Genomic DNA, 57,671 nt, shown 5'->3' with positions numbered 1-57,671 from the left:
AGTGATACATGCATTGAAAATGGATGGGCTATATAAAATCATCACGGAAGACTGGAAAGCCGCAAATCCAAAAGGATTTGTTGTTTCTCAAGAACGATAAGTATCAGTGAGTCTCTTCAATAGAAGGAATTTGTTCCTTATCTGACTCTGAAGAAATATCAATATTTTGAGAAACATCTGCAAGTTCTTTTAAATGGCTCTTTAATTCATCCTGAGTCATTAAGTTGTTCTTTAAATACCACTCGGTTAATCTTGTATCAAATTTCAATTTTTTTAAAGCTTCATTTAAAGCCATCTCAACTCCTAATTAGAAATACAGTATGCATTGTTCACAAGATTTTTATAACGGATACCTATTTTTTGTCCATTACTTTTTTTAATTCCAGTATTTTGGATCCCTTTTGACGGGTTCTTTTTGTTTTTCATTATCTACGACTAATCGTAAATTCCTTGTTTTTTTCTTCGCTTTTCTGTCTAGCTCCATTTTAACAAGCAATGACCAAAAAAACATATAAATAACTCCAGATATCAACCCACCTAAGTGAGCTAAGTAAGCGACTTCCCCCCCCATTACCCCAGAACTCATCAAGGAGGCAAATTGAATAAAAGCCAAGATCATAACAAAATATCTGGCCTTCATTGGAAACATCATCAAGAAATAAATGATACGATCACCAAATAGCCAGCCATAGGATAACATTAAAGCAAAAAGGGCCCCACTGGCCCCAACCACCGGAATGAGCAGCACTCTTTGTGATTCAGAGAAATAAGCAAATATCCCAACCCCTAGGGTATAAATGACTGCGGCCCCTATCCCGTTGAGAATATAAAATAACACAAATTTTTTTGTCCCCCATCGCTGTTCTAGTTCTCCTCCCATAAACCACAACATCAACATATTGAACAATATATGGGTTATTTGAGATTGAGAATGCAAAAAAATATAGGACAGAAGCTGCCATATTTGAAATTCGAAAATAATTTTTCCAGGAATCAAACTAAAGTAATCAGACACAGGAACTTTGAAATAACCTTCTAAAATAATTTGACCTACAAACCATATAACCGTGGTGGCGATCATAATCCATTTTACAGCCAATGTAAAAGGTGGCATTGCCATTTGCACTTGAGGTGGACGGTAATTCATTGCAAAAACTCTCCTTATGAAAAACCAAATACCAAGACTACAGGAACTAAATTCCCACTTCTTTAAAATAACTCAAATAGTGTTGGTATGTCTGCTCTAGAGTTTCAATAACGACTTTGGTCCCTGCAATTAAGGGGAAAAAATTAAGGTCCCCAGACCAACGAGGGATAATATGAAAGTGTAAATGATCAGGAATTCCAGCTCCTGCCATGGCTCCATGATTCATTCCAAGATTCATGGCTGATGGCTTGTAAATGTGAGTCATCGCTTTTGTCGCTAATTTCACTACTTTCATTAAATCGTTATACTCTTCATCTGACAAGCTGAGTAGCTCACCAATATGCCTAAGTGGTATGATCAACAAATGACCGCTGTTATAGGGGTATTTATTTAGCAACACCATTGAATGAGATGACTTATAGACACATAAACTGGCTAGACTTAATTCGTTTTGAGACGCTTCACAAAACACACAAGTTTTAGGAGCATTTATTCTTCGAATATAGCCGGACCTTTCTGGACGAAAAAAAATATCTCTTTTCCCTGGCCAGTCTGTTTTTTTAGTTTTTGTTACTTTCTTAGTTTTCATCTGCCTTCCAAAATCCAGGCATTAAAAACATGGGTTGATTTACATACTCTGTTTTTAAGAGAGTATTTATGGTGGATTGAAGAACTTGAGGATCCATACTGAGTCCTTTTAAGGATTTGGATATTGAGTTTACAGGATCGTCTTCATTACTTTCTCCAAAATCAAAAATACTTCTCTTCTTTTTTGGTAGCTCGATGACCTCATAGTCATTGCCGAGTTTAGCCTCTTCGGCAGCAAGCAATACCGCATCTTCAAAGGTTCCTTCCTTATCCGCAAAACCTAATTGAACGGCTTTTGTTCCCGTGAAAACCCGCCCGTCAGCATACTCGTTCAGAACTTCATCTTTTAATTTTCGCGACTCTTTAACCGTTGTTCTAAATTGTTGATAGACTTCTGTGATCATACTTTGAAAAAGGGCTCGTTCATCATCACGCATATCTCTAAATTCATTACCTGAGTCTTTATACTTTCCTGAGGTGATCGTAAATCGACTGACTTTGGCCCACTCGTATAGCTTACTTAAATTCGCAAACTCCATGATCACGCCAATTGAACCTATCAGACTCCCTGGAGCAACCACAATTTTATCGCAGGCAACTGCGGAATAATACGCACCACTTGCCATAATTCCCGTCGAAACACAGATAATTGGTTTTTTTGTTTCTTCTCGAGCCCTCTTAATCTCGCTAAAAACTTCTTGGGAAGGACCCACCGCCCCGCCCGGAGAGTTGATATTAATTACAATAGCCTTTATTTTTGGATCTTTTTTATATTTCTTTAAATTTTTAATAAATTTCTTTCCATTCATGATAACGCCACTTAGCTCCATGTGCAAAATGGAGTTTTTTTCTACTTTCATCACAATTTCATCTTCCGCACTTGAAGAAAGAAAAGAACCTCCCTTTTTAAGCAAATAAATTAAACTAAAGATAACCACCAAAACTAATAAAATTTTAAAAGTGTAATTTTTTTTCATTTAGTACTCATTTCTGAAATTAAGGTTCTGAAATTAAAATCTACTTGGCCAGTCCAAGTTATTTTTGGATGGGCCCCTACAAAGTTTATCCATAAAAAAATAAAAAAAAAAGGACTAACCTTTTGAGTTAGTCCTTTTCGTTTCTTCATAATATGAAAATGGCTCAGCCGAAGACTGGCCAGTTAGATTTAATTTTTGTCGGTTTTCATGTTTTTCAACTGATCACCGAATAAATCTCCTAAGCTAGCCTTAGATGTTGCCGTTGCTTTTTTAGCATAATCTTCAACATCTGCTTTTTGCTCTCTCAATTTAATTAATTTTGAAGAAAGGCCAATTTTTCTAGCATCTTTATCAATACTAATCACTTCGGCTTTTAAAACCTGACCTGATTTAACAAAATCCTCAGGTTTTGAAATTTTATCGCTCGTTAACTCAGAAACGTGAATCAAACCTTCAATATCACTTTCAAGCTCAACGAAAGCTCCAAAATCTGCGACTTTGGTGACTTTAACCTCATGCTGAGACCCGATGGCATATTTTGTTTCAATATTTGCCCATGGATCAGACTCTAATTGCTTAATCCCTAGACTAAATCTTTCATTTTCAATATCAACGCCTAAAACAACAGCTCGAACTTTTTGTCCTTTTTGAAACATTTCGGAAGGATGATTCACTCTTTTCGTCCAAGAGAAATCAGAAATGTGAACCAATCCATCAATTCCTTCTTCAATTCCAATAAACACACCAAAGTCAGTAACTGACTTCACTTCACCCTCAATAATCGTTCCAGGATGATAAGTTTCTTTCATATCTACCCAAGGATTTGTCATTAACTGTTTCATACCCAAAGAAATTCTTCTGTTTTCATTATCAACTTCAAGAACCTGTACTTCGACTTCTTGCGCTGGCTGAAGAACTTGATTGGCATGCTTTACTCGTTTTGTCCAACTCATTTCAGAAACATGAATTAAACCTTCAACTCCCTCTCCTAATTCAATGAAAGCTCCATACTCAGTAACTGATACCACCTTACCTTTAACTTTTTTACCGATGGTGTAATCTTTAGAGACCGAAGTCCAAGGATCTTCTTGTAGTTGTTTAAGACCTAAAGAAACTCTTTGTTTATCTTGATCATATTTCAAAACTTTAACTTGAATTTCATCGCCCACATTAATGACTTCAGATGGGTGCTTAATGCGCCCCCAGCTCATGTCTGTGATATGTAACAGACCATCCATACCACCCAAATCTATAAAAGCGCCGTAGTCCGTAATGTTTTTTACGAGACCAGCAACTATAGATCCCTCTTTCATGGAATCAATAGTTTGAGTTTTTAAATTTTCTCTTTCTTCTTCAAGAAGAGCTCTTCTTGATAAGACAATATTGCCTCTTTTTTTATTAAACTTGATAACTTTAAATTTATATTTTTTCCCTAAGTAAACATCCATATTTCGTACGGGTCTTAAGTCAATTTGAGATCCAGGAAGAAAGGCTTTAACGCCGATATCAACTTGTAATCCACCTTTAACTTTAGAAATCACAGTACCTTCGATAACTTCTTCGTTTTCTGCGGCTTTCGTAATATCTGACCAAGCTCTCAGCATATCTGCTTTATCTTTAGAAAGAACGATCATTCCATTTTCGTTTTCAATACGATCAATTAAAACCTCGATTTTATCACCTGGTTTTACATCACGTACGCCATCGACAACTCTAAATTCATTGATATCTATAAGACCTTCTGATTTGTAGTTGATGTCAACGAGGACGTAGTCAGTTTGCACCTCAACAACGATACCCGTAACAGTATCACCTACTTTGAAATCTTGCTCTTTCATCGAAGCCTCAAAAAGCTTGTCAAAATCAGTAGGTTCTTTTTTTGCAGTTGTTAGTACATTCAAGTCTTCAGCATCCAAAAATGCCAAGACCTTTTGTCTTTCTTGTTCAGCTTTGTTTAATTGTTTACCCATATAAATAGATTGATCCTCCCAGACCTTAAGACCTCAACGGGCCTTTAGATTTATTATGAGCTTTGGTTTTAAATGGCTTAAGGAATCAAAGTCAAAGAGTTTTTAAAATATTTCTGGTGTGTTCCTCGACTTTGTCAACAACTTGGGAAAGAGAAAGGTGGGTCGTATCTATAACTAAAGAGTTTTCTGGAATTTGTAAGGGGGCTGTCTTTCTTGACGAGTCTTGCAAATCACGAAGCTTTTGCGAATCTGCCACTTCTTGAATGTCTGTTCCATGCTCTAAAGCGCGTCGCTGGGCCCGAAACTCGCTAGATGCCGTTAAATAGACCTTTGCTGGAGCCTGCGGAAAAACCACGGTTCCACAGTCACGCCCTTCAGCAACCAATCCTTTTTTACCAAGGGCACAGTCTCTTTGCTTTTTTAACAAAGCCTGTCTGACCACTTGGTAATGACTGATACGACTTGCAAAACTGCCAACATCTTCGTGATTTATTTGATCTGTAACATCTTGGTTTTCAAAATAAACATAGGTTTTATCTGGCTTAAGTCTGATTTCCCAGTCCTTGCTTTCACACAATATCTCAAGGGAAGTAACATCATCCAAATCAATCTGTTTTTTAAGAGCCACAAAAGCCAAACCACGATAAAAGGCCCCCGTTGAAACCCAGGAGAAATCCAATCGTTTAGCCAGCTCTCGACTCACCGACGATTTTCCGCTTGCGGCTGGGCCATCAATGGTCACTACAAATTCCTTTTTTAATCTCATAACCATCTCATAAAATGACAACACCCTGATTTCGAGTTAAATCCAATTTTTTAAAAACCTTCTGAAGACACTGAATGGCCTTCCTATTTTCTGATTCAAGACCAACACTCATCCTAAGATGGTAGGGCAAACCATAATTATCAACGGGTCTCAAAATAACTCCCAATTTTAACATCTCTGAAAAAATAATCCGCGCCAAAACGGGGGTTTCAAATAAAATAAAATTTCCTTCAGAGGGTATAAAAGGAATACCCATAGCTGCAAGTTCTTTATAAAAAAAATCAATTCCGCTCCACGTTACTTTTTGAGTTTGCTTTACAAAATCTTTATCTTTCATGGCCGCAATGCCAGCCGTTTGAGCCACGGAACTGACATTAAATGGCTTCCTCATTCTGTTGTAAGCATCGATAACTTCCGTGGGACCCAGCATAGCTCCAAGTCTTAATCCTGCCATTCCAAATATTTTAGAAAATGTTCTCAAAACAACTAGGTTAGGATAGCTCAAAAGTTCGGAGCTTAGTGATTTGTAATTTGGGTCTCTTACGAACTCAACATAGGCCTCATCTGAAACGATGAGGACTTCTTCATTGTTTTTAAAATAATCTAAAAAAGAAATAAATTCAAAACTTGATAAAAAGGACCCAGTGGGATTGTTTGGATTTGAAATAAAAATAATTTTAATTTTTTCTTTGTGCTGCTCATAGCATGAGATAAGAGCCTCTAAATCAAATTTCATTCCCAAAGTTACCGGCGCCTTTAAGCACTTAACCTGATTTGCCATTGCCGATACTTCATAGGCTTGAAAAGCATATTCCGAAGTCAAAATGACATCGTTTTTTTCGCAAAATATTCTAACGAGAAAATCAATTATTTCATCCGTTCCATTGCCAAAAGCTATATTCTGACGAGAGTGTGAAAAAAAAGTTTCCGCCTGTGTAAGAAGTTCAAACTGACTTGGGTCAGGGTATAAATGCTGTTCTGCTGAATGATCCCTTATGGACTTCAAAACAGACGGACTTGGGCCAAGAGGGTTTTCATTGCTTGCTAATTTAATAACTTCAGTCAAACTAAATTCTCTTTTAGTCTCTTCAATAGGTTTCCCTGGCTTATATAAATTCAAATGTTTAATATAGTTTGGTATTTTCAATTCAACCTCTTAAGTTCTTTATAGACATAAGTGAATTAATCAGCTATGTCCATAAATCAATTTAAAAAAATATGAAACTAAATGCTCAAATAGGTCTCTTTTACGGCGAATCTTTCTATGATATTTCCTTGGTATTACAAGAGGATAAAAAACTTATTTATCATGACAGATTTTATTCTGCCAGATTTTCTTTGAAATCGCAAATTTCTAAAATAATGAACCAATTTCCTGAAATTTCTATAAATAAAGTGACTATTTCCTCTCGTTTTGTGGAAAAAATTTTTGGTTATAAATTGGGTGGCACCGTGGCCCAAGTAGTCACCCAAGGATTTGACAAATGGCTTGCTCTTCATCAAAAAAATCATTTTGAAAATAGTTTTAAAATTGAAATTGCTCCGGATCTTTCAGCTGATGACATGATCTTCACGATCGATGAAAAAATTGATTCCAATGGCTTTGTTGAAAAAGCTTTGCAAGAGAAAGATCTGAAGTCGTTGATTCTAAAATTAAAACAAGTTCAGGCAAAACGGGTCTGTTTACACTTACTCAATTCTAATAAAAATAAAGTCCATTCTGATTTTATTAAAACTCAGCTTTTAGAAAATAAATTTGAAGTCTTCGACCCTAATGATTTGGTGGGATGTCAAGCTGAAGAATCAGATTTCCCTCTTTGGCGGTTAAATCTTTTGGAAGCTTCAACAAGCGGAACTTTTTGCGAGCTTAAGGACAATATCATTGAGGCCCTTTCCCCCTATGTGGCTGCCGAGAATATTTATTTCCTAAACCACTTTTTGAAGCGGCATCAAGGAGAGGTTGGACAACGAATTTCCACTTTATTTTCCTTTGAACATGCCTTCTTTTCAACCTTAACCCAAAAAGGGTTGATCCCTCAAAAATCTGAACTGTTTCATTTTGGAGTGGAAAACTTTTCTTTTTTTAGTTCCGAAATTAACAACTGGGAAAGCCCTTGGGGTGAAACCTGTTTAAAATGCTTCCATAGAAAAGATCTAAAAATTCAACCCACTAATTCGTTCTATTTAAATTCTTTTGAAGAAATTGATATCACAAAAAGTGAAGAATCTTTTGAACCTGGCCCCATGAGTTTAGAACGTGGCAGAATTCCCTGTGTTTATGATATTCTAAACAGTGAAAACTTGAGCAAAGAACTGCTTAAAAAATTACAAGATTCTTTTTGGGCATTAGTTCGATCTTCTAAAACGGAACACTCTGAGGCTCACACTTTAGATGAATTTAGGACCACCATTTTGGAAAGAATTTCATGGGAAATTCAGCTAATAACAAAAAATGAAAATATCGTTATCTATGGCCTATGGGCGGAAAAATTTTTTGATTTTATTAAAAAAAAGATCCCTCATAAAAATGTTATTTTGATCAAAGAATCCGAACTGCCAAAATCCTATATTTTAGCATTAAGTGAGATTGTTTAAATGAACCAAGTACGTCTCAGTGATTTTCATTTTTTACTGGATTGTCTTTCTGAACCATTTGACAACTTTTCGATTTCAACCTCGGATGACAAATGCCTGAAAGTGAAGACCTCTATTCCTTTTTTAACTTTAGGACTAATGCAAGGCCCACTATTATTAAAATCTTTTTTTACTCTTACTGATGATGCCATTTTCTTTCACAATGAGCCCTCTCTGGGATGTTCGCAGTTTTCTTCAATTCAATTTGTTTTTTCCCAAAATGGTTTTAATTTTTGTATTAATAAATCTTTCCCAATGTCCTTTGAGAGCACTCAAAATGGCTCACAAATCCCCTTAAAAATTCCTCCCTTTCCTCTTGTTGAAAATAACAAAATAAACACTTTTATTTTTGATAGTTTAAAACTAAATCCCTCCATCTCAATTGAATTCGTAGATTTATTAAAATCTAGCATAAATGATTTACTTATTTTTAAAGATCAGTTCTCTCATTTAGTTAAAACTTCATCTCCTTTTTTTACCAAAGAGGTTTGCCAAAAGTACTTGCATTTTTGTGCGGAAGAAGCGCAATTTAAGTTCAAACAAAAGGTCTATTCCCAGTCCCAAACTGAAATTCCAATTGGAGGTTCTCATTTTCTAAAATTGAAATTACTGACCGATGAAATGGGAATTAAAATTGATTTCCAAGGTACCAGCCCAAGTGATCAGTTATCACTTAGCGATCTGGCAACGGACAGTGTTTGCTTTAGTCTTTTATGTCAATACTTTCAAATGTCTCACAAAATGAATTCCTCAGTATTCTCATTATTTCAGATTATCAAGCCCATGAATTCTTTTGTGAGCTCAAAAAATACCAATAACCTCATCGCCTCTGAGAAATTGGGGATACCCTTATTAATGACAGCTCTTCACCACTGTCTGTGGAAAATTTATGGGAAAAATCAAACCGCCCCTCATAATTATTTCAATCTTCCTGTTCAAATTAAAAATGACCATGGCGACTATCTCCATTTTAATTTATTAAATGGACGATCTTTTTATTTCCAAAATAATTACCACCAAGATAAAGGTTATTTTGCGAAAAACAATTCCGATGGTTCTCTATTTCCATCTCTGACTCAATTTGAAAAATTGGGACTCCAAGTTCTTTCTGTTTCTGAAAGGCCTTTAAAATCAATAAAATCATCTGTTTCTAGTAGCCCTGGGTGGATTCTTAAACTAAAAACAAGACAAAAATTATCCTTAACTTTTTTTTCTGATTCCATTACAAATTCCCTTAATCTAGAAAAGAACTTAACTGTTTATGAGCCCACTCAAGTCTTTATAAATCTTAAACCAATTTCTGTGGATTTTTTTACTGGCGAAGTTCCTGAAAATAGTGAACTCACATTTATTTCTGGCTACAGCCCCTCCATCATCTAAATGCCCGTGCAAGGATAACTTTACTAGTATTCTTTCTCGGCCCCTCATACCATGCCAGCCCAAAGTATAGATTTTCATTTTTGCCTCAACAGAAACAACAATCGACTAAATTAATTCATCTCTATTCCGAATTAATTGGAAATATCTATAGTTGCTTTCTAAAGTGACTTTTAAAAAAGGCAGGCTGTCTTGAGTGAATTAGAAATTTTAGAGTTTATCTCGTTCAAAATGCTCTATGCTGTGATCTGTGGAATGATTGTTGGCTATGAAAGAAAAATTAATGACTCATCAGCATCATTTAAAACCCAGATTTTAGTTTGTGTAGGTTCAATGATTTTCACCGTGATACCTCAGCTTGCACCTAAAGTACCTACTTCTGATTCTTTTCGTATTATCGCGCAAATAATTTCTGGCGTCGGTTTTCTTGGCGCCGGGGCTATACTCCATAATGGAACAAGTCACGTAATTGGGCTCACAACAGCTGCTTGGATTTGGTTTACTTCAGCTATTGGAATCATGATTGGAATTGATCATGGTCCTGTAGCTGTATTTATCTCGATTTCATTAGTAACTGTTATAAATACAGCACGAAAAATTGAGGTTAAATACTTTTCAGACAAACACAAACGTAGACACACCGATAAAAAAAGTGATCATCTCAAGGAAGTCGCTTAGGGCAAGTCTAGATGTCATTGTTCACTTTTTGCTCCGTGAATTAGGCTATTCAGTTTAATCATTTTCATTTTTTAAAATTATTTGTTGAAGAATTCATTTCTTTTTGAAACCATAAGAGCATGAAAGTGAATCATTTAAATCTTAATAATTATATGGAGATTTTCCACTCCTCAGGTTTTTTTAAAAATTTATCAAGCCAAACGTTAACCAAACTCATGGCCCATGTTGAATTGAAGAGTTATGAGGCTGAGGAAGTTCTGCTAACTGAAGGTCAAGAAAATCATGATCTTTATTTTCTTCTTGAGGGCTTTTTAGGAGTTTTTGTCCATGGAGAAAAAGTTTCTGAGTTAAGTCGATTTGGTGAAGTTTTTGGTGAAATCAGCCTGATCAATGCAATCAAAACGTCTGCCACGATCAAGGCTGAAAAAAAATCCATCGTTTTATTATGTAAATTGAGTCAATTGAAAAAAGAATCATCGGAAGCTATAAAAGAATTTGAAGCCTCAGAGTTTAAACTCTTCTCGGCCATCTTGGCCGAACGTCTGGTTGTCACCAATGAAAAAGCTAGAGGATTTGAAATCGCAAATAAAGAACTCACCGAAGCCAAAAAGCAACTTGAAAAATCTAACCAAGAACTTGAAAAAAGAGTTTTAGAAAGAACCGCCGAGCTTGCTGATAAAAATATGAAACTAGAAGCAGCTGTCATTGAAAACCAACAACTGGTCAGGGTCCTTTGTCACGATTTGAATAACACTCTTTCTGTCGTGCAATTAACATCTTCTCGAGCTGTTAAAATATTTGATCAGTTAACTCCGACACAGCAATTAGATTTCTGGAAGCGGGTTCAACGAGCCGCTCTTAAAGAACGCGACTTAATTTCATACGTTCGAGAATTGACCGCCTTAGAATCAGGAAAGAAGAACATTCAACTTACCCCTGTGACCCTATTAGATGTCATAGAATCAAGTAAGTTTGTCTTCCACGAAAAACTACTTGAAAAAGAGCTAGCTCTTATTGAACATATACCAAGCCAAGTTAAGGTTATGGCCGAGGTGGTAAGTCTCACTCACTCCGTTATTAATAATTTAATATCAAATGCTATTAAATTTTCACCCCGTGGAAAAAAAATCGAAGTTATCGGAAGCCCTCTTGGAGAAAACAAATACCAACTTTTAGTTAAAGACGAAGGAATAGGAATCCCCAAGGAAAGTCTTTCTGATTTATTTTCTATGAATAAAAAAACGTCCCGAGTAGGCACAGAAGGTGAATCTGGAACTGGTTTTGGAATGCCTTTGGTTCTAGCGACGATGCATGCCTACGGTGGTAGTATTGAGGTAGATAGCTGCTCTATAGATGACCTCAATCATGACTCGAATAAATCCTCTGGAACCACTTTTAAATTGATTTTCAACTTGCCAAACTAGGACCTGCCTTTTTTTGACTGAACATGCCCAAAAGGCGTGTAACAAAATAAAGATTGCTGACGAGACTTTGCCTAAGCTAAATAGAATCATGGATTTATTTAAGCACGTGGAAAAAACTGAACTAAAAAGACCTCTTGCTGAAGAGCTTAGACCTTTGTCCTTTAATGACTTTTTTACAACCGCTCTTTTAACCCCCAAGGCATTGCCAATAGACTCGTGGCTAAGTCAAAATTTTGTCCCCAATATGATTCTTTGGGGCCCTCCAGGAACAGGGAAAACATCCTTTGCAAAGTTATTAGAAAATCAAGAGACTTTTACTTATATCAAAGTCAATGCCGTTGAGACGGGAACAAAGGAACTTAAATCCCTTGGAGAAGAAGGCCGCGATCGAAGAAATATTTATCAAAAAAAGACCTTATTATTTATTGATGAAATTCACCGCCTTAATAAAGCACAGCAAGACATTCTTTTACCCTTTATTGAAAAGGGTGATCTTAGTTTTATTGGTGCGACAACAGAAAACCCTTACTATGAATTAAATAAAGCTATTTTGAGCCGTTGCCGCATTATTCAATTTCATAAACTATCTCCCGAGATTTTAAAGCAATTATATTTCAAAGCCTGTTCCTACCTAAATATCGAGCCAGATTTGTTTCTCAGCACGGAGATTTTAAATTTGCTTATTCAAAATGTGAATGGGGATGTAAGACAATTTTATAACACCCTGGAGGTTTTATATTATTCGAAAGTGAACTCGAACTTTTCTCTTGAAGAAATTAAAAATATTTCCGATGCCCCCAATTTATTTTATGATAAAAATTCTGATCAACATTATGATCATATCTCTGCATTTATTAAAAGCATTCGTGGTAGTGACTCAAGCGCAGCACTTTTATATTTTCTCAAAATGCTTGAATCTGGCGAAGACCCTCTTTTTATCGCAAGAAGACTCGTGATTATCGCCTCTGAAGATATTGGCAATGCCGACCCCAGGGCCTTACAAGTGGCTATTAATGGCTTGCAGGCCTTGGAACTGATTGGTATGCCTGAGGGGCAAATCACTTTAGCTCAAGTCATTACTTATCTTTGCTCTTGCCCTAAATCCAATCGCTCTTATATGGCATTAAATAAGGCCAAAGTTTTCTTTAAAGAAAATCCATTTTTCGAGGTTCCAAGCCATTTAAGGTCTGGCCCACAACCCCTTGGAAAAGAAAATTATTTGTACCCCCATGATTTTCAAAAATCTTGGGTGAAGCAAACTTACTTGCCAGAAAAAATAAATTTATCACAGGATTTTTATGACCCTTCAGATTTTGGTTTTGAAAAAAACATCAAAGAATACTTAGCTTGGTTGAAAAAATAATTCTCTTTCTTATGAATGAGTCCTCTATTAATTGGAAAAGGCACCACCCGTTTGATGGGTAACACCGATTAACGTTAAAGTCTCAAAATGAGATGTCTACAAACTTTAGCACTGACTACATTCAAGGTTTATTTCTTTGGTTAGGCCCTATTTAAAATAAATTTAAAACATTTCGTTTGATGCCGACTGGTATGAAGTATGCAGAGAATTATAGGCAGGGAGTACTGTATGAACCATTTGGTATTGTTAATAGCTTTATTACTAAGTTTAGACTCCTTTTCTAAGATGTTGTGTGAAATTGATATCTCATCGCCAAGAGAAAGGCTTAGTTCGAATAAAGAACTAAATAACCAATTAAGACAGCATCAGAAAATAAGCCGAATTAGAGTTGAAATAGACAGTTTGAATTTAAAAAATAAGTCCTTGCAAGAAACAAAACTCTATTTTCAAACACTAGACTCCAAAAAATTTGAGTCTGTTTATAAACCCTACAGTGGGACACAAGCTATATGGAAAGTTGACTTTTCAAAAAGTCAAATCTTTCCACAATTATTTAAAAACTATGTGAACATTATAGAATATGATTCAAAATTTTTAATCAGAATGTATGACTCGCCAAAAGAAAAATCCCTGATTAGTTTAAGTTTTGAAAAAAGAGATTGCTCTGAGATTTTACCAAAGAAAATCCTCACTGGATCTAGATAGCTGTGGTTTTACTTCAGTGGAATAGCTAAAAGCATTCATTATTTTGTAGCCTCAGTTAACTGCACCCTTCCGTCTCCGGCTACAAAATAAAGTGCTGATTTTGTTTCCGCCTTCAAAGAGTTTCCAATGTTCCAAAATACGTATACTTGCATCCCTGCGATTGGATTTTGCCGAGTTCCTATATTAAAAGTAGCTGGGATATGAACCTCCGAAGAAAAATTAAAGCCCCAGCTGACTCTCAAATCCACAGGAGTCACCGTCAAATTTGCTATGTATTTTCCAACACCATCCACATTCCCTCCATAGACAAAACTAATTCGATAGGAATAAACAGCTATAACTTTCCCAACAAGATTTTTATATTCCACTGAAAAAACTTTTGAAATAGGAACTTGCCAATTTTCTAAATCGGTCCAGCAACCAATTCCCTTTGGCAGGGCAAAAGCTCGATAAGTTTGTACCCGAGTATGTACACGGCCCATATCGACAAGACTCCAAATTATATTTCCAATATTCACAATTTTTTCCAAGGTGACACCACTTGATGAATTTGGAAAACCACCGCCTCCGGATCCACCATTATAGCCTCCTCCTCCTCCTAATCCACCTACAGGAATTCTAGATCCCGTTGCATTTCCATCTCCTGGATTATTGGTGTCTAAGGTAATTGGACCTGAACCACTATTATTATTTAAATTGCCTGAGCCACTTCCAAAACCTGGGTTCAAATCTTGGCCTGAGCTACCCTGTAAAAGTATCGGTGATAGTCCGTTCGCTGCCCCTGTAGCACCCGAGCCAGAAGATCCCAGCCCCGTGGCGTTCAAAGGAGATGGCTGTCCAGAGCAATCTAAAATCTGATCGTAGTAATTCGGCCTTGGATAGATCCTTGTTGTTTCGATAATTCGATAACTTCCGATAACAAATTCTGGATTGTTTTTTGGGGACGGCCCCTGCGCCAGACTGACAGATACAAACATCCCCACTAATAAAGCTAAAATTAAATATTTCATCGTTCCCCTCCTGATGTAAAAATTTATTTCTTTCTAGGAGAATCAACTTATGAAGTAAAGAAGAGTTTTATATATAGAAATATGACTTCTTTCAGCCATTAGTTTTGCTAATCATTAACTTTTGTTATTCCTGGATTTTAGCCAACCTTGCACCATAAAAGCCATCAAAACCTTGCCGATGAGGGAAAATTTTTATTTCTTTTTCCAATTTCCAGTTTGAATTTTCAGCTAGAAATTTTTGTATTTGCATTTCATTTTCTGACGGAAACACGCTGCAGGTGGCATAAATCAATTTGCCATGAACCTTCATCATATCCTTGTACTGAGAGAGTATATCATACTGAATCTGAAGCAAACGTTGAATTTCTTCAAAACTCAACTTCCATTTTTTATCTGGATTCCTTCGTATAACACCAGATCCAGAACAGGGGACATCCAATAAAACCCTGTCAAAAGAATTATCGAGTCTCTTTATGGTTTTGAGCGACTCAATCACCTTCACTTCGATAATATCTATAGAGTTCCTAGTTGAGCGCTGTCTTAATTCTTTGAGTTTCCATTCATGCAAATCCAGACTGATGATTTTTCCTTTATTTTTCATGAGGGTCGCCAGATGTAAACTTTTTCCACCGGCTCCCGCACAGGCATCGACCACGCGCATGCCTGGTTCCACATTTACCAACTCTCCTATTAATTGCGAGCTCACATCTTGGACTTCAAATAAACCGTCCTTAAACGCTTGAGTTATGAATACATTTTTTTTCTCAATCAGCTCCAGAGCTGATTCCACTTTCTTTATTTGACGGGCATTAACACCTTCTTTTTCAAGACTCTGAACTAATTCTTTAGGCGTGGTTTTTAAAGTATTCACCCTCAAATAGGTTGTCGCCATTTGATTTAGGGCTTGCAACAATGGTTCAGCTTCTTCCTTTAACTGATCTTTAAAATAACCAACCAACCAATCAGGGTAGGATTGAAAAACAGCAAAGCTCATTTTTTTTTCTAGAGCTTTAAAATCAAAATTCTCAGATAACATGTCACTGGGAATCTCGTTGATGATGTATTGATAACTTTCATACATCCATCCAGGAAGTTCAAAACCTTTCTCCAGAATATAGATAACCCACATTTTCCAGATTTCAAAGTCAGAGATCTTTTCTTGAACTAAAAAATCATCCTCATTGAGTTCTGCCAGATTCCAATATTTGCGACGATACCTGACAAGATCATAGACCGTTTCTGCAAATAACTTCCTGTCTCTAGCTCCCCATTTTTTATTTATTTTTAGATGCTTTTCGATCACTTTATCAGCGTAAGAAGTTGAAGTAAAAATTTGCAAGAGGGCTTCGATGATTTTTTCAATTAAATGTTGATGAAGTTTCAAAATGTAAATACCGCCCCTACTGAAAAATAAGTTCCATTAAATTGCCCATCTGAAGTTAAGTGCAAATGATTTTTCAATCCCGTTTCAAGAAAAAAACCTGATGAGCCATAAACGTTAAAAAATCTAGCACCTAAAAATAACTGATAATCAAATGAAATATTGCTTTCATCTTTAAGCTGTTTAAAAAAGATACCCAGGCCGGCACCGGCCCCAAAATAAAGTGGGAATTTAGAACTAGCTTCAGGAAATATAATCACCGGAAGTATCGACATTTTTAATAATTTTTCATCCGTGACGTTAAATTCATTAAAATCAAAGCGGATATTCAAATCTGTCTGTCCCCATTCACTGTATCGGTATGTAATGTTGGCAGAAGAGGCTCCTGTATTTTTTTGCTTCTCTCGTTGCCCCCAGCTCCATGCATCCCCCTGTAGATGATTACCCACTCCTAGAGCCAAATAATGATCCCCAGATTCAATGCTTTTTGAGAAAGTAACGGATTCCTTGTCTTTTGCTTTTTCGACATCTGATTTAAAATACTCTTGAGCTGCTTCTTTGCCAGCTTTTGGAGCACTGGGTTTAGCAGAAGTCCCCCTGCCAACAATGGGAGTTTGAGCTAAAGTCCCTTGAAAAAAAAATATTAAAACAAGTAAAAAAATAGGAGTCAAATTTTTGAAAAAAATCATGAATTGTTCCCAGCCTCCAAGCCCAACGTTCCTGATGAATATAAGTGACTCGTTTGTTTTTGATAATCAAAATCTTGAAATTTCCCAGCATTTTGATTTTTTTGACTCGGGGCATTTTTAAAGATTCAGCATATTTTATCTATTTTTCTTTCGCTTTATTTAATTTGATTTGATATAAAATGGGGCATGAAATGCCCTTATTGTGGACATAATGATGATCGAGTTTTAGATACCCGCGTCCAAAAAGATGGCTCGATTCGCCGTCGACGTGAATGTCTTGAGTGCAAGGCTCGTTTTACGACCGTTGAAACTTTGCTGCTTAATTTCCCTATGATTGTGAAAAAAGATGGCCGAAGGGAAGCCTTCAGTAAAGAAAAAATTCTTCGCGGTTTACAGGCTGCCTGCCAAAAAAGACCAGTGAGTTTGACCCAACTGGAATCTGTAGTTGAAAGAATTTCGGCCTGGGTCATAAATCGGGGTGAAAATGAAATTTCTTCTCAAATAATTGGCAAAAAAGTCATGGCAGAATTAAAACAACTTGATGATGTGGCCTATATTCGGTTCGCTAGTGTCTATCGAACTTTTAAAGATGTTCAAGAATTTGTTGAAACGCTTGAAGATGCGGAGTTAACGGATTTTGTTGACACCACACAAGCCCAACTTCCTTTGACTGCATTTAATAATCCCCTTACGAAAGCCAGTTTATGAATTTAGAACGTCGACAGGCCAGAGAGCTAGCCCTCCAGCTCTTGTTTCAGGCTGAATTTTCTCCACAAATTTCAACATCGACTTTTTTACATGTCTTTGAAAATAATTTTTCTCAAGAAACAAGAGACTACGCTGAAAAAATTATTAAATTTGTGAATGAAAATAAATTAAAGATAGATGAAAAACTCTCTTCTGTGAGCAGAAATTGGAAAGTTGAAAGAATGGCTATTGTTGATAGAAATATCATTCGAATTGCTATTTTTGAAATGAAAATCAGTCCAGAACAGTTATCTTCAAAAATTATAATTAATGAGGCTGTCGAAATTGCTAAAAAATATGGATCCTCTGAATCAGCAAGTTTTATAAATGGTATTCTTGATCAAATCAGCAGAGAAGAATGGCTGTTATAGTACTTTCTTCAAATCAAGCATTTAATTCGGGAGCTGACCTTTGGGTCATTCCTGATTTTTCAAATTCAGCAATGGCGATTCAACTAGATTGGTATAATAATTTTCTCATTGGGAAAACCTTGCGAAAAAAAAAACTTCCCTTAGACTCCAATTTAAATGCTATTTTAAATGAAACTGAATTACCACGCTATGAAAATCTTCCTTCTCCTCATGATGTGATAATGATTCCAAGTTCTAAACCATTTCCAAATCGATGGACCGTGATGGTTGGCTACGAACAAGACTCGACTCTTTGGAGTCAAAAAATTTTCAAACTCTACCTTGATTTGAATAAACCCTCATTAAGGATTTTTTTGCCGTCTAACTTAAGTATGAACCAGTTTGTGGAATCTTGGCGTTCGTTTAGCTCTGAAGAGGATTTGTCTATAGTTCTTGAAAACTAGCCTCTTCCTAAGTGATTCTATATGCATGGACAGAACTGTAAAAATAATTGATCAGATTTTTGATATCAAACAAGAAACTTTGAATTCCTTTCAAGATGAAAAGAATTCATTTTCTTATTTAAATAATGAGGGTCAAATTAGGGGTCTTTCTTGGTTTCTCCCTACCCAAGAGAAAGAAAAGATCAATTATCTCTTTTTAAGATTATCAGAGTATTTTGAAATCGGTCTATTGCTCGCGTCAAGTTCTGCAACATCAAACTCACATATATCAAGAAATTCGGGAAATATTTTTTGGCAGCTTGAAAAAAGTTTTATTTTTAAAAAAATCATTGATCAAAATGAAATAAACACAAAACAAATCATACTTCCTCATTTTGATGACTTTAAAATTTATAAAAAAAAGGGAAGCCCCTTAGATAAGTTAGGTTTGAACATACTTGTAGATTCCGATTTTACTACTATTTTTTACAAAGTGAATCAAAATACTCTGTTCTGCTTTATCACGAAACAAGCCGAGCCTTGGCTTAGCCTTAGGCTTGAAAAAATCATTAAAGAACTTCGTAATGGATTAGTTTAATGGAAATAAAAAAATGTAGTATTTTTATTATTTCAGATGGCACCGGAGAAACCGCAGCTACCATGATTCGGGCAGCGCTGGTACAGTATCAGCAAAGTGATATTCATATTGTTAGAAATAAAAATGTAAGAACCGAACATTATATTGATAATATTATTGAAGAGTGCGCTCTGGTTCAAGGAATGATCATTTACACCGTTGTCTCACCTTCAATGAGAGCTAAGATTCAAGAGAAAAGTTCAGAAAAAGGACTGCTTTCTTTTGATTTACTAGGTCCTTTACTTTCGACGTTGGATACTTACTTTGGAGTTATCTCAAAATCCAATGTCGGCGCCCTACGTGCCGTGGATGAAAGTTATTTTAAACGAATTGAGGCCATTGAATACACTGTCAAGCATGATGATGGAAAAACACTCAATGACCTGGACAAAGCAGATATCATCTTGCTCGGAATTAGTCGAACCAGCAAAACTCCATTGAGCATTTTCCTAAGTCATAAGGGTTGGAAGGTCGCCAATATACCTATGGTTCTCAATACCACCTTGCCAGAGGAAATTTTGAAAATAGATCAACGTCGCATTGTAGGATTAATTATTGATATAGACTCTCTGCAAAGAATTCGAAAAAAAAGATTAGAGAAGTTCGGCCAAGACACTGGTGGAGAGTACGCTTCTCTTTCATTGATATCTAGGGAAATAGATTTTGCTACCGAGGTGTTTAAAAAGAACAAAAGATGGCCTGTTTTTAATGTGACGGACCGGGCCCTTGAAGAAACTGCAAGTGAAATTGTGAAAGTCATTAGTAGCCGGCTAGGATTACCTGATTCCGTGCTTTACTGAAGGATAAAATGGCTAACTTAGTAATAATATGGAGAGACGTTAGGAGAATAAATGATCATCGTGTTTAGTGCCCTTTTCTATTTAATCCTGGAAAATAAGTTCTCAACTCTAGTTGCCAAGATAGGAACCGTTTCATTATTGTTAGTAAATTCAATATTAGTCTACTCACTAACAAATCAGAACTATGAGCTTTATTTATTAGGCATATTTTCGCTGATCACCACCTTTTCATATCCTCTCAATCTTAAAATTCAACTTAAAAGAAGACTCTACAGCCTTCCTTTATTTTTCTTCTCTTTATTGGGGCTTTGTTATGCTCTCTTCGGAAACTCTAATTCTATTAAAAACAAAATATCTACTCTTTTGGGTGGACTTCTTTTAGGCTTTCTACTTGATTTAATAACCAACTTACCCTACGGATTCCAATCTTTTAAAGAATATTTTTACTTTAAAGAGTATTTAAAAAGTAATAAAACCAAACTAGAACTCTTGATTAAATGCTTGGATCTAAATATTACAAATTTCACCTGCCTCAAAGAACTACTTGATTTAATAACAAGAGTTCCTGAGTCTTCAAAAAACATACAATTTAAACAAATATTAATTAATAGTTTATTTTATTGGAGCCAGAATGAAAATCATAAAGTGTTATCTCCCTTAGTTTCGAAATTTAATCAACTCAGTTTTGATCAGCTCAAAAAAGATTTTGTAATTTATGATTTAGAAGACAACGACGTTAACCTTATCCTAAATATATTTAGAAGCGGTTGTTGGAAACCAGGTTTATTTATTCTTGACCAGTTTCTTGTCGCAAATAAGTTTTCTACAAAATACGCTTCGACTCTTATTTTTGCCGACAAATATTTAAATGATTTAAAGAAAGCCTCTTTTGATAATGAGTCCATTGAATACTGGTTAAAAACCTACAGTGAATGCTTTAAAGGAACACCTATCTCACAAAAAATTAATCTAGTTTACCATAACAAAGAAGACTGGTTTAACCGCGATGTCCAACACATCGCGCTTTGACTAAAATTTATCATTTTGAAATCTCGAAACTCTTTGGAATATTCTATGATCTGGTTATCAGTTTGAACTCAACCAGCAGGCTAAAGCCCTTTCCAAACTAAAAAATTGAACATATAATTTTATCAAAAATCACATTTAAAAAATGAAAAAATGTGGAACAAACTTTACTTTAAAAAAGAGTCAATTGCTTTACCAAACTCTTCAAGACGTTTAATCAACACACCCTCTAGTTCATTTAAATTAATAGGTAAATCATTGGGGCTAGTTTGTTTAAGTTTTTCTATTTCTTTAATAAATGTTTGCACTTCATCTGGTTGCATATTAAAATCGGCATATTTTAACTCAACAGTTCTTGCAATTTTTTCTAAAAAAGATTGGTGACTTATTGAAATAGAATTTCCATAGTTTTTATATTCTATGAACTGACCAGTTTCAACTCCTCTAGATGCTGCTGCCTCATAACTACTTCGTGCATCTTTCATAAAAACTACTTGAATAAGATTTTTTATTTTAGCATCTAAAATAGCCTTATTATTTTCAGAAGAAAAAGAATTTTCTAAAATATCTTTAATTGCGAATGTCGCAGCTTCAAAGGCAGTACTATCATATCTTTGATATTCTAATAATAATTCAATTAATAATGGATATTTTTGCACAAACTTTGTATGAATTAGTTTTTCATACAAAGTTCCACGTACTCCTAAGAATGTAACTAATTGTGGTGGTAAAAGAATCCAACCAATCACATGCTCCAATATATCATGGATATGTGTTGGTTTGAAGCCTGTCATTGACGTTTCATTCATAGAAATTAAAACTACTCCCTTATTTACATAAGAATGGTATACTTCTATTGGGACTTCTCCTTCTTTGACCCCTTGGAACCTTAAAGGTATTAAAAAGTTTAAATCATTAGAAATAATCTGATTCATTTTATCATTTAGCATTTTAATTCTCTGAGTTAAAGAATTGGGACTTGGGTATTGAATACTTAAATTTGCTGAATCGTAGAAAAAACCTAAAAAATTGAGTAGTTTTTTAACGCTTGGATGGTTTATATATTTATAGGATTTGCCACTGACAGCATTCACCTTAATAGTATAAAGATAGCCTCTATTAGATACTCTATCAAAAATTGTGTTAATTGGCATATGCTCTCCACGACTATCCCGCAGAAAAAAAGAGCGCTCTCTTTCATCAGACAATTCAACAACTGGAATTTTATAAAATTGAATGCAAGATTTTGCGTAAGAAAAATGACTGATATATACCAGCATAGCTCCTACTAAAAGTATATTATCTTTTACTTTATTTAATAATTTCATAGTTTTTAATACCGTGGCAAAATAGTTAGGATAAATTTCCCAAGAGTTTCAACAAACGGTTCTTTCGAATTTAAAAAAATGCCAAAATTGTGCCACCTAATAGAAGAGATAAAGACAAAACAAACTGCTTAGAAACCTACTTTGACATTCCTATTTTACAGCTGTCGTAATTGTTGAAATACTGTAAGTCTTTGCCTACCGAACTAGCTTTCGTTAGCTAACTCGACTGATGACGGGCTTTTACAGGGAATTTCAGAAGTGCGCCCATTAATAATTAGATTGATAAGCTTCACATCACAGCCAAATACTTTGATTGTCTAATTTGACATGAATTCATCTATATCCATGATTTATATTAATGAGTTAATCAATTTTATAATAGATACCAACTAATTTTCGATTCTTGTTAATCATTGAATCGCCAGTTCGTGACTTTTCACTATAATAGTCACTCACATAACCACCCTTTCCAGATTCAGCTGTTTTTATTTCAATGTGTCCTGCATCCTGATCCCAATAACATCTTTTTCTTTTAGTTTCCGAATTCGTTTTGCACCTTCGAACCTTTCGGTCAGGATCCGTAGGTTCGTAAACCAGAATAGCTCTTTTGGGAGCTAAATCAGGGTTTGTTATTAATTGGCTTAAATTTTTATTTTCTAGATAAGTACCTTTTAATTGACTAGGATCTAATAGATTAACAAAGTGTTGTTTCTCCAACTCAGCAGATGCATCCTTTGCATAGCCTCCACTTAATTTCGGATTAGTCACCCCTGCTTCAAACAAAGCTTCTTTGACGTACTTATAACATTTTAATAATGAAAACTCAGCACCGACTCTTCCCTTTGTATTTTTCATTGCTATCCTTATGGCTATCCTTATAGCGTTGTCCATTTTTCTTTTATAATCATTTAAAAAACCATCTTGTGGATTTTCAAAAAGGGCATTAATTTGTTGTGGAGCAAACCACTTTTGTATTTCTAAGTTACTATCTTGAATGGACGTTCCACCTTTGGATCCAGAGCAATTTTTACAGTTAGTTGATGGCAAACCATGTCCTTCAGTATCTTGTCTGGAAGTATCTGATTTAAGGCCTAAAGGTATCGCATCAATTTCCTGTAACTTAAGATTTTCAACATCCCTTGTTTTAAAGGTGGCCTCAACCTCCTTTCCTTCTATTTCCTTATCCGAAGAATCTTTAATCTTAATTTTATTTGATTTCTTTTCAAAGAAATCCTTTGTGGGCAAATTGGAAAGTATTTCTCTGATTGAACGATCAACCATTATTTCATCTTGCCTACCTTGGTATTTCCTTAAAAGTTCATCCATGGGAAGATTCATTTCAAATACCGTATCTTTTGGTAATGACAGCAATTCACCGCTATTTGTTCTTAATCTCAACTCATTTAGGGCTTTAAAATATAAAGATATATTTTGATCTACCATCACACCATCAACGAAATGATTTCGATTAGGTAGACCCACTTGATAAGTTGACATGGCTGGAATTCCTGAGCTCGAAGGCGAAGCTGAATTATACTGATTATTTGGTAATTCGGATGGAAAATAGCCCTGGGAGTTTACCGCTGGGACGAAAAATGTAAACACCAAGAAGCATTTAATCCAGATATTCTTTATAATGCTAATCAAACCCTCTTTATTTAGATTTAAAAGTGGTTCTTGTTTTTTATCCATCATGCAATTTTAGAATTCAAGAACCAATCCACATTTCTTAAGACCTATTCTTTATAATGGACTTTAAATGAAGGTCTCAAATTGAGATGTGTCTAACTATTGATGAGTTGACTAAAATAACTAGTCTTATAATCATTTCTTTGATAGGTATTTTAAGAGATTCAAGAAGGGTAGACTTATGAAAATTTTATGCTTATTTCTTTTAATCAATGCTTTTAGTCTGGCTGAAACCTATCAATATGAACTTTCTGGAATGCATTGTGGGGCATGTAAAAAAGCCATCAGTTCTATGGTCTGTAAAACTCCAGGAGTTAAAATTTGTCATGTAGATATTGGCTCTATGACTCTCACCTCGGAGGATGGAAAAACTTTAGATCAAGTCGCTGTCAAAAAAGCAGTTCAAGAGGCGGCGGACAAATTTAAAACTGAGTATGCCATTTCATCCTCTAAAAAGAAAGACTAAGTATGTCCCTTTTATATTGGCTTGATATGGAAATGACAGGTCTTGATATTAACAAAGAAGTTATCATCGAGGTTGCTGCTGTCATTACGGACTATAATTTTAAAGAAATTTCAACTTATGAATCTGTTGTCAAACAACCACAGAGTTATATTGATAATATGGACGAGTGGAATAAATCCCATCATAAGGAGAGTGGACTTATTCAGAAAATCCCATTTGGAAAAGAACCAAAAATTGTCGAAAAGGAATTAGCGAATTTGATTACTCAGTTTTTTCCGGACCCCAAGGATAAACCTATTATTGCAGGAAACTCGATAGCTCAAGACAGATTATTTATTGATAAATATTTTAAAGACTTTTCCTCAAGACTTCATTACCGCATGTTAGATGTGTCTTCATGGAAAATCATGTTTGTGAATAAATTTCGTAAAGAATATAAAAAGAAAAACCAACACCGTGCCCTTGATGATATCAGGGAAAGCATTGGAGAATTAAAATTTTATATGGGCTTCATTAATCCCAATATTTAGCGACTGAGGCTTGGCAAAGCCTAGTCGCAGGCAGAGTTCCGATCGACGAGAACGAAGAGTTGAGGCCGTAACCCCCTGGACTTGGTTTTAGTATCTATAGTGATCAGGTTTGTAAGGGCCTTCGATAGACATACCTAAATATTTAGATTGTTTTCCAGAAAGTTTTGTTAACTTAACTCCTAGTTTATCTAAATGCAAAGCGGCTACCTTTTCATCAAGATGTTTGGGCAATCGATAGACCCCAACTTCTTGGTACTTGTCACGATTTCCAAACAGTTCCATTTGTGCCAGTACCTGATTTGTAAAGGAGTTGCTCATAACAAAACTTGGATGTCCAGAAGCACAGCCAAGATTTACAAGTCTGCCTTTAGCTAATATAATAATTTGTTTACCGTTCTTGAGTGTATGAATGTCTACTTGGGGTTTAACTTCTCTCATTTGAGAGTTTTTATTTAACCAAGCCATATCAATTTCAATATCAAAATGACCAATATTGCAAACGATGGAATTATTTTTCATATTGGTGAAATGTTTTTCCGTAATGATATCACAACAACCCGTTGCTGTTACAAAAATATTGGCTTCTTTAACGGCTTCATCCATGGTTGTTACTTCAAAGCCCTCCATTGCTGCCTGGAGAGCACAGATGGGATCGATCTCTGTGACCAATACTCTCGCTCCAAAACCTCGTAGAGAATGTGCGCTCCCTTTTCCAACATCTCCAAATCCTGCAACGACTACTGTTTTTCCAGCGACCATGGTATCTGTAGCTCTTTTAATACCATCAGCAAGGGACTCACGGCACCCATAGAGGTTGTCAAATTTAGACTTTGTAACGGAGTCATTTACATTGATCGCTGGGATTTTTAATTTACCAAGAAGCAACATTTTTTCTAAATTATGAACTCCCGTAGTTGTCTCTTCAGAAACTCCAATGACCTTCTTAAGTAGCTTGGCATATTTTGAATCATGCATCATATTGGTTAGGTCACCGCCATCATCCAAGATCATGTTAAAGCCTTCGCTCCCCCAACCCTCAATTGTTTTTTCAATACACCAGTTGTACTCTTCTTCTGTTTCGCCCTTCCAAGCATAAACGGGTACCCCTGCGGCCGCCATGGCTACGGCGGCATGATCCTGAGTCGAAAATATATTACAGGAGGACCATCTCACTTTAGCTCCCAAGCAAATTAAAGTTTCAATCAAAACGGCTGTTTGAATTGTCATATGAAGTGATCCAGTTATAAGAGCACCCTTTAATGGTTGTTGCTTGCCATATTCTTTACGTAAAGCCATAAGCCCTGGCATTTCTGTTTCCGCAATATTGATTTCTTCTCGGCCCCATTTCGCCATTTTTTCAAAATGAGCGGGGTTTTCCATAGCTAGCTGACAGACTCGATAATCTGTCTTACCAACATTTTTAATATTTTTTATATTTTTTATATTTTTAACATTCTTCATATTTTTTCCTGTTGAAGTGAGAGTCATTTTATCTCCTTTATATATTTAAGGTAAAGTTAAAACTTCGTATCCTGAATCAGTGATTAAAACGGTATGCTCAAACTGAGCAGATAATTTTCCATCTTTGGTCTCGTATTGACTATGCGAAGAGCCAGGAATGGGGTATTCACTAATTTCATCAGTACCTTCGTTGATCATAGGCTCAACTGTCAAACAATAATTTGGAACAAGCTTTTCTCCTTTGCCTTTTTTCCCAATAGAAGCAACAAATGGTTCTTGATGAAATTTTCTACCAATTCCATGTCCCCCTATTTCCTTAACCGTAGAATAGCCTTTTCGAGTCACAAATTTATTTATTTCAAAACCAATATCACCGGTGGTTCCATAGGGGGTGATCGCTTTAATTCCAACTTCCATGGCTTCTTTAGCTGTCTGAACAAGTCGTTGCGCTTCTTCTGAAATTTTTCCGACGGCAAAAGTCTTCGACGTGTCTCCAAAAAATCCATCAAATTTAGTGGTCACATCGATATTGACAATATCACCCTCTTTGAGAAGATAGTCGTTAGGAACCCCATGGCAAACAACTTGATTTATGCTGGTACAAATGGATTTTGGATAACCGTGATAGCCTAGTGTTGCAGGGACTGCGTTTTGGGATAAAGTAAAATCATAGACAATTTTATCTAATTCATTCAGACTCACTCCCGGTTTTACAAACCTTTCAACGTAAATCAAGGTCTCGGCAGCCATCCTGCAGACCTTTTTCATTTTTTTTATTTCTTCTAAACTTAACGGTGAGTTACCCACAAATCATTTCCTTATAAAAAAACCCAAAACCAGTGTGGTTTTGGGTTATATTGAAATAAAAACTACTGAAGTCAGGGTGGGCATCGCCGACACCCCTTATTATCTATCTTAAGCTTATTTCAAGTGTTTAGCTAAAATTCCACCGATTTCAAGCATTCCTACTGAAGGTTTACCAAATAATGTTTTTAATTTATCATCAGAGTTGATTTTTCTTCTATTAACAGAATCTTGTAAATTATTCTTTTTAATATAATCCCATACTTTTTTTAAAGCTTGAGATCTTGGAAGTGGAGAAGCACCAACAACTGCAGCTAAAGCCTCACTTGGAGTTAACTTCTGTAATAATGCTGGATTTGGTTTTCTTTTTGCTTTAGGAGCCGCTGCTTTCTTAGTCGCCTTAGGAGCTGCTGCCTTCGCTGTTGCTTTAGGAGCCGCCGCTTTCTTAGTCGCCTTAGGAGCCGCTTTCTTAGTCGCTTTTACTGCTTTTTTTACAGTAGCTTTTGTTGCTTTCTTTGCCATTGTCATAGTCCTTTCGTTAAATTTGTTATATGACGTATGAACACAGTGTGAACAAACAATTCTTATTTGTCCAAAAAAAAATGAACTCTTTTTCATTTTCTTTGAAAAACACTTAATCTGGCCTTTAAAAAAGGATAAATATACCGATTCCCTTTGTATGAACAGTAAGACTTTTGCTGAAGTTTTAAAGGAAATAAACTTAAAATCGTCCCGACTTAAAGATTTTGAACAGCGTAAAGAAGGGATCTGTAGTGTCAATCAGACCCATTTTGAATTAAATCAAATCAATCTCAGACAAAGTTATTCCACTTTAAATAAAGGAACCTTTTTCCTCAAAACAAAGAACAGTAATCCTTATTTTAAGGGCTTGCCAGGGCAAAGAAAGATCAAAGTCCGCGCCCAAGGGCCGGCTCATCAATTGTCAGAAAAGCAAAAAGAATCCTTTTCATTTTTTAAAAGGCATAGTGAGTTTTTGTTAGAAGATTTTTCTATAGAAGAACTTAAAAAATCATTTAAAAAATTATGCTTTAAAATGCATCCTGACCATTCCTTAGGAACTAATCAGGATTTTATCAATCTGAAAACACATTATGAAAATCTTAAACTCGTATTTAACAAAAAAACTCGTATTTAACAAAACAAGTAATGATACCAATTCCTATTAACCGAGTTTCCGCCTATGTACAGGGGTTACTCCTATTAAATGGATCTAAAACGGACTCTGTGCGGAGTTATGTCTCCGAGTTTTTTCTTTCGATCTTCTTCATACTCTGTAAAGTTCCCGTTAAAACAGCTCACTTGAGAGTCCCCTTCAAAGGCAATAATATGAGTACAAATTCTGTCTAAAAACCAGCGGTCATGGGAAATGATTACGGCAGATCCTCCAAAATCGAGCAAAGCATCTTCTAAAGCTCTCATCGTATTGACATCGAGATCATTTGTAGGCTCATCTAGGAGGAGCAAGTTGGCTCCCTGCTTGAGAATCTTAGCCATATTAACACGGTTTCGTTCCCCTCCCGATAAGGTTCCCACTTTTTTCTCTTGATCCGAACCTGAAAAATTAAACCAGGAAACATAGGCTCTGGAATTAACCTCTCGAATTCCCAATTTAATAAGGTCATTTCCCCCAGAAATCTCTTCCCACACAGATTTGTTCGGATCAAGCGTCTCTCTTGTTTGGTCAACATAGGACATCTTTACGGTTTCACCCACTTTAAAGAGGCCTGAGTCTGGCTTCTCAGCGCCGATGATCATTTTAAACAGAGTAGATTTTCCTACCCCATTGGGTCCAATAACACCGACAATAGAGCCTCTTGGAATAGTGAAATTCACATTATCGAATAGTATTTTTGATCCAAAAGCTTTCCTTACATCTTTAGCTTCAATAACGATTTCACCCAGTCGTGGTCCTGGCGGAATATAAATTTGCATTTCCGAAATTTTATCTGGCGTCGCTTCTTTAAGTAAATTCTCATAGGAAGAAAGTCTGGCCTTTGATTTTGCCTGGCGCGCCTTAGGATTCATGCGAACCCATTCTAATTCTTTCTCTAAAGTTTTTTGTCTTCTATTTTGATCTTTTTGCTCTTGAAGAGATCTTTTTTCTTTCTGTTCAAGCCAAGAACTATAGTTTCCTTTAAAGGGAATGCCTTCACCTCGATCCAGCTCAAGAATCCATCCAGCTACATTGTCTAAAAAATACCTATCATGGGTCACCGCTATCACTGTTCCAGGAAATTGATGTAGGTATTGTTCAAGCCAAGCAACGCTTTCTGCATCTAAATGATTGGTAGGCTCATCTAAAAGAAGAATATCAGGCTCACTCATCAGCAAGCGACAAAGAGCCACCCTTCTTTTTTCCCCACCTGATAAATGAACCACAGCGGATTCTCCATCTGGACACCTAAGCGCATCCATAGCTAATTCAATTTTTTGATCCACTTCCCAGCCGCCCAGGGATTCTATTTTTTCCTGAAGCTGCCCTTGCTTCTCGATGAGGTCATTCATAAGATCAGGATCTAAATCAGGATCATTAAATTTTTCAGAAATTTCATTATAATCTTTCATGATTTTTGGCAGCTCGCCCATTCCTGAAAAAATATTTTCCTTAACTGTTAACTTCTCGTCTAATTTAGGTTCCTGCTCTAAGTAACCTACTCGCATTTTTTTAGCAGGAAAGGCTTCTCCCAAAAAATCTTTATCAACTCCGGCCATTATTTTAAGCAATGTTGATTTTCCTGAGCCGTTCAGGCCCAAAACCCCAATTTTAGCGCCATAAAAATAAGATAAATAGATATTTTTTAAAACATATCTATTAGGGGGATAAACTTTAGAAACACCTTTCATAGTGTATATAATTTCTTGAGACATATAAAACCCCCTTTTGATGATTGACTAAAAAAACTAAACTTATAGGAATAATAATTATTATCAAATATTTTCTTGTCAAAATGTTGTTTTTTTGTTGGATTTAGATACTATTTAATTTTTATTTTACAAGCTATCATACAGGATGCAGTTACCTTGAAAGAACCATTGAAAAAAACTCTTAAAAAAGCAAAAAAAGTGAAATCAAAACCAAAATTACTTCTTGAAATTTCAAGTTCAGAAGAAAAATGGACCCATATTCAAAAAGACATGTCCAAGGCTCTTTCTTTTTGGAATGATGTCGCTAAAAAATATGATGGAAAGCCCAACCCCGATGACACTCGAATGTTAGAGATCAAGAAACTTCTAAAGGACCTTCAAAAAAAATTAACCCAATTTACTTAGAACTTAATTCCCAGTCCTACGGTTCCATAAAAAGTATTTAATTCTGCTTTTTGATTTATTTCTTTATCAAGGAAGGCATACCGTTTAAGGCCGAATCCAGCCTCTCCAAAAATGCTTTTACTCCATAGGATTTGGCCATGAAAGTTGACACTTAAAGGTGAGTTGAGGGTGATATTAGAATTCAGAGAGTTAAAATAGTAAATCACTTCCATATCCACCCATTTTGGATAACGCATAAAAGGTATAAAGTTAATGATGTTGTCGAACACCCTGGGCATGGATCGTGCCCAAAACCATCCCCCACCTAACATCGGCGACTTAAATGTTCCAAAACTAATATTTTGATAGGACAACATTAATCCCGTCGTTTCGTCTCGTGTCCAAACCCCAGGATTAAAGCGGTACTTCAAATCGAGAGTCATTACCGACAAGGACTCACTGGAAGTATCTGTCACCTTTAATTTATTAACTGAATTAAAATATTTTCCTGCAAATCCCCACCTCTGAAATGAAAATGAGTTTTCTCCAAAAAGAGCTTCAAACCAACGGCTATAGAGCATCTCACCAAGTATCACTTGCCCTTCTTTTGTCAATACTCCCGTAAATCTAGCAGATAGTTCATTGGCATAGGCTCGATATAACTCATAGAATGCAGGGTAGCTCCTTCCTTGATATTGCACCGTTAAATAACTTTTATTTAATTCGCCCTTTTTTTCAGCCTTAAAATTCCAAACAATATCTGTGGGACTATTCTTTGAAGGCTCCACAGCATGCTCTTTTGATGCCACAACGGAATCTTTAAGTTTTTTTCCTTTGAGATTTACTTTGGAACTATACGTGGAGTTGGGGGTCGCATCACTCAAAAAAACTCTTGATTTTGATTTCGGAATTTCCGCCGTGTTGATAAGTTGTTTGAAAACTCCACCGCCTGTTCCTGGAAAAAACAATTCAGCTTTATCAAGTGGTAAAAAAACTTGCCAAAACTCACGCTCCTCTTTAATTGTTGATTCAAAACCAATCAGCTTGATAAAGTACGAGGATTCTTCTTTTTTTAACAGGGTGACTTTAGCAATTGGTTTTTTACCAAACCCAATAACTTTAATTCTTGAATTATCTACATGAACAACATCCATCAAATTCAGACTGCTAGGACCTGAAACAAATTCATAACTCTCTCCCCCCTTTAAATCAGCATAAAAGCTTAAGGGAGCTCCCGCAGTCACTTTTACTTCATTTTTAACAATAGCCTCTTCATTTTTTAAAAGAACCCTAGTCTTAATTTGAAGTTTTGAAAATACTAAATGATTATTTTTAATAATAGCACGAGCCGAACAAAACTTTGACGAGGCTTTTTTAACTTTTTCAGATAGACAAATTCTAAAGGGTTGATTTAGTTTTTTTTGAGCTTGATTAAATGAGGACTCATCTATCAGCATATAATTAGCACTAAATGGATATTTTTCTGATTCCTCGCTAATTGAATTCTTTTGGGCTTTTTCTTTCCAGGATTTAGCGGTTTCTTTCCACTTGAGAATTTCCGCTGAAGTTAATTGTTTTTTCCAAATTAACTCTCCATTTTTTCCAATAAGTTCAATCATTGGTTCTCGAAAAAGACCCTCTGGCCACGCTAAGGCAAACCCTAACTCTTTACTATTTAATTGTTTTAATGAAGGATGCATTTGGTTCACTTTATTCACATCAAAAAAAAGGGTCTTGTTGTTTATGAGGGTATTTCCTACTTTCAAAGTTAAGCCATTATCTATGGTTAAATCATAATCAAAAACTTGATTCGGAAAGAGCACCCCACCACCTGGCTCGAAATAAGTGGCTTTCTTAAATTCATTAACCAAGTTAACCTCTTGTTCCTGATCTTGTTTACCTTCCACATCAACATCTTGAGCCTTCACGAAAAGTGAAATCATTGTCAAAATAAAGAATATCATTACAAAAAAGATATTTTTATTTGTTTTTATCATGAAAAACCCTCTTCCCTAGGTATAGCAAATTTTAACACTCCGTTTGATTATAAAGGAATGATATAAAATGACAAAATAAAAAACAGTTTTGGACTCTATCTCATACTCCAAATAAATGCGATCACTATAATGATTGCTCCTAATAGACCTGTTATCCATTCTGGAATATGAAGAAAAGGGTCTACCAACATAATAGACGCCAAAGATAAAATAGCATAAAAAGCTCCATGCTCTAGATAGGCAAACTTCTTAAGAGTTTCTTTTTCTACAAAATAAATGGTTAAACTTCTAACGAAAAAAGCGCCAATACTTAGACCTATCATAATAATTAACAGATGATGAGTAATGGCAAAGGCGCCAATAACACCATCAAAGCTAAAAGAGGCATCAAGTACTTCAAGGTAAAGAAACATCCCGGCACTGGCCCTATGAATATCTTTTTTCTGTTGACCAGAATACTCTAGCCATTCACCCAATCCATCGACTAAGACATAAACAATAATTCCTAAAATTCCAGCCTGTAGGAACCGCATTCTTTCAGGTTCTGGAAGAAAATTTATGATGAACATGAGTGCCGTTAACGTTATGGCTATTTCTATAGCCTCAAATCGACCCATCAATGATAAGGGTTTCTCTAAGACTTTGATCCAGTGTTCATTTTTATTTTCATCGTAAAAATATTTCAACCCAACTAAAAGCAAAAATGAACCACCAAAAGCCGAGATCTCAAGATGGGCAGAAAGCATTAAGGTCGCATACTCATTTGGCTTAAACAATGCTAAATTCAAGGCACTGATGGGATCGATTTTTGCCATAATGGAAACAATGGCAATAGGAAAAACAAGTCGCATGCCAAAGACGGCGATAATAATTCCCCAAGTTAGAAACCGGTGGCGCCAAAGAGGAGTCATTTTTTTAAGAATAATAGCATTTACAATGGCATTGTCAAAAGAGAGAGAGACCTCCAAAATGGCCAGGACAGAAGCGATAAATGCAGTTTGCACAAGTCCCTGAACTCCCCCAATAGAGTACCCAACTGCAGCGGACAACAACAGTCCAATAATTGAAAATAATATAGATGTTTTAAAATATTTAGTCATGCTTCTCATTCTGATACAGAAATTATGAGATTTCAATACCCTAAAGTTATTAACTAATTGTGAAAAAACCCGATAGTTCTTGTGGAGGTCATTCACAATGCAGCCAATCAAAACAACGCTCATTCTTGGTAGTTTTTTTATTTTTGTGATGGCTGCCCTAGCCTTTTTTATTAAGTTAGATAGCGATACGGATCCCTCAAACTACACGGATCGTCTTTCTGCAAATCAAACAAGGGCTTCTGCTGCCAAAAAAAATGTCAAGGAAGTTCGTGAGTTTGAGAAATCGGAAGTTATTTCAAAAACAGATAAGGTAGAAAATGAGCCCAGTGCTCTTTTTAATGACCCAGCAATCAAGCAAGCCTGGGGATTAAAAAATTCAGATGCAGCAAGAGCCTGGAAAGTCACTCGTGGGGATAAAAGTAAGATCACCGCAATCATTGATACAGGAATAGATATAGATCACGAAGATTTAAGCGAAAATATTTGGGTTAACCCAGGAGAAACTGGCTTCGATAGCAAAGGACTGAATAAAGCTAATAACGGAATTGATGATGATAACAATGGCTATATAGATGATGTTCATGGATGGAATTTTGTTTCTAACAATAACAATTTAGCAGATAATCATGGTCACGGAACACATATAGCAGGAATTATTGGAGCCATTGCTGAAAATAAAAAAGGAATTAGTGGGATAGCTCCCAGCTCCACATTAATGATTCTTAAGTATTATGACCCCAAAGTTGCCAATACAGACAATCTTAAAAATACCATCAATAGTATTAAATATGCCGTAAAGATGGGAGCTCAAATTATAAATTATTCTGGAGGAGGAACCGATTTTTCACAGGATGAATTTGATTCAATCAAAGAAGCAGAAAAAAAAGGTATTCTATTTGTAGCGGCAGCTGGAAACGAAAGATCGAATTCAGATCAACACCATTATTTTCCAGCCGATTATAAATTGTCTAATATCATTAGCGTCACAGCTTTAGATCCAAATAAGGAAGTTCTTGCTTCCAGTAATTATGGAACTGAAACTGTCGACTTGGCTGCTCCTGGACAAAATATTATTTCAACCTTACCTGGCAACAATTACGGATTTATGACTGGAACTTCCCAAGCCACTGCTTTTGTCACAGGTGCCGCCATTTTAGTTATGGCAAATAAATCTGATTTTAAATTTGATGAAGTAAAAAAGTATATTGTGTCCACAGGGGATCCCTTTACTTCTTTGGCACAAAAGACAAGAACTTCAAGGGCTCTAAATTTATTTAAAGCGCTCACAATCCTTGACTCTGGAGTGGCTGCCAATGGTGTTATTACCAGAGGCACAGCTAATGATAGCTTTGTTCCAGGACAGAAAGAAAACAAAAGCCCAACCGCTACAAGTGAGGTCACTGCCTTTGGAAAAAGTTTATTAGATGCTGTGAATCCTAAGCCTAAATTTAATCGTGTTGGCGAAAAACAGTAAATCCAAATGTCAAAATTAATAATGCGATCCCTCCGCCAATACTATTTCTATAATTAAAATTAAATAAGCCCAATAAGATCATTGAACTTCCAATCAGGATGAACAAAAAAAACACTATCGATTTTATTTTGGCAGGATTAAAATCAAAAAAACCGGATTTCATTCTATTGATATTTATCTCCGTCTTTGAAACTTTAGTCATCGACCGGATATACTCACTCCAAAATTCGTAGAGTTTGGGGTCATTCATCGTTTTAGAAAGTTCCTTGTATTTAAATAAGGCATAATCTATTTTACCCCTTGAAATGCATTTTCTTATAAAGGTTTCATGGGTCGGCTTGCTTTCAAAATCTAGGAAGATCTGCTGCCATTGTTTAATTAATTCTACGGGAACTTTGGGGTAGTTTTCATTTTGAATTAACAAATAATTTTCAATAACGACACCACAAGACTCACAACTAAGATTTTTTTCACTTTGAAAATGATGACATTTGGGACAACTTTTCTTCAATTCAAGTTCATCCAAAGAAATTAAAAAAGTCAAAATAGCACTCGGGTTCGAAGGTGGATAGTTAAAACCAAAAAGACTCTGACACTTAGGACAAACAAACTCAGCTATAGAGGTATTTATTTTACTGGAATGAACCTCATACAAAGAAATACACTGAGGACAACGTATTTTTAAAGTTGTTTGGTCTTTTGAATTGGTAATTGTTGAGTTTTCAGTTGTTATTTGATTCATAATTTATTTCAATACTAGTATCATGAGTAATTTTTTAACGTTTATCAAGAAATATAAATGGGCTTTGATGAGTGGATTTATTGTTGGCACAAGTTATATTCCCTTACCTCCGTGGGGTATATTCTTTGGATACCTGCCACTTTGGTATGGGTTAATTTTTGAAGTAAAATCTTTTAAAGAAGCCTTTATCGCTGGATGGCTTTGTCAATTTGTACTCACCTTGATTGGTTTTCACTGGATTATTTATACAGCTAAAACCTACGGCCAATTGCCGTGGCCCCTTGCCTTTCTCGCCTTTCTCGCTTTCTGTAGTCTGGCTCATCTTTATATTCCATTGCTAACATTGTCATTTTCACTCTTTAAAGAAAAATTTAAACCTCATTTGCTTGCGAGTTTATTTTTTTTATCCTTTGGCCACTCTCTCTTAGAAATATTTTGGCCCGGAATCTTTCCTTGGCACCTTGGCTACACCTTACTTTGGGCAAAACTTCCCATCTATCAATTAGCTGATTTAATCGGTTTTTGGGGTTTGTCCTTAATTTTATTAATAGTTCACTTATTCTTGGGACTGATTTGGTTTAGTCAAAATTCCAACTACTGGAAAATCCTCTATTCTATGGGGATACTGACACTATTCTTTGGTTTAAATATTGCCGGTTGGCTTCATGGGGATAGATGGAAAGTTACAGACAAAAATTTAAATATTCTCAATGTCCAAGCTAATATTGGCAACTTGGAAAAAGTCTATGCTGAAAAAGGAAAGTTTTTTCGTGATGAAATTGTGAACAAGTATATCGAACTGAGTGAATCCGAATTAAATAACAATAGAAATATCGATCTCATTCTATGGCCAGAAAGTGCCATACCTGAATATTTAGATAGGCCTTTTCAACATCACAAAAATCAAATGAAAATTGCTTCATTCCTTACAAAACATAACAAACCTTTGTTGACAGGAGCTTTTTCAAAAGAAGAGAACAATCAAGATCCAGATAAATCTGTTTTTAATGCTCTTTTTTTATTGGACTCTGAAGGTAAAGAACTTTCCGCGCCCTACCATAAAACTTTTCTTTTAGCCTTTGGTGAGTACATGCCTTTTAGTGATCAAATGCCTTTTCTTCTGAAGCTATTTCCATTTATTTCAAACTTTGGAAGAGGCCAAGGACCGCATATTCTTAGGCTCCCCAAGGACATCAAGAAAAATGAATACACTCTCATTGGTGGACAAATTTGTTATGAAGGGCTTTATCCAAATTTTAGTCGAGAGTTAGCCCAAAAAGGTGCAGAAGTCATAGTTAATGTCACCAATGATTCCTGGTTTGGAATTCCTTTTGAACCTTATCAACATTTGTACATGACGCTGGCAAGAGCTATCGAAATTAGACGCCCTTTGGTGAGGTCTACAAACACCGGAATTTCAACTGCTATCTCTGCCTATGGTGATATTGATAATTTTTCTCCTTGGCTGCAAGAATGGACCGGAGTGCATTCCATTAGGTATTTAGCAAATCCAAGCATGACATTTTATACAGAGTGGGGTTGCTGGCTCTGGATAGTGATCTTGGTTGCCTTTACGCTGAATTTATTGCTAACTGTATATTATGAAAAATTTAGAAAATCTTGATTGGAATTTAATTCTTGAAAAAATGGAATCCTTCAGCACTAGCGAATTAGCCAAATTAAATCTCTCACAGATTCAACCTTTTACTGGTTCAGAAATGGCGGTTCAATCATTTACTGAAATTGAAGAAGCCCAGAATATCATTAAAACAGGGGTTCGCCCCTTCATGCAATCCCTTGATTTTTTTAATCCTTGGAATCTCAGATTAAAGAAAAAGGGAGTTTTAAAAACTCTAGAAATTAAAGACATTCGAAATTTTTGTTTAGAATCCGTTGCCTTGGTGGAAGCCCTTAAAGAACTCCAAAGCCCATGGATCCTTACTTTAAAATCTGAAATAATGAAAGCTGAAGAACCCTTATCCGCTATAGATCATTTGATGACCCCTCAAGGAGAAATTCGGCCCGATGCTAGTGAAAAACTCTATAGCCTTATCCAAGAAAAAACTAAGCTCCGTAAGGAAGTTGAAAACACTCTGGATCGTTTGGTCAAAGATCATCAAATGGAAAATTTTCTTCAAGATAAATACTTTACTTCTCGAGAAGGACGTATGGTCTTGCCTATAAAATCGGGAATGCAACATTTCGTTCCTGGAGTGATTCATGCTTCTTCACAAACGAAACAAACCGTCTATATGGAGCCCGAGAAAATTATTCCTTTAAACAATCGACTCCGACAAATCGAAGTTGAAATTGGAGAAGAAATTGAACGGCTTTTGGAAGAAATTTCTAAGTACCTATTTCACTTAACACCCGAATTTGAAAAGACTAAAGAAATTCTTTCTCACATGGATTTCCGGCTAGCTCAAGCCCAATTCTCTATTCTAATTAAAGGACAAGCTTGCGAATTCTCTGAAGATGAATTCCACCTCATTGAGCTCAAGCACCCCTTGTTAGCCTTAAGTAAAAAACAAGTGGTTTCAAATACCGTTCAATTGACACTTCAAAAATCGCTTTTGCTTTTATCCGGCCCCAATGCTGGGGGAAAAACTGTTTTATTAAAATCAATTGGACTGGCATCTCAAATGGCCCGATGTGGGATTCCCATCTGCTGTGAATTAGGATCTAAAATTCCTTTTTTCAATGAAATAATTACCAGCATAGGTGATTCACAAAGCGTCGATGAAGAGCTTTCTACATTCGCAGCTCATTTAAAAATTTTAGAAAAAGCCTCTAAAATTAAAGGCCCACAAAATTTAGTCTTACTAGATGAGATTTGTGGTTCTACAGATCCAGAAGAGGGCGCCTCTTTAGCCAGAAGTTTTATTGAAACTTATAGTCAAAACCAAATTTTTTCAGTTATCACTTCTCATTTAAGCCCCCTAAAAACTGGCTGGAAAGAGTCAGATAAGGTTATTAATGGCAGTTTAGAATATGATAAAATTTCTGGGAAGCCCACTTATAAATTTATTCCTGGTATTCCAGGAGAGTCCTTAGCTATTCAAATGGCAAAAAGAGTTGGTATTAACAACCATATTGTCCAACGAGCCATTGAACTCCTCTCGCCAACTACCAGAGCCAGATTGAATGGTTTAGAAGAAATTGAGTCCTTGAAAAAAGAAATTCTTAACTTACAAAATCACCTAAGAAAACAAACAACCGAAGCTCAGAATTTAAAGCACCATTATGAAAAAATGATTTCAGATTTTGAAAAGAGCAAAGAAACACTCCTCCACAAAGAGTTGAGCACAGCTCGTAAAAAAGTGGACGAAGCCATCACCAACGTTAAAGCTCAAGAAACTTTAAACAAACACAGACAGCTTCAAGAAATTAAATTTAATTTACCTGAAATTGTAAAAAATCAGCCTCCCGAAGTCACAACAAAAATTGAAAGCTCTGACGACTTCGCAAAAAAATACCCTCCTGGCTCAAAAATATATATCTCAGTTCTGGCTCAAGATGGATTGATTCAAAGTACACCAAACGCAAAGGGGGAGGTCTTAGTTATGTCTAACTCGATGCGCTTGCTTGTTCCCTGGTTGGACTTAAAGCCCCCAGGAAAACCTACAAATCCAACATCAAGCCTTGTTAGAAAGTCATCAAATTTTTCTGTTGCCTTAGTTGACGAAGACAGAACTGTTGATCTCCGTGGAAAAACAGTGGAAGAAGCGATTGAGGAGCTTGAAACAATAATTGATCGTTCTTTTCAAAACCAAGAGGATCGCCTAAAAATAATTCATGGACACGGGACGGAAGCCTTAAAAAAGGGAATCAGATCTTACCTTTCCAGAAGTGTTTTAATCCGCAAGTGGAAAGCTGGAAATAACGACAATGGTGGTGACGGGGTCACCTGGGTCGAGCTATCTAAAGGAGACTAGGCCTACCTATTCTCCTTTAGATTTGTTTTGAATATAATTTTCCCTTACCCAAAGCCTTATGTTTTTTAAAAATATATCTCGCATTCCAAAAAAAACAAAATGATGAAGGAATATCCCTTTTTGATCTTTTAGCTCTTCCGTGTAATTACAATTGGCTAAATAGTCTAATAGTTCTGTTTCATTCGGAGTCCATAAATAAAATTTTCGAAAACTTCCGACAGATAAAGGACGATGATATTTAAAAATAAGTCCCGCTTCCGAGATCTCATCTAATTGAACCTGTTGTGCCGTTTGAATTTCTTTAGTCTTCTGAACGAAATGACTGGGTCTCCATTGAGCTATTTCAAAAAATAAAATATATATCTTTTTAGCTAAATAAACCTTATCCAGCGGGAGGTAAAAAATATCCTTTACTTGTTCCGACCAATCCTTTTCTTCAACATCAGTAAATATACGTTTTGAAAGTAAAATTTTTGGTTCTTTTTCATAATATTTTTTCTCAGAACAATTGGTAAAGAATAGTTCTGAGCCAATAATTAAATCGATTTTCTTAGCTAACACAGTCATGGATTTTAAAAACGTCGACTTCTCCGCCGCTGATAACCTTCCTAATTTCAAAAACAAGGAAGGCAAACCACTTTTTGTTAGTTCTTTTTTTAATGTCAGCAACTTAAAAATGTATTTTTTATTATTATTTTGAATAACCAAGACAGGCTCATTATCCGGCACAATTTTAAGAGTTCTAAATATTTCAAACCATTTCTTCTTTGAATCAGCCTCAAGAAGTTGATGAAAATCCTTTGATTTTAGTGAATTGACCGTCTCGCCAAAAATTTTTTCGCCCTCGGGAATATCACCAAAATCAATGAAGTAATGTCCTGAAGGGTCAAGATTAATTGATATTTGAGACTCTGTTGGCAGATCTTTATCTACAATGAACTCTGATTTCTCTGGATTAAAATCAAACTCAAAGTCTTCCCATTTCTTATAACTAAAGATATCTACGCTTGGATAAAATCTTTTAATGGACGCCGACAAGTCATTATCTTCATAGGAATTAAAAAACAGAATATTTATTTTTAAGGACATTTCTGGTTTATTCATGAGTCCAACGGGATAATCAACGATAAAATCTTTTCTTGTTTTTTTAATCTGCTCGTTTTCCATTGCAAAATATTCCATCCAACATAAATATTTATTTGGATTTGCTGGATCCGCCTCACTTTTCACACATCGAGCTAAGGTACTTTTTAAATGTCCCACCTTGAACTCTTCACCATAGTATTTTCCAATCTCACCGACAACAAGAGGTCGATCGTTTGTGGATAAAAATCCAATATCTGAAAATCCTAGTACAGGAATATCTTTAATCATTTCAACTTGAGCTGACATTTTATTATTTTTTAAATTCTGGTTCTTCGGCTTTTTTCTTCCAATCACTGCATAACTTAAATGTTCTTCTAAAATTAATAAATCAAAAGGTTTAAATATAAGATTATTAATAAATCTAACTTCAATGTTTTTTAAATTTAAATCGATATTGTCAAAAGCTGTTATGACAAAAGACGTTTTTTCTTCTTCCGTACAAAGGTTTTTTCTAATAAACAATTCTAAAGTCTTACTAAATAGTGGAACAATTTGATTTCCCAGAATTTCATTTTTTCCGATGACCAAATTTACATTTTTTTCTTGATTTTGAGTTTCCGGAATTTGATCATTTTTCCATCTTTTACCCGCAAGATCGAGAACCTGAGGTCCATCTTTAATAAGCAGTCCAACCCATTTTGAAAACAACTCTAATTTATCAAAAAATCTGACTTTTAGATTTGGATTAATCTTTTTTAAGACACTAAATAGCGTTTCCTGAATTTTTTCGTCATCCTCGATAATAAGTACAAATTGATCCATGAAAAAATGGTACCATAAATGTCTGAAAAAGTATGACTTTTAACATTTAACTCGACTTTGGGTGGGGCTAATTATAAACCCATAATCCTATGAAATACTGGCTTATGAAAACCGAACCCGAAGTTTTTTCAATCGATGATCTTATGAAAAACAAAACCACACTTTGGGAGGGTGTGCGAAACTACCAAGCTAGAAATTTTATGATACGCGAAATGCACCTAGGCGATATCATTTTATTCTACCACTCCAACGCAAACCCATCAGGAATTGTAGGACTAGCTAAGGTTTCAAGTGGGGCTATTGCTGACCCGACTCAATTTGAAAAAAAATCTGAATATTTTGATATTAAAGCAACGCTCACAAAACCAATTTGGTTTTGTGTGGAAGTTAAATTTGTAAAAAAATATTCACATCCTTTAACTCTAGAAGAAATCAAAAAAGAAAAAAATTTACAAAGCATGTTAGTGATCAAAAAAGGACAAAGGCTCAGCATTCAACCTGTCACGGAAAAAGAATACTTGTGGATCTGCAATCATCTGGAAAAATAAATTTATTTTTAGCCCCCATGGAAGGAATTACCCACTCAGCATTTAGAGAAAAACTATGTCAGCTTGATGGAATCGACTACTGCGTGACCGAATTTATAAGGGTCACTACCCAGCTCCACTCTAAAAAGGTTTTTTATCGTTATTGTCCAGAGTTACTGAAATTATCATTAACTCAAAGCTCTATTAAAGAAAGTACCTCAAGGAGTGCGTGTCAGTTAAATGGTCCAAGGGTAAATAATAAAACTCCGATTATTATTCAATTACTTGGAAGCAATCCTGAGGCTCTTCTGGTTAACGCAGAACGCGCCATTGAATTAGGGGCGAAAGGAATCGACCTTAATTTTGGTTGTCCAGCAAAGACTGTAAATAGAAATCAGGGTGGAGCGTATTTGCTGCAATTCCCAGATCAAATTGGAAATATTACGAAACACTTAAGAACTCGCATTCCCAAAAACATTAAAGTTTCTGCTAAAATCAGATTAGGTTTTACTGATACCATACTATTGAAAGATGTTATTCAGGCCATTGATGAAGCTCAACTTAGCTGGCTTACGGTTCACTGCCGAACTAAAAAAAATGGCTATGCCCCACCAGCCCATTGGGAATACCTTCCACAAATACGTGAATGGACCAAAACTCCTCTCGTTGCCAATGGGGATATTTTTTCAATTAAAAATTTAATTGAATGTCATGCAAAAACTAATTGTCAAAATTTTATGATTGGTCGAGGAGTGATATACAATCCAATGCTTTTTTCTGAAATACATCATTTTCTAAAAGAAAGATCCCTTGGAACCCATTGTTCAGACAACGATCTGCTTCACTACAAAATTGAGCTTTCTCCGCAAAGACTCATTAAAATACTTACAAGTTACTTCGAACTATCTTCTCAAGAAGTTAATGAGTACTATGCAACGGCCAAGGTAAAAGGTTGGTTAAAATCCATATCCTCAAAAAATTCGCAATTTAAATTTTTTTTTGATAAGATGAAGACCTTGAAGCATCCACTTTTTAAAGAAGCCTTATACAAGGAGCTTTTTGAAAATTCTATTGTTTAAGCTCTGTTTTTGGATTCATGGATTGGGGCATTGAAAAAAAATGTGAGATTCTTTGCCTTAGTTCTTGGGTGTTTTTAGATTTTGAAACAAGACTTACAAGAGTATGTCCAAACTCGAGCCAAGGGCTAGTGATCCTAACATAAAAAGCTATTTTTCTCATTGCTAGATTTGCACTTACTAAATGAGAACCAACTGGATATGAATCAAAATATTTTTCTGCAAGATCTATCATTAATAATAAACATTTTCCATATTCAGCGCCTTCTTCCTCTTTGGTTTTTGGAGCCCTTTTTCGATCATTAATTAACTTATTTTGAGGGGCTTTCATTCCCAGGTACTCACCCACTTGCCACAACATCCAGGGTCTTGCGGCTAAAGCCCTTCCTGCCATGACCAAATCACAATGAGTTTCCTTTTTCATAGCTAAGACATCTTCACAAGTTTGCACGTCGCCATTCCCAATAATGGGAATACTTATTTTACTTTTTAAAAATCTAATTTGTTCCCAATCTGCATGTCCTCTTCTTTTTTGTGTGGCCGTTCTTGGGTGCAAGCAAATCCAGGAGGCTCCTGAATCAACCAACCCACTTACAAAAGAATAAAGATCTTCTAAGGAGTTTTCACTTTCAACAGCTCTTAACTTAACCGACACAGGTAAATCAGAACTTTGAACGGCCATTTTAACAACGGATTGAGCATATTTTTTATCACCCATCAGAGCCACTCCATAATTATGCTTTAGAGCTTTTTGAACAGGGCAACCCATATTGATATCAATTCCATGAGCCCCCCATATTTTAAGCTTTTGTATGCTTTCAAATATTGGTTTTTCTTCATTTCCCAAAATTTGGGGCACTAGATAATGTTCTTCAGGTAATTTTTGTGTTTCAGGCGTCGTCTCAAAATTTTCTTTTGGTAACTTTCTTGAATTCAACATTTCTGTCGGCCACAATGTCAGAGCTTCCTGTGGCAAATACATGTGCAAAATTTCTCGTAAGGCGACATGGCTGATCCCAACCATGGGTGCCAAGGTCAAAGGAAAGTTTATATTCTTCCAATCTACTTTCCTTTGACTCATTTCAAAATTAGACTTCTTTTCCTACAATATGTTTTAGTTTTGTATCGGCGATCAAAAAGAACACCCCAACTGATATACCCAGAATGGCGAAAACCAAGAAAAAGGAATTTTGGGACATTTTACTATAAAGCATTCCCAAAATTCCAGCTAAATAATTTCCCAAAAATGAGGAAGCTAACCACATTCCCATCATCATGGACATAAAACGTGCTGGTGCCAGTTTCGTCACAAAACTCAGACCTATGGGAGATAAATATAACTCACCTAGAGTCACGATAAAGGTTGCTAAGGCTAACCAAAATAAATTGATCATTGATTTTTCAACAGTGATAAAACTTGAAGCTAGAGGAATAGTCAAAAATGCAAATCCAATCAAAAAACAACCAATAGCCATTTTATTAACAGAACTTCGTCTCTTTCCTTTTGCGGCCCAAAAATTCCACCATACATCCAGCAAGGGAGCAAAAATAAAAATAAATAACGGGTTTAAAGATTGATAATTTTCTGGTTGCAACCCTAACTGAGCCCAATTCGCTTTTTCATCGGCCCAAATTTGCAAGGTATTACCCTGTTGTTCAAATATGGCCCAGACGAAAACTGTCCCCATACATAAGATAATAAGGGCAGCAACTTTTTTTCGATCTAACTCATCTGATATTTGCTTAATACTCCAAACAACCAAAGCAACAGCTCCAGCAATGAGTATCAATTTAAAAGTCATAGGTATCATTAATATTAAAATAAATACTGTCATAGCCCCTAAAAAACCACCGACAGTTTTAAAAATGATAGAATTTCTTTCTTTCACTGGCGCCAGAGTGGTTAAATTTTCAGCAGGTAATAAAGTGCGACCTATATGATAAACAAATAATCCAAATAACATTCCTATACCTGCTAGGGCAAAGCCAATATGCCAAGGCACTCCAGGATCGGTTATCCCTAACCAATCACAGATTGCCAGAGCTAAGTTTTTACTTAAAAAAGGCGAGAAAAAAGCACCTAAATTAATTCCCATATAAAAAATGGTGAAAGCCCCATCCCTACGGTTATCACCCTCTGGATACAAAGCCCCCACTTGAGTCGAAATATTTGGTTTAAAGGCTCCATTACCCAAAATAAGAAAGAACAAAGCAGGAATAAATAAATTTTCAAAAGCCATCAAAAAGTGTCCTAATGCCATAAGTGCGGCTCCGATATAAACACTTTTTCGCCTTCCCCAAACTCGATCTGCTAAAATTCCACCAAAGTAGGGAGATAAATAAACAAAACCTGTATAAAGACCATAGATTTGAGAGGCGAAAGGTTGAATCGCTAAGGGCCCAAATCCAGTTTCCAATATAAACTTTAAGGTATCAAAACCCAAGACCCTTGCCATTCGCTCTGGATCGGCCATTAGATATTTAATCATATACAGAGTTAACAGCGCCCGCATTCCATAGTAAGACATGCGCTCCCACATCTCTGCCATGAACAAGACAAAAAGCCCTGACGGATGCCCAAAAAATTCTTTCCCTTTTAGTTTTTTATTTATCCAATTCGTCGTCATCTATTTCCCCTCCTCTTTTAATCTCCACGAGGATTAACAAAGCCTCCAATGATGAGCAACTAATTAATTATAAATTCTAAATATTTATAATGAGTTAATTAACTAGGCCTTAACTTTGCACCGAAATTTGAATAATTAAGGAGTTTTTATGCCTATTGTATTAACTTTGTTGTTTTCCTTATTGTTGATTAGTTGTTGTCCTAAAGATGGCATTGATCGGTCATCAACGATAAATGATTACCTTTTGGCAGTTGACTACTTTAATGACAGCACACCTGTTAACACCCTTCTTATCCCTACTGAAGATATCAATCTTCAGCTCGTAGATTTTCAAGGAAATAAAGAATATCCATCAGAAATCACGCGTGATCCTAAAAATCAAGCGCGAGTCATCTTTAGTTTTGACCAAAAGTGGAATGATCGTCTTATTCATAGTATAAACTTAAAATTAAGTGGCTTTCTCATGTACGACATTGAGTTCGCTAAATTAGAAAAATCAATTTATCAAAAAGAACCAATTATGCTTGCATCAAGAGACTTTTCTTTAGGTTTTTTGTGCATGCTAAATCAAATTGGTGATTTTCTTTTACCTTCGGCAAATGCTATGTCCTGTAAAGCAAAAAGTGGCTCTAAATTAAGTTATCGTGAAGGCACTCTTGTCAATATCTACCTAGAGTAGATTTAGAAATTAGGAAAAGAAATGATGACTAAACTAATCTACGCAAAGTTTTTTCTCTTAGCCCAGCTTCTATTTTTACCTTTTGCTTTTTCGCTTGAAAACAAAGTTCAAACTATACTCATTGGAATTGATGGGTTATCTTACGCTAGTTTTTTAGAAGCCCAGAGACAAGGGTTTTTACAAGAATTTACCCAATTAGGTGCCCATGTTGCCCCCTTTCCATCAATGACTGATCTCTCTTGGTCACAAGTAACTCAAACTTCTGAACTCTTTGGTTCTGTAGGTAGAATTAAATCGGTTGAGGCTACCTATTTTGATGACTCGACTCAATCCATTCAAGGAGACCCTCGAGATTACTACCGAAGACTTTCCTTTCCAAAATATTATATGGGGGCCTTTGATTTTTTTTTCAATCCCTATGTTGAAGCTCTGATGTACTTTCCAACTACTGAAGTTCCAAAATTAGAAATAAAATCAGTTATTGATGATTTAATTTCTGCAAAACAGAAATCAATTCTGACAGGTTACATTGGCGCCATTGATTCCACCTCCCATACTCAGAAAAATAGACTCTATGAAGTCATTCGAATTTTAGATTCTGAGATAAAAAGACTCATCACTTCTTATAGAGAAAAAAATCAAGAAATCGAAGTCATTCTTGTATCAGATCATGGAAACTATGGTCGTTTTAATGAAGGAACTAAGGATGAAATTGAATTACTTCCGGTCAACTTAAAAAAATCAATTGAAGCAGCAGGTTTTCAGTTCGTCCAACAGCTGAAGAACGAAAAAGACGTTGGCGTTCCTTTAATGGCTTTAGGATCTTGGGGGCCTGTTTATTTAAAAGATAGAAGAAAAATGAAAGAACTTTTAGAACATTTAAGAACTGAAAAATGGTTTGATTTAGCAATTTCCATAAATAAGAATTCACAGACTGAAACTCATATCTCAGTTATATCGAATCAAGGTGAGGCTTATTTAAAATATGATAAAAAAAATGAAAAAATCTATTACTACAATTTAAAAGGAAATGTTCTGTTTATTCCAGAGTTCTACCATGCTAATTTAAATACTCAAAAATTCATTACCAAAAATGAGGCCTTGTCTATCACCGCAAACACTCCCTATCCAGATTCTTTGTGGCGAATTGTCGAATCAACTTCTTCAAATAATTTTGATTTTCCAGATTTTATCCTGTCTCTTAAGGATGGTTACTATCTTCAGTCTTCTCTTGGGGCCTTTACAAAAATGTATCGAACTCATGGATCCTTGTCTGCCAATTCAAGTTTTGGTATTTTGGCATCCAATCGTAGAAAAATTCCGGGTCAAATCAGATCCAAAGAGATACTCCATTTTCTTAATATTAATCCCAAAGATTTATTTGGTAAAACCTATCAGAAATCCCAACAAAAAGACTCCTCCTCACTTTCAGAACTAATGAAGAATTCTCCTGTCGGTATAGAAACTCAGGCAAAGGATTTTTCACAAAAAAGAATTTTTCAATATATTTCTCGATTCGTCACGGAGACTCGCCCTTACTTTGTCGTGAGCGAAATGAAGAATTTTATGAGTGCTTTTAAATTTGATCCATCGAAGTCACCTGAAAGCCAGTTTTTGAGTCCTCTGAATTTTAATATTTCAAAGTTTGATATTCAATCAATGATTTCACCTGAAGATATAGGAGAGCTAACCGATGCAATTCTTACTTCTGGATCTGCCGAAAAGCTGGCTAGCCATTCTAAAGTCCAACAAATAAAAAAGAAAGTAGGTCTGCTACAAAAAACTAAGGAAAGCAATTTGTCTACTCTTTCTGGAATGACGTTGCCTGCGAAACAAGCTGTCATGAAAATGTATCAAATTCCTTATCTACTGGAAAAGTCATTTGTTATTCAAGAAAAGCCCTTTGTACCAGATCCCCATGATTTTAAATTTGCCAAAGATTGGCTCTCTCTAAAAACATCGGCTATTAAGAATTCACAGATCCTCAATCAAACTTTTGGATCTTATCCAACAACGAACCTAGCCGCTAATCTTGCAACAAATCCACTAGGTAAAGAAACTTTGGTGCAAAAACTACTTCAAGAAACTATAAAAGAAGCAGAGCTTGAGGATAAAATATACCCCACTCCTCTAACTAAAATATATAATGAAAAGCTGAAAGATGTAACCATTGTGTACCTTTCAGGAATATATAATAGCATTTTTGATAAAGAAATTTTTAGTCTAGGATTAAATGCGCTCAACGATGAACTAGGGCTCCGCGTGATTCAGCCACCTATAGAAAGTCTTTGTGCTAGTGATTACAATTCGGAGATCTTAACTCAGTTTCTTAAAGACGATTCCAGCTCTCGACAACAAAAGGGTTTTGCTCCTCCAAAATATTTATTTCTTGGATACTCTAAAGGAGGTATTGATGCTCTCCATTTTATTCTTAAAAACACGAAGTTCACTTCTGAATCCATTTTAGGACTGGTGACCATTGCCTCTCCTCTTCATGGATCCAGTATCTTAGATTCTACAGATTTACCTTTTGCCTTAGTGACCGCGCTTTCCGGAAGTAAATCCCCAGAAATTTGTCAAAATGATAAAATAGCTTCTAAGTCAGTAACCCCTTCAGCTATGGCTGCCTTTTGGCGAAAAAATGAAAGAGCCCTGGTTGGACTCACAAGGTATTTTTCGATCACCTTTGAAAGTCTTCCGGAAGATTCCCATATCTTTATGAAAGCTACAAAATTATTGGCTCGTTTCGATGAAAATAATGATGGCGTTGTCACCACATCGTCTTCTAAGTTTCCTAATTCTTTACAAGCAACAGATCTTGGGACCCTAAACGCGGATCATCTTGCAGGTATTTTGTCATCCCATTTTAACCAAAAAGCATTTATGAAAGGGCTTCTACAAACATTAGCTGAATTAAAAATTGACGATCTTAAAAATAATTTTAAATGGAACGCCAAAACCATGATTCAATTGGCTAATGCTGAAAAATGGAAAAACAAAAGATATTTTAAATTAGGAGACGATAATAGCGTTACTAAAATAGATGTTCAAGGAGATAAATATATTCTAACCGCACCCTTTGCAAGCTTAAGGGACCTTAATCAGCTTTTATTACCATTGAATTCAGATCCAGCCGACGATTACCTTGTGAAAACAAATTTTCCTAAATCACAAATTAGCTACAACCCTTATAACTCCCTAGATATAACAAGCCTAGATAGCCTCTTTTCAAAATTCAGAATTTCTCCAGCTGACAAAAAAATATTTCCACATGGAATTCAAATTGAATTTAAAAATAGACATATGATTCATTTTCGGATGGAAAATCAATTCTATTTTGATTCAAGTTCTCCATCGGGACTCGATGACAATAAAGAATTTGGATTTTTTCCCACTGATTTTAATGGGGAAAAGAATTGGCTTGCGCTACGCAGTCATAAAAATTCTATAAAAATGATGACCCTTTCTTATCGTTTTTCACCACTAGAATTTCCAAATATTGATTTAAAAATGGCTGTAACAAAAGGAGTGAACGGGGCTGATCCAGTGAAAGGAAAAACGGGAAAAGATGATTCTGCATTTCAAATTTGGTTCATGATTCGTGATGGAAAAGCAAATAATGACTTAACAATTCTTGATGGAAAAAATGATAAGGTTTTCTTATTTGGATATTATTGGGGGGACCCCGTCCCCGGAGAAGAACGCAGGGAAGGTGATATTTTTGAAAATTGGTACTCCCATAAAAGTTATGGTTTCATTACCCTGCCAGAGTCTAAGCAATTGCTTCTCAATAACACAAGTATGTTAGGAAAGGTTCAGAATTTTAAAAGAAATTTTGTTGCAGACCTAAAGAAAGCTTTTCCGAATAAAAATGTAAATGAGTTTGAAATTTTAGCTATTATATTTCAACATGACAGTAATGATACTAAAGATTCTTCAGAGGCCTATTTTAAACATCTTAAATTCTTACCCTAGCAAGATATGGGAGCAAAATTAAATTATGATTTTTAAGTTGTTAATTACAATAATCTCACTCGTTTTTTGGTTTTTAAGTCAAAAGTTTATTTCTCGATTTCACTTAAATTCTAATAATGAAATAAAAGACAGCCTTCACCTTCTGACTTCTTCCATAAACTCCTATTTAAATCAAAGCCCAAACCTCGTTCGTTGGCTCCTTATATCCAGTAGTTTATTAATAGATTTATTAGGCTTGTTTATTATTTTTTATTCATTATTTGGACCAAGTTTTAAACCGCTAGTTTGTATGATTATTATTTTTTTATTGCGACAACTGAATCAAATAATCACCATCTTACCTGCCCCCGAAGGCATGATTTGGAAATATCCTGGTTTCCCATCACTTTTTGTTACCTATGGAGTGACTCAAGATCTTTTTTTCTCAGGGCACACCGCCCTGGCAACCCTTGGTGCTTATGAGTTATTTCATTTAGGTGGTGTTTGGGGGTGTATAGGGGTTTTAATTCTAATTTATGAAATCACCGTTGTATTGGTTCTGAGAGCCCACTGGACCATGGATATATTTACTGGTTTCATTGTTTCTTTATTTGTTTGTATTTTGACATCACCCTGGATGCCCCTCATTGATTCTTGGTTCCAAAATTAGACTAATTGATTTTTTATTTAATTGAGGTTCATCTACTTTCTGTGCCTTTAACCAAATTTGGATTTGTTCAATAACCCATTTTGGATCATCCAAAGTCAGGTCATGGCCCGCATTTGGATGGGTGATTAATGGAATATTTAAAGCCTGGGCTATTTTACCAGCGCATGAAGTGTGCACGATCTGGTCCCCCTTTGAATTGAGAATCAGAACTGGAAAATGAATCAATTTTTCCTCTAACTTTACTTGGGAGGCAAATATCAATTGTCTAAAAAAGTTAAAGGCTTTCGTTGGGTGTCTCTTTTCTATTTCTGCAAATTCTTTAGCAACTATTTTTTTCTCATCCCTTGAAAGTGTAGATGTTAAATCCAAAATTCTTTCTTCACGTTGAAAAGGATCTTTTATAAATGCTGCTAATATCGTTTTTAAAAAGGCCTTAGGTCGATATCGCTGGTAAAACTTTGACCTATTCACACTCGTATTAATCAAAATCAATCCTGCTACTTCATCAGGATGGGCCTGCGCCCACTCTAATCCGAGCATTCCGCCAAGAGAAAATCCTACAATAATTTTTTTTTCAGAATTAAGAACTTGATTTCTAATACCGCTAAGATTTCCATGAACTTTCAAAGGTGTATCCATAAAATGGTTTTTCCCATTTCCCAAGATATCTGGTGTATGAATGCAAGCTTCAGGAAACTGGCCTTCAAAATATTCCAAAAATTGAGACCAATGAGCCGATCCGCTCATCATTCCTCTGATAAAAACCCAGTTGAATCTCATTTGGAAAACCTAGCCTTTTATTCAAAAAATAACAAGACCTCATTTGGACTCTAGTCCCAGATTTTAGTACCGATGAAGTGAGCAATGAGACCACATTGGTTTAAGGTAAATTTATCCACTTTTTTTCAGAGTAGTAGATTATTCCTCATTTTAGGGAATCTTCTAGGAGCTTCCGTCTATCTTTGGATAGCTGATCAAAGTTTAAAACTTGCTTCAATCAATAGCCATGTCTCACCTGTTTGGCCTCCTACAGGTTTTGCCATTTCTTTGATTTTCTTCGCCGGCAGGAAATATTTACCCGCCGTCTTTCTGGGGGCCTGGCTTGCGAATTATCTGACACCCTCAACAACATTGGTCTCAACGGTTATTGCTATTGGAAATACTCTTGAAGCTTTTTTAGGAATCTGGATCATCGAAAAAATACGAGACTATAAATACAAATTAGATCACTTGCATGATCCCATCTCAATAACTCTAGCTTCACTCCTAGCCCCAATTATCAGCACCACTTTGGGTGTCTTGATACTCGTCTTGAATGATTCCATACCTCTCGAACTAATGCCCCATGCATGGTTCACCTGGTGGATGGGAGATGCCATAGGCGCGCTCCTCATTCTGCCTATTATTTTTTCGGTTAAGAGTCATTCACACCAAATTCTTTGGAGGCATTTTAAAAAAGCTCCTCAAAAAATTACACTGATTACGGGTGCCGCTTTGATCTATCTGACCCTGATATTCCTTTTACTTCATCAGCCAGGAAGGCTCAAATTCTTATTTTTAGTTTTTCCAATCCTTTTGATACTTTCTTCGCTCCGGAATCATTTTTTTATCTATGTAGGTAGCGCTTTAGTATCGATTCTAGCAATCGTTTTAACCGTCATTGGAAAAGGCCCCTTTACTCTGTCAACTGAAAATCAAAACCTCCTCAATCTTGAAATTTTCGTCGTCGCGATATCACTGTCTGCTATAGTCATTGCCAATATTTCTCGCCTCCCTTTTCAAAATAGAATTCGGAACCTGTTGCTGATTGGATGGGGATTCTGGGGGCTTGTCTTTTATAGCATTCAATTGAGCCACGAATCTATTGAGGCAAAAAAGTTTCAACAAATTACCAATGAAATTGAAATACGTATTTCTGAAAAAATGAATGACTATATTGAAATTATTAATACCGGCCGAAGTCTATACTACGCATCTGAATCTGTCGAAAAGAATGAATGGAAAACCTTTGTTGGTTACATAAATCTCAAACAAAGAGTTCCTGGAATACTTGGACTTGGAACTATTTTCAAAGAAAATAGTTCCTTTGATTTGTCCTATGTTTCTTCGATATCAAATGAGCCACAAATCATTCAAGTCAGTCCCAGTTCAAAACAAAATCTATTGGCCACAGCTAATGAAGCGCTTGTTTCTGGTGAATTTAAAGTTTCTAAAAGAATGGAATTTATCCAAGAAAATAAAAAGCAAATGGGTTACCTGATACTTTCACCCGTATATAAAACAGATAAGATATTCACTTCTAAAATTCAAAGAACCAATGCTTTTTCTCATTGGGTATTTGCCCCGTTCATTTTTGAAGATTTCTTAAAGAACATTTTTGAAAAATTTAAAACTGAATTTGTATTTCAAATATATGACACCCCTAAGGACAGCGAACGCCCAGATTTGTCCGAAAACAATTTGATTTTTAAAAGCTCTGCTTCGGTAATCCAAAACCCCAATGAGAGATATATTAAAGAACTCCTTTTCGGTGGTAATGTTTTTTTCATTCAATGGACCAAAAGCAAAGAATACGCAGGATCCCATGATTTTATATCCACGTGGATAGGTTTTATCGGCGCCATTTCGACATTATTCATTTTATTATTTTTAATTAATATTCAGTTAACCGGAGAAAAAGCATTTAAGCTCGCCAATAAACTTTATTCAGATTTCTTAAACTCTCAAGAAAAAGTGAGGAAACAAGAATCTAAAATTGTCGAATCTAGCAAAATGGCTTCCCTTGGAGAGATGGCCAGTAGTATTGCCCATGAAATAAATAATCCATTGTCGATAATCAACGGAAAAGCATATCAAATCGTCCGCCACTGCTCCGTTGAAAAACTTGAAGACCAACGAAACAAAATCGAACAAGATGCTAATAAAATCTTAAGTACTGTTGACCGCATCGTTACGATCATCAAAGGACTTCGACAAATCTCTCGTGATGCAAGCAACGATCCCATGAAAAGCCTCAATATGGATCTTCTTGTTGAAGAGACTTTATCCTTCTGTAAACATCGATTCTATAACTCCGATGTTCAGCTTAGGGTCCAAATCAACTTTCATCAAGATTTAATCTGTCGTGGGACAGAAATCTCCCAAGTCCTTTTAAACCTTCTAAATAATTCCTTTGATGCCGTCATCAATCTGCCAGAAAAATGGGTGGAAATAAAAGTCGATAGGGCTTCAAACTGGATAGAAATTTCTATTACAGATAGCGGGTCTGGCATCTCAAAAGAAATTCAAAATAAAATTTTTCAACCTTTCTTTACCACTAAAGAAGTTGGTAAAGGAACTGGTTTAGGCCTCAGCATCTCCAAAGGAATCATTGAATCTCACCAAGGACAGTTTTTTCTTGATGAAACAAGCCCCCACACTCGATTTGTCATCAGACTGCCGCTTCCAGAGCAAGCCCACTTAAAAATCGCTGGATAATACTAATTGCTTTTAAACCGATAATTAGCAATTGGTATGATTTCAGTTCGTTTTGATCTTTAATAAAAAAGTTTACACCTATTTATCTTTGATAAGAAAATGACACTTCCTGAATTTCCAAGAAGTGAATCTAATTTGTCTTCATAAAAACTTAGACTCTTTTTCTCTCGTTCTAAAGCAGCAAGAAAATCAGATTTCATTTTAACGGACAATTGTGGTCCCAATCTTTTCAACAATGTGGATATAAATTCTATTCCTGATCTAAATGCTGAAACTTCTGACTTTAACCACTCTTCATTTTGTTTGGTCTCGGAATATTTAATTTGCGACGATTCCAAGATTTCTCTCTTTTTTCTTAAATTTAGCACATTTCCATAAATTTCATGTCCCAGCAAGGTCACAAGTCTTGCAAAAGCATCAGGTCTTTCAACGCTTTTTCCATTTTTTATTTCTGTCATTGCCTCATCCCATAAAACCCTGACAATAATTGGACTGCCTGGGGAATCATGATAAAAAAGCGAGTACGCATCACCTTGTATTCCACGATTAAAATATAGAATTCTATTATCTCCAGAATTTCTTATTTCAACATTTTTTCTATTCGTGACTTCAATGATAAAATCATACGGTCCACCCGCTTTATTTTGAAGTTCTAATTTTTCAACCAGTGCTGCATTAAGCAATGCCAGTGCTGGTCCTAAAATATTTTCAATTCCCTGCAAATGGGGTTCAATCACTACACCAAATCGAAGCTGATGACTTACATTAAATGAACCTATAATGACATTTGCATTAAGAACTTGTATCGGCAGCAAGAGTATTAAAATAATTTTGACCAAATTTAGAATCATAACTTCAATTCCTTATCTCACATTTTCTTTTAATTTTTCTTCTATTATTTCCATCGCAACAGTTAAACTAGGTGAAATTCGTTCGGCACGCTCGGAAGGGTTTCTATCCGCATGAAACTTTAAAATTAATTTTCTATATCTCCTTTTTATTGTTCCAAAAGGCATATCTGGATCTGTTCCTAAAACATAATGAGCCCAGTCTATTTTTTCATTTGAACCTGTGCGTTTAGCCCATTCTTGAAATTCTAATGGAATTTCATTCTCATTTTCTGCATTCCATTTAAGGTCATTACTTCTAACCTGATGACTGTGAAACTTACTCTTTGTGTAAGAAAAATCACTTTCATTACCTGACCCTTCCCATCTATTTCCACCAAATCCATATTGACCTCTTTGTTCAAATTTAGATTTCGTACTGTTATTTTCTCTAGCCATCTCCCGGAAAAAATCATTCTCGTAATATGATTCAGCAGAACTGCTATTAATGTTTTCTACATACTTTCCAGTTTGCATCAGAAAAGCTTGAACTATGAAAAAATCTAATCCCTCATTCCCATAAGTTCTAAACGCATCGTGCCTTCCATAGGCGACATCAATATCTTGGTAGGAATTTGATTTCAAATCAATACTCAATTTTCCATTTTCATCTATAGTAAATTTCCCGGCAGCAAAAACTCGTTTTCCACCAGCTAGCCTAAGATTCTGTGCTTTCAAATTATTATCCCAGTGCCCATGAGGCGAAACCTTTAGCTGGCCATCTTCTGTAATTACAAAAATATACACCCAGGAGTGTGAGGCTGTTTTAAATTTTTCAAGAACAAATCTTGGATTTAGTTTTCCCATCAAATCGATGATATTAAATAGCGAGTGCTCTCTTTCTTCTTTGGTTGTTAAGTCCAATATTATTTTTTCTAATAGATCCCCAAATCTATTTAAATTCCATTCTTTCATGGCAATATGAGAGATATTGCTCATCATCGTTAGCGGGTCAATTCCATCACTTGCACCTATTCCTGGCACTCGATCTTTTTCCGTAAATCCAAATGTTTTTACCCGAAGCGCTTCCGCCAGATTTTTAGTTTGAATTTCCATTGGGCTTAAAGTGTCCTTAAAACTGTCATGAATTTTTATTCTTTCTGCATTATCTATGATTTCTACAGTTTCAATCTCTTCTTGTTTTAAATAGGCAATATGTTTTTCTTGAATCCCATTTTTATCTAGACTTCCTAGCCATTCAACAAGAATACTCACGCCTGTAAATGTTGAACTTCGTCTATTTGTAAGGGTTTCCGGACCTGCATTTTCAGGGTACCTATTCCATCTGTGAATATCTAATACTCTTGCATTAACCACTGAGTTTGATCCTTTTGGTTTGAATCTAAAGTACCTTTTCATACCTTCATTCGCTAATTCATATTTATAAAAATCACTAAAAAAAGTTCTTTTTGGATCTTTGACTTCTTGACGATTATGATAATCTAAAGCCCGTTGAAGTGTCTCGCTGTCATTCACTAAAGTTTTAATCATAAAGTCGATAACACCATCATCCAAGGGAAATTGAACATTTGATATTTCTTCACTGAAATATCTCTTCATTATTTTTCTTTTTTCATCTGGAGGTAATTTATTCATTTCTAAAATTGAACCAACAACTAATGAACCAGAACCACTCTTACCTTGAGAACGCAAAGCTGGTACTGATGAATTAGAAGTTTTGTTGGCAATTTGTGCCTTTTGGTAGGTATCAATATTTTCTGTTTTTTCCGTCCTCTTTGGCAATAATAAACTTATCTTAATATGATCTCCCAAATGGTCATTTAAGTAAAAATAATCCGTTAAATTATGACTTTCGATGACGTGAATGAGTGGCTATTGACTTTTTCCATCATGAATAATTTGTACTTCATTCGATCTCACCGAGCGTTTCTCAGGAATTATTGAGGAGCTTTTTGATTCTGATGGTATTAGTTCTGGTAAAAATTTAGGATGATAATGTTTCAAACAAAACTGAGAATTAGCATATGCTAAACTTGCCGACATGACCATCGCGGAAACGAGAAAATTTATTTTTTTAATCATATAAGCTTCATCCATATTGGTTTAAATGATAATGTTTCTTAATTTTACAGTTCAATAAATACGCCAAGAATGTTCCTTTCTTATCTCAAAATAAAACGAGCAAATTAAGTATCTTAAAAACACAAAATGAAGTGACGAGAAAATACTGACATTTATAAATAACCAATTGTCTAAAAATAGAACACTCACTCGCCTCTTTCTTCTTTTTGTGGGGATAGGGGTTTAATTGGATTCAGGGTCATACTTCCATTGCAGGGCAAAACGGCTGTTTAGGTAGCCAACTTTTTGCATTATTTTAAGCTTAAAATACTCCAT

Annotated in this window: 52 protein-coding genes (1 of these 52 running past the window's edge); 26 read left to right on the top strand and 26 right to left on the bottom strand. The window is 35.5% G+C overall.

Translation table 11 applies throughout. The annotated features are described in order from the left end of the window. Positions 1-100, top strand: the end of a protein-coding gene (locus J0M15_06900) for a L,D-transpeptidase family protein (protein MBN8536764.1). It extends 905 nt beyond the left edge of the window; 100 of the gene's 1,005 nt are visible here — the last part of the coding sequence; its start codon lies off the left edge, out of view; it ends in the stop codon at positions 98-100. Between the two features lie 3 nt (positions 101-103). Here the strand turns inward: J0M15_06900 and J0M15_06895 are convergent, their stop codons facing one another. The 7 genes from J0M15_06895 to hisC all read right to left on the bottom strand — a co-directional run bounded on the left by J0M15_06895 (position 104) and on the right by hisC (position 6,595). Continuing rightward, the gene (locus J0M15_06895; GenBank protein MBN8536763.1) at positions 104-295 is read right to left on the bottom strand and encodes a hypothetical protein; all 192 of its coding nucleotides are present in this window, start codon (positions 293-295) and stop codon (positions 104-106) included. An 81-nt stretch (positions 296-376) separates the two neighbouring features. Next, positions 377-1,120 (bottom strand): rhomboid family intramembrane serine protease, encoded by a 744-nt coding sequence (locus J0M15_06890; protein MBN8536762.1) that lies wholly within the window; start codon positions 1,118-1,120, stop codon positions 377-379. 73 nt (positions 1,121-1,193) lie between these two features. Further along, a complete protein-coding gene (locus tag J0M15_06885) occupies positions 1,194-1,736 on the bottom strand; it encodes an HIT domain-containing protein (GenBank protein MBN8536761.1) in 543 nt (180 codons plus the stop codon). Further along, on the bottom strand, positions 1,726-2,712 hold the full coding sequence (sppA, locus tag J0M15_06880; protein ID MBN8536760.1) for a signal peptide peptidase SppA: 987 nt from the start codon (positions 2,710-2,712) through the stop codon (positions 1,726-1,728). The genes J0M15_06885 and sppA overlap by 11 nt, the downstream gene beginning before the upstream one ends. Positions 2,713-2,900: 188 nt before the next feature. After that, complete coding sequence (locus J0M15_06875; protein ID MBN8536759.1) at positions 2,901-4,682, bottom strand: 30S ribosomal protein S1; 1,782 nt, start codon at positions 4,680-4,682, stop codon at positions 2,901-2,903. A gap of 91 nt (positions 4,683-4,773) precedes the next feature. Continuing rightward, a complete protein-coding gene (gene cmk, locus J0M15_06870; GenBank protein MBN8536758.1) occupies positions 4,774-5,448 on the bottom strand; it encodes a (d)CMP kinase in 675 nt (224 codons plus the stop codon). 7 nt (positions 5,449-5,455) lie between these two features. Further along, complete coding sequence (gene hisC, locus J0M15_06865) at positions 5,456-6,595, bottom strand: histidinol-phosphate transaminase (protein MBN8536757.1); 1,140 nt, start codon at positions 6,593-6,595, stop codon at positions 5,456-5,458. A 71-nt stretch (positions 6,596-6,666) separates the two neighbouring features. Between hisC and J0M15_06860 the strand changes: the two genes are divergently transcribed. The 6 genes from J0M15_06860 (at position 6,667) to J0M15_06835 (ending at position 13,629) form a co-directional block, all read left to right on the top strand. Beyond that, positions 6,667-8,043, top strand: coding sequence for a hypothetical protein (locus tag J0M15_06860; GenBank protein ID MBN8536756.1), 1,377 nt, complete (start codon positions 6,667-6,669; stop codon positions 8,041-8,043). Further along, positions 8,044-9,462, top strand: a complete 1,419-nt coding sequence (locus J0M15_06855) for a hypothetical protein (GenBank protein ID MBN8536755.1) — start codon at positions 8,044-8,046, stop codon at positions 9,460-9,462. A gap of 189 nt (positions 9,463-9,651) precedes the next feature. Continuing rightward, positions 9,652-10,137, top strand: coding sequence for an MgtC/SapB family protein (locus tag J0M15_06850; GenBank protein ID MBN8536754.1), 486 nt, complete (start codon positions 9,652-9,654; stop codon positions 10,135-10,137). 125 nt (positions 10,138-10,262) lie between these two features. Next, on the top strand, positions 10,263-11,561 hold the full coding sequence (locus J0M15_06845; GenBank protein ID MBN8536753.1) for a cyclic nucleotide-binding domain-containing protein: 1,299 nt from the start codon (positions 10,263-10,265) through the stop codon (positions 11,559-11,561). 88 nt (positions 11,562-11,649) lie between these two features. Then, complete coding sequence (locus J0M15_06840; protein MBN8536752.1) at positions 11,650-12,924, top strand: replication-associated recombination protein A; 1,275 nt, start codon at positions 11,650-11,652, stop codon at positions 12,922-12,924. Positions 12,925-13,152: 228 nt separating this feature from the next. Further along, positions 13,153-13,629 (top strand): hypothetical protein, encoded by a 477-nt coding sequence (locus J0M15_06835; GenBank protein MBN8536751.1) that lies wholly within the window; start codon positions 13,153-13,155, stop codon positions 13,627-13,629. A 38-nt stretch (positions 13,630-13,667) separates the two neighbouring features. Here the strand turns inward: J0M15_06835 and J0M15_06830 are convergent, their stop codons facing one another. The 3 genes from J0M15_06830 to J0M15_06820 form a co-directional block, all read right to left on the bottom strand. Beyond that, positions 13,668-14,639 (bottom strand): hypothetical protein, encoded by a 972-nt coding sequence (locus J0M15_06830; GenBank protein MBN8536750.1) that lies wholly within the window; start codon positions 14,637-14,639, stop codon positions 13,668-13,670. Positions 14,640-14,763: 124 nt separating this feature from the next. Further along, positions 14,764-16,023, bottom strand: coding sequence for a methyltransferase domain-containing protein (locus J0M15_06825; GenBank protein MBN8536749.1), 1,260 nt, complete (start codon positions 16,021-16,023; stop codon positions 14,764-14,766). Further along, the gene (locus J0M15_06820; protein MBN8536748.1) at positions 16,020-16,709 is read right to left on the bottom strand and encodes a hypothetical protein; all 690 of its coding nucleotides are present in this window, start codon (positions 16,707-16,709) and stop codon (positions 16,020-16,022) included. Before J0M15_06820 ends, J0M15_06825 begins: the two co-directional genes overlap by 4 nt. Positions 16,710-16,895: 186 nt before the next feature. On the opposite strand from J0M15_06820, the gene nrdR reads away from it, so the two are divergent. The 6 genes from nrdR to J0M15_06790 are packed head-to-tail and all read left to right on the top strand — an operon-like array spanning position 16,896 to position 20,715. Further along, the gene (gene nrdR / locus J0M15_06815; protein ID MBN8536747.1) at positions 16,896-17,417 is read left to right on the top strand and encodes a transcriptional repressor NrdR; all 522 of its coding nucleotides are present in this window, start codon (positions 16,896-16,898) and stop codon (positions 17,415-17,417) included. Further along, a complete protein-coding gene (gene nusB / locus J0M15_06810; GenBank protein ID MBN8536746.1) occupies positions 17,414-17,827 on the top strand; it encodes a transcription antitermination factor NusB in 414 nt (137 codons plus the stop codon). Before nrdR ends, nusB begins: the two co-directional genes overlap by 4 nt. Then, positions 17,815-18,270 carry a hypothetical protein gene (locus J0M15_06805; protein ID MBN8536745.1) on the top strand — a complete coding sequence of 152 codons (456 nt, stop codon included), beginning with the start codon at positions 17,815-17,817 and terminating at the stop codon, positions 18,268-18,270. The genes nusB and J0M15_06805 overlap by 13 nt, the downstream gene beginning before the upstream one ends. 25 nt (positions 18,271-18,295) lie before the next feature. After that, the gene (locus J0M15_06800; protein MBN8536744.1) at positions 18,296-18,847 is read left to right on the top strand and encodes a hypothetical protein; all 552 of its coding nucleotides are present in this window, start codon (positions 18,296-18,298) and stop codon (positions 18,845-18,847) included. Further along, positions 18,847-19,686, top strand: a complete 840-nt coding sequence (locus J0M15_06795; GenBank protein ID MBN8536743.1) for a kinase/pyrophosphorylase — start codon at positions 18,847-18,849, stop codon at positions 19,684-19,686. The genes J0M15_06800 and J0M15_06795 overlap by 1 nt, the downstream gene beginning before the upstream one ends. Before the next feature lie 51 nt (positions 19,687-19,737). Beyond that, the gene (locus J0M15_06790; GenBank protein ID MBN8536742.1) at positions 19,738-20,715 is read left to right on the top strand and encodes a hypothetical protein; all 978 of its coding nucleotides are present in this window, start codon (positions 19,738-19,740) and stop codon (positions 20,713-20,715) included. A gap of 164 nt (positions 20,716-20,879) precedes the next feature. Here J0M15_06790 and J0M15_06785 read toward each other — a convergent pair whose 3' ends face one another. Both J0M15_06785 and J0M15_06780 read right to left on the bottom strand, forming a co-directional pair. Beyond that, positions 20,880-22,040 (bottom strand): hypothetical protein, encoded by a 1,161-nt coding sequence (locus J0M15_06785; GenBank protein ID MBN8536741.1) that lies wholly within the window; start codon positions 22,038-22,040, stop codon positions 20,880-20,882. A 363-nt stretch (positions 22,041-22,403) separates the two neighbouring features. Beyond that, positions 22,404-23,732, bottom strand: coding sequence for a hypothetical protein (locus J0M15_06780; protein ID MBN8536740.1), 1,329 nt, complete (start codon positions 23,730-23,732; stop codon positions 22,404-22,406). 178 nt (positions 23,733-23,910) lie between these two features. On the opposite strand from J0M15_06780, the gene J0M15_06775 reads away from it, so the two are divergent. Both J0M15_06775 and orn read left to right on the top strand, forming a co-directional pair. After that, on the top strand, positions 23,911-24,195 hold the full coding sequence (locus J0M15_06775; GenBank protein ID MBN8536739.1) for a cation transporter: 285 nt from the start codon (positions 23,911-23,913) through the stop codon (positions 24,193-24,195). 2 nt (positions 24,196-24,197) lie between these two features. After that, on the top strand, positions 24,198-24,725 hold the full coding sequence (gene orn, locus J0M15_06770; protein MBN8536738.1) for an oligoribonuclease: 528 nt from the start codon (positions 24,198-24,200) through the stop codon (positions 24,723-24,725). An 87-nt stretch (positions 24,726-24,812) separates the two neighbouring features. Here orn and J0M15_06765 read toward each other — a convergent pair whose 3' ends face one another. From J0M15_06765 to J0M15_06755, 3 genes are all read right to left on the bottom strand, one after another. Continuing rightward, the gene (locus J0M15_06765) at positions 24,813-26,213 is read right to left on the bottom strand and encodes an adenosylhomocysteinase (protein MBN8536737.1); all 1,401 of its coding nucleotides are present in this window, start codon (positions 26,211-26,213) and stop codon (positions 24,813-24,815) included. Positions 26,214-26,231: 18 nt separating this feature from the next. Further along, positions 26,232-26,993 carry a type I methionyl aminopeptidase gene (map, locus tag J0M15_06760; protein ID MBN8536736.1) on the bottom strand — a complete coding sequence of 254 codons (762 nt, stop codon included), beginning with the start codon at positions 26,991-26,993 and terminating at the stop codon, positions 26,232-26,234. A 114-nt stretch (positions 26,994-27,107) separates the two neighbouring features. After that, a complete protein-coding gene (locus J0M15_06755) occupies positions 27,108-27,518 on the bottom strand; it encodes a hypothetical protein (GenBank protein ID MBN8536735.1) in 411 nt (136 codons plus the stop codon). Positions 27,519-27,669: 151 nt separating this feature from the next. Between J0M15_06755 and J0M15_06750 the strand changes: the two genes are divergently transcribed. Then, a complete protein-coding gene (locus J0M15_06750; protein MBN8536734.1) occupies positions 27,670-28,146 on the top strand; it encodes a hypothetical protein in 477 nt (158 codons plus the stop codon). A gap of 65 nt (positions 28,147-28,211) precedes the next feature. Here the strand turns inward: J0M15_06750 and ettA are convergent, their stop codons facing one another. Further along, complete coding sequence (ettA, locus tag J0M15_06745) at positions 28,212-29,879, bottom strand: energy-dependent translational throttle protein EttA (GenBank protein ID MBN8536733.1); 1,668 nt, start codon at positions 29,877-29,879, stop codon at positions 28,212-28,214. A gap of 153 nt (positions 29,880-30,032) precedes the next feature. Here ettA and J0M15_06740 point away from each other — a divergent pair, with 153 nt between their 5' ends. Beyond that, on the top strand, positions 30,033-30,281 hold the full coding sequence (locus tag J0M15_06740) for a hypothetical protein (protein MBN8536732.1): 249 nt from the start codon (positions 30,033-30,035) through the stop codon (positions 30,279-30,281). Here the strand turns inward: J0M15_06740 and J0M15_06735 are convergent. Together J0M15_06735 and J0M15_06730 are read right to left on the bottom strand one after the other, a co-directional pair. Continuing rightward, a complete protein-coding gene (locus J0M15_06735) occupies positions 30,278-32,257 on the bottom strand; it encodes a hypothetical protein (GenBank protein ID MBN8536731.1) in 1,980 nt (659 codons plus the stop codon). The two genes, J0M15_06740 and J0M15_06735, sit on opposite strands and share 4 nt — an antisense overlap. Positions 32,258-32,352: 95 nt before the next feature. Beyond that, on the bottom strand, positions 32,353-33,366 hold the full coding sequence (locus J0M15_06730) for a DUF475 domain-containing protein (protein MBN8536730.1): 1,014 nt from the start codon (positions 33,364-33,366) through the stop codon (positions 32,353-32,355). Positions 33,367-33,505: 139 nt separating this feature from the next. On the opposite strand from J0M15_06730, the gene J0M15_06725 reads away from it, so the two are divergent. Beyond that, positions 33,506-34,831 (top strand): S8 family serine peptidase, encoded by a 1,326-nt coding sequence (locus J0M15_06725; GenBank protein MBN8536729.1) that lies wholly within the window; start codon positions 33,506-33,508, stop codon positions 34,829-34,831. On the opposite strand, the gene J0M15_06720 is transcribed toward J0M15_06725, so the two are convergent. Further along, positions 34,806-35,573 carry a hypothetical protein gene (locus J0M15_06720; GenBank protein ID MBN8536728.1) on the bottom strand — a complete coding sequence of 256 codons (768 nt, stop codon included), beginning with the start codon at positions 35,571-35,573 and terminating at the stop codon, positions 34,806-34,808. The genes J0M15_06725 and J0M15_06720 overlap by 26 nt on opposite strands. Positions 35,574-35,640: 67 nt before the next feature. On the opposite strand from J0M15_06720, the gene lnt reads away from it, so the two are divergent. Beyond that, positions 35,641-37,197: an apolipoprotein N-acyltransferase gene (lnt, locus tag J0M15_06715; protein ID MBN8536727.1), complete on the top strand. Its 1,557-nt coding sequence runs from the start codon at positions 35,641-35,643 to the stop codon at positions 37,195-37,197. Further along, a complete protein-coding gene (locus tag J0M15_06710) occupies positions 37,175-39,508 on the top strand; it encodes a Smr/MutS family protein (protein MBN8536726.1) in 2,334 nt (777 codons plus the stop codon). Before lnt ends, J0M15_06710 begins: the two co-directional genes overlap by 23 nt. Before the next feature lie 6 nt (positions 39,509-39,514). Here the strand turns inward: J0M15_06710 and J0M15_06705 are convergent, their stop codons facing one another. Next, positions 39,515-41,416, bottom strand: a complete 1,902-nt coding sequence (locus J0M15_06705) for a hypothetical protein (protein MBN8536725.1) — start codon at positions 41,414-41,416, stop codon at positions 39,515-39,517. Positions 41,417-41,505: 89 nt separating this feature from the next. Between J0M15_06705 and J0M15_06700 the strand changes: the two genes are divergently transcribed. Further along, positions 41,506-41,964, top strand: a complete 459-nt coding sequence (locus J0M15_06700) for an EVE domain-containing protein (GenBank protein MBN8536724.1) — start codon at positions 41,506-41,508, stop codon at positions 41,962-41,964. Continuing rightward, positions 41,937-43,022, top strand: coding sequence for a tRNA-dihydrouridine synthase family protein (locus J0M15_06695; GenBank protein ID MBN8536723.1), 1,086 nt, complete (start codon positions 41,937-41,939; stop codon positions 43,020-43,022). Before J0M15_06700 ends, J0M15_06695 begins: the two co-directional genes overlap by 28 nt. Here the strand turns inward: J0M15_06695 and J0M15_06690 are convergent. Both J0M15_06690 and J0M15_06685 read right to left on the bottom strand, forming a co-directional pair. Next, positions 43,012-44,100, bottom strand: coding sequence for a tRNA-dihydrouridine synthase family protein (locus tag J0M15_06690; GenBank protein ID MBN8536722.1), 1,089 nt, complete (start codon positions 44,098-44,100; stop codon positions 43,012-43,014). The two genes, J0M15_06695 and J0M15_06690, sit on opposite strands and share 11 nt — an antisense overlap. A gap of 7 nt (positions 44,101-44,107) precedes the next feature. Beyond that, entirely contained in the window at positions 44,108-45,646 is a 1,539-nt protein-coding gene (locus J0M15_06685; protein MBN8536721.1) for a peptide MFS transporter, read from the bottom strand. 148 nt (positions 45,647-45,794) lie between these two features. Here J0M15_06685 and J0M15_06680 point away from each other — a divergent pair, with 148 nt between their 5' ends. The 3 genes from J0M15_06680 to J0M15_06670 are packed head-to-tail and all read left to right on the top strand — an operon-like array spanning position 45,795 to position 50,949. Beyond that, positions 45,795-46,325 carry a hypothetical protein gene (locus J0M15_06680; protein MBN8536720.1) on the top strand — a complete coding sequence of 177 codons (531 nt, stop codon included), beginning with the start codon at positions 45,795-45,797 and terminating at the stop codon, positions 46,323-46,325. Positions 46,326-46,346: 21 nt separating this feature from the next. After that, entirely contained in the window at positions 46,347-50,300 is a 3,954-nt protein-coding gene (locus J0M15_06675; GenBank protein MBN8536719.1) for a DUF3047 domain-containing protein, read from the top strand. Between the two features lie 25 nt (positions 50,301-50,325). Then, the gene (locus J0M15_06670; GenBank protein MBN8536718.1) at positions 50,326-50,949 is read left to right on the top strand and encodes a hypothetical protein; all 624 of its coding nucleotides are present in this window, start codon (positions 50,326-50,328) and stop codon (positions 50,947-50,949) included. Here J0M15_06670 and J0M15_06665 read toward each other — a convergent pair. Further along, entirely contained in the window at positions 50,908-51,729 is an 822-nt protein-coding gene (locus J0M15_06665; protein ID MBN8536717.1) for an alpha/beta hydrolase, read from the bottom strand. The two genes, J0M15_06670 and J0M15_06665, sit on opposite strands and share 42 nt — an antisense overlap. Positions 51,730-51,813: 84 nt before the next feature. Here J0M15_06665 and J0M15_06660 point away from each other — a divergent pair, with 84 nt between their 5' ends. Beyond that, positions 51,814-54,426, top strand: a complete 2,613-nt coding sequence (locus tag J0M15_06660; GenBank protein MBN8536716.1) for an MASE1 domain-containing protein — start codon at positions 51,814-51,816, stop codon at positions 54,424-54,426. A gap of 59 nt (positions 54,427-54,485) precedes the next feature. Here the strand turns inward: J0M15_06660 and J0M15_06655 are convergent, their stop codons facing one another. From J0M15_06655 to J0M15_06645, 3 genes are all read right to left on the bottom strand, one after another. Continuing rightward, a complete protein-coding gene (locus J0M15_06655; protein MBN8536715.1) occupies positions 54,486-55,277 on the bottom strand; it encodes a hypothetical protein in 792 nt (263 codons plus the stop codon). Positions 55,278-55,289: 12 nt separating this feature from the next. Then, positions 55,290-57,056 carry a J domain-containing protein gene (locus J0M15_06650; protein MBN8536714.1) on the bottom strand — a complete coding sequence of 589 codons (1,767 nt, stop codon included), beginning with the start codon at positions 57,054-57,056 and terminating at the stop codon, positions 55,290-55,292. A gap of 90 nt (positions 57,057-57,146) precedes the next feature. Next, entirely contained in the window at positions 57,147-57,356 is a 210-nt protein-coding gene (locus J0M15_06645; protein ID MBN8536713.1) for a hypothetical protein, read from the bottom strand. Positions 57,357-57,671 lie beyond the last annotated feature (315 nt).

Source organism: Deltaproteobacteria bacterium, assembly GCA_017302835.1.
GTDB lineage: Bacteria > Bdellovibrionota > Bdellovibrionia > Bdellovibrionales > Bdellovibrionaceae > UBA2316.
The sequence above is the reverse complement of the archived record's forward strand: the minus strand, read 5'-3'. Positions and strand labels throughout refer to the sequence as shown.

Bases quoted from the DNA above. Each gene is read 5' to 3' on its own strand.
- nrdR (MBN8536747.1), top strand. From the start codon at position 16,896: ATGAAATGCCCTTATTGTGGACATAATGATGATCGAGTTTTAGATACC.
- J0M15_06875 (MBN8536759.1), bottom strand. From the start codon at position 4,682: ATGGGTAAACAATTAAACAAAGCTGAACAAGAAAGACAAAAGGTCTTG.
- J0M15_06800 (MBN8536744.1), top strand. From the start codon at position 18,296: ATGGACAGAACTGTAAAAATAATTGATCAGATTTTTGATATCAAACAA.
- J0M15_06765 (MBN8536737.1), bottom strand. From the start codon at position 26,213: ATGACTCTCACTTCAACAGGAAAAAATATGAAGAATGTTAAAAATATA.
- J0M15_06885 (MBN8536761.1), bottom strand. From the start codon at position 1,736: ATGAAAACTAAGAAAGTAACAAAAACTAAAAAAACAGACTGGCCAGGG.
- J0M15_06750 (MBN8536734.1), top strand. From the start codon at position 27,670: ATGAACAGTAAGACTTTTGCTGAAGTTTTAAAGGAAATAAACTTAAAA.
- J0M15_06705 (MBN8536725.1), bottom strand. From the start codon at position 41,416: ATGGATCAATTTGTACTTATTATCGAGGATGACGAAAAAATTCAGGAA.
- J0M15_06690 (MBN8536722.1), bottom strand. From the start codon at position 44,100: ATGAGTCAAAGGAAAGTAGATTGGAAGAATATAAACTTTCCTTTGACC.
- J0M15_06660 (MBN8536716.1), top strand. From the start codon at position 51,814: ATGAGACCACATTGGTTTAAGGTAAATTTATCCACTTTTTTTCAGAGT.
- J0M15_06735 (MBN8536731.1), bottom strand. From the start codon at position 32,257: ATGATAAAAACAAATAAAAATATCTTTTTTGTAATGATATTCTTTATT.
- J0M15_06755 (MBN8536735.1), bottom strand. From the start codon at position 27,518: ATGACAATGGCAAAGAAAGCAACAAAAGCTACTGTAAAAAAAGCAGTA.
- nusB (MBN8536746.1), top strand. From the start codon at position 17,414: ATGAATTTAGAACGTCGACAGGCCAGAGAGCTAGCCCTCCAGCTCTTG.
- J0M15_06655 (MBN8536715.1), bottom strand. From the start codon at position 55,277: ATGATTCTAAATTTGGTCAAAATTATTTTAATACTCTTGCTGCCGATA.
- J0M15_06790 (MBN8536742.1), top strand. From the start codon at position 19,738: ATGATCATCGTGTTTAGTGCCCTTTTCTATTTAATCCTGGAAAATAAG.
- J0M15_06840 (MBN8536752.1), top strand. From the start codon at position 11,650: ATGGATTTATTTAAGCACGTGGAAAAAACTGAACTAAAAAGACCTCTT.
- J0M15_06855 (MBN8536755.1), top strand. From the start codon at position 8,044: ATGAACCAAGTACGTCTCAGTGATTTTCATTTTTTACTGGATTGTCTT.
- J0M15_06725 (MBN8536729.1), top strand. From the start codon at position 33,506: ATGGCTGCCCTAGCCTTTTTTATTAAGTTAGATAGCGATACGGATCCC.
- J0M15_06775 (MBN8536739.1), top strand. From the start codon at position 23,911: ATGAAAATTTTATGCTTATTTCTTTTAATCAATGCTTTTAGTCTGGCT.
- orn (MBN8536738.1), top strand. From the start codon at position 24,198: ATGTCCCTTTTATATTGGCTTGATATGGAAATGACAGGTCTTGATATT.
- J0M15_06665 (MBN8536717.1), bottom strand. From the start codon at position 51,729: ATGAGATTCAACTGGGTTTTTATCAGAGGAATGATGAGCGGATCGGCT.
- J0M15_06820 (MBN8536748.1), bottom strand. From the start codon at position 16,709: ATGATTTTTTTCAAAAATTTGACTCCTATTTTTTTACTTGTTTTAATA.
- J0M15_06860 (MBN8536756.1), top strand. From the start codon at position 6,667: ATGAAACTAAATGCTCAAATAGGTCTCTTTTACGGCGAATCTTTCTAT.
- J0M15_06835 (MBN8536751.1), top strand. From the start codon at position 13,153: ATGAACCATTTGGTATTGTTAATAGCTTTATTACTAAGTTTAGACTCC.
- J0M15_06685 (MBN8536721.1), bottom strand. From the start codon at position 45,646: ATGACGACGAATTGGATAAATAAAAAACTAAAAGGGAAAGAATTTTTT.
- J0M15_06670 (MBN8536718.1), top strand. From the start codon at position 50,326: ATGATTTTTAAGTTGTTAATTACAATAATCTCACTCGTTTTTTGGTTT.
- J0M15_06720 (MBN8536728.1), bottom strand. From the start codon at position 35,573: ATGAATCAAATAACAACTGAAAACTCAACAATTACCAATTCAAAAGAC.
- J0M15_06780 (MBN8536740.1), bottom strand. From the start codon at position 23,732: ATGGATAAAAAACAAGAACCACTTTTAAATCTAAATAAAGAGGGTTTG.
- J0M15_06830 (MBN8536750.1), bottom strand. From the start codon at position 14,639: ATGAAATATTTAATTTTAGCTTTATTAGTGGGGATGTTTGTATCTGTC.
- J0M15_06645 (MBN8536713.1), bottom strand. From the start codon at position 57,356: ATGATTAAAAAAATAAATTTTCTCGTTTCCGCGATGGTCATGTCGGCA.
- J0M15_06675 (MBN8536719.1), top strand. From the start codon at position 46,347: ATGATGACTAAACTAATCTACGCAAAGTTTTTTCTCTTAGCCCAGCTT.
- J0M15_06730 (MBN8536730.1), bottom strand. From the start codon at position 33,366: ATGAGAAGCATGACTAAATATTTTAAAACATCTATATTATTTTCAATT.
- J0M15_06710 (MBN8536726.1), top strand. From the start codon at position 37,175: ATGAAAAATTTAGAAAATCTTGATTGGAATTTAATTCTTGAAAAAATG.
- J0M15_06700 (MBN8536724.1), top strand. From the start codon at position 41,506: ATGAAATACTGGCTTATGAAAACCGAACCCGAAGTTTTTTCAATCGAT.
- ettA (MBN8536733.1), bottom strand. From the start codon at position 29,879: ATGTCTCAAGAAATTATATACACTATGAAAGGTGTTTCTAAAGTTTAT.
- J0M15_06680 (MBN8536720.1), top strand. From the start codon at position 45,795: ATGCCTATTGTATTAACTTTGTTGTTTTCCTTATTGTTGATTAGTTGT.
- J0M15_06890 (MBN8536762.1), bottom strand. From the start codon at position 1,120: ATGGCAATGCCACCTTTTACATTGGCTGTAAAATGGATTATGATCGCC.
- J0M15_06805 (MBN8536745.1), top strand. From the start codon at position 17,815: ATGGCTGTTATAGTACTTTCTTCAAATCAAGCATTTAATTCGGGAGCT.
- J0M15_06795 (MBN8536743.1), top strand. From the start codon at position 18,847: ATGGAAATAAAAAAATGTAGTATTTTTATTATTTCAGATGGCACCGGA.
- cmk (MBN8536758.1), bottom strand. From the start codon at position 5,448: ATGAGATTAAAAAAGGAATTTGTAGTGACCATTGATGGCCCAGCCGCA.
- J0M15_06785 (MBN8536741.1), bottom strand. From the start codon at position 22,040: ATGAAATTATTAAATAAAGTAAAAGATAATATACTTTTAGTAGGAGCT.
- lnt (MBN8536727.1), top strand. From the start codon at position 35,641: ATGAGTGGATTTATTGTTGGCACAAGTTATATTCCCTTACCTCCGTGG.
- J0M15_06895 (MBN8536763.1), bottom strand. From the start codon at position 295: ATGGCTTTAAATGAAGCTTTAAAAAAATTGAAATTTGATACAAGATTA.
- sppA (MBN8536760.1), bottom strand. From the start codon at position 2,712: ATGAAAAAAAATTACACTTTTAAAATTTTATTAGTTTTGGTGGTTATC.